The organism is Pseudomonas sp. GD04158 (assembly GCF_029834875.1).
Taxonomy (GTDB): Bacteria; Pseudomonadota; Gammaproteobacteria; order Pseudomonadales; family Pseudomonadaceae; genus Aquipseudomonas; species Aquipseudomonas hydrolytica.
On record NZ_JAODYT010000012.1, the window covers coordinates 1 to 56,033 of the forward strand.

Genomic DNA, 56,033 nt, shown 5'->3' on the forward strand with positions numbered 1-56,033 from the left:
TGTGCCAGCCGCGCCTGGGCTGGAGCGATGCGCGCTGGCAGCAGGAAGAAACCAACTACCTGGCGCTATGGCAACGCTGTTACAGCCTGCCGTAGGGTGCGCCGTGCGCACCAACGAACGACCACGATAAGGACCACACCTTGAGCGAACCAAGCTACCTGCTGAGCATCGACAACGGCACCCAGAGCGTGCGTGCGCTGCTGTTCGATACCCAGGGCAATCTGCTGGCCAAGGGCAAGGTGGAGCTGGACCCCTATTTCTCCAGCCAGCCGGGCTGGGCCGAGCAGGACCCGGAGTACTACTGGGCCAGCCTCGGCGAGGCCTGCCGGCTGCTGTGGCAGCAGGTGGACATCGACCGCAGACTGATCCGCGGCGTCGCCGTCACCACCCAGCGTGGCAGCATCATCCATGTCGATGAGCAGGGTGCGCCGCTGCGCCCGGCGATTCTCTGGCTCGACCAGCGTCGTGCTGATGTGGCTGGGCGTATCAAGGGGATGTGGGGCTGGCTGTTCAAGCTGGCGCGGGCCGAGGAGGCGGTGGATCACTTCCGCGCCCAGGCCGAGGTCAACTGGGTGGCTCAGCATCAGCCGGACATCGCGGATCGCACGCACAAGGTACTGCTGCTGTCCGGGTTTCTCACCCAGCGCCTGTGTGGCCGTTTCGTCGATTCCACCAGCAGCTGCGTGGCCTACCTGCCGTTCGACTACAAGCGCCTGCGCTGGGCGGCGCCGGGCGACTGGAAATGGCAGGCGCTGAAGGTGCGCCCCGAGCAGCTGCCCGAGCTGTTCAAGCCGGGCGAGCGACTGGGCAGCATCACGGCCTCCGCCAGCCGTCATACCGGTATTCCCGAGGGCCTGCCGCTGATCGCCGCCGGCGCCGACAAGGCCTGCGAGGTATTGGGTTCCGGCGCCCTGGACGCCGGCACCGCGTGCCTGTCCTACGGCACCACCGCGACCATCAACACCATACGCAGCCGTTATCTGGAAACCATCCCGCTGATTCCGCCGTACCCGGCGGCGCTGCCGGATCACTTCAATACCGAGGTGATGATCTACCGCGGTTTCTGGATGGTCAGCTGGTTCAAGCGCGAATTCGGCCTGCGCGAGATGCAACGTGCCGAGGCGCTCGGCGTGCCGCCCGAGGCGCTGTTCGACGAGCTGGTTAATGCCGTGCCGCCCGGCTCCATGGGCCTGATGTTGCAGCCGTACTGGACGCCGGGCATCCGCGAGCCGGGCCTGGAGGCCAAGGGCTCGATCATCGGCTTTGGCGATGTGCATACCCGCGCGCATTTGTATCGGGCGATTCTGGAGGGATTGGCCTATGCCCTGCGTCAGGGCAAGGAGCGCATCGAGAAACGCGCCGGCACCCGTATCGAGCGCCTGCGTGTGTCCGGTGGCGGTTCGCAGAGCGATGCGGCGATGCAGCTGACCGCCGACATCTTCGGCCTGCCGGCCGAACGCCCGCACCTGTACGAGACCAGCGGCCTGGGCGCGGCGATCAACTGTGCGGTCGGCCTGGGGCTGCACGCCGATTACCCGAGCGCCATCGCCGCCATGACCCGCGTCGGTCAGGTATTCCAGCCGAACCCGGAGGCCCAGCGCGTTTACCAGCAGCTCTACGGGCAGGTCTATCAGCGCATGTATCGTCAGCTCAAGCCGCTGTACCAGCGCATTCGCAAGATCACCGGCTATCCGGCGTGAGCGTGCGGAAGGTGTCGTAGCAGCCGGCTTGCTGGCGATGCCGTTAATCGATGATCGCCAGCAAGCTGGCTCCTACAAAAAAGATCGCCCTCCTAAGCGGAGGGCGATTGGTTTGGCATCAGGCGACATCCACCAGCACGATTTCGCTGTCTTCCTGGGCCTCGATGCGGATCAGCGTTTCATCGGCGATGGCCACGCCGTCGCGTGCCTTGGCCGCTACGCCGTTGACCGTGAAGGCGCCGGTGGCGCCCACCAGATAGGCCTTGCGACCCGGCTGCAGCACGTACTCGGCGCTTTGCCCGGCCTTGACCGTGGCCGCTACCAGGCGCGCATCGGTGCGGATGCGCAGGGCGTCGACGTCTTCCTCGTAGCCGCTGGCCAGGGTGACGAAGGCTCCGGAGCGATCGCCTTTGGGGAACGGCTTGGCGCCCCAGGACGGCGGCAACCCGGCCTGGTTCGGCTGGATCCAGATCTGGAAGATCTTGGTGGTCTCGTCCTCCAGGTTGTACTCGCTGTGGGCGATGCCGGTGCCGGCGCTCATCACCTGCACGTCGCCCGCTTCGGTACGGCCCTTGTTGCCCAGGTTGTCCTGATGGCTGATCGCCCCTTCGCGAACGTAGGTGATGATCTCCATGTCGCGGTGCGGATGAGGCGGGAAGCCCGAGTGCGGCGCGATCTCATCGTCGTTCCAGACGCGCAGGCGGCCCCAGTTCATCCGCTCGGCATCGTAGTATTCGGCGAAGGAAAAGTGATGGCGGGCATTCAGCCAACCGTGGTGAGCGCCACCGAGTTGTTCGAACGGACGTACATCGATCATGGTCAATCCTCCAGTCATGCACGGGTTCAGTCCCGTGCGATGTCGATGGCGCTCATGATCTGTTTGATTCAATCGATTTAAAAGCGCAAATATTTAAGTGTAATGATCTGCAAATTGGATAAATTGCCTGGGCGAGTTCCGGCTGTCCCAGGCCCACGAGGAGCACTGCGATGCGCGAGCGCAAGGCCTGGCTGATCCTGCATGGCAAGCAGGCACTGAACGAAGAGGTGCGGGCGGCAGTGCACAACCTGCGCGAGCAGGGCTGGGAGCTGGCGGTACGCCTGACCTGGGAAGCCGGCGACGCCGAGCGTCTGGTGCGGGAGGGGCTGGCCGGCGGCTACCCGACTCTGATCGCGGGCGGCGGCGACGGCACCTTGCGCGATGTGGCCGAGGCCATGCTGGAGGCCGGCGCCGAGGCCAGCCTGGCCATGCTGCCGCTGGGCACGGCCAACGACTTCGCCCGCGCTGCCGGGGTGCCGCTGGCACCGATGGAAGCCCTGCAGCTGCTTGAGGTCGAGCCGCGACCGGTGGATCTGGGCCTGGCGGACGGGCGGGTGTTCCTCAACATGGCCACTGGCGGCTTTGGCTCCACCGTGACCGCGCATACCTCCGAGGAGATGAAGAAGGTCTTCGGCGGGGCTGCCTATCTGCTTACCGGCCTCAGCCGATTTGCCGAACTGCGCTCGGCATTCGGCCGTTTCCATGGGCCCGGTTTCGAGTGGGAGGGGGACTTTCTCGCCATGGGCATCGGCAACGGCCGTCAGGCCGGGGGCGGCCACGTGCTGTGCCCGGAAGCGCTGGCCGACGACGGCATGCTCGACCTGTGCATCGTGCCGGCGCCGCAGGACATTCCGGCGACCCTCGGCACCCTGCTGTCGGGTGGCATGCTCGGTCTGGAGACGGTGTCGATCCGTGCACGGCTGCCTCAGGTCGAGCTGGAGGCGCCGGAAGGCCTGGCCCTGAATCTCGATGGCGAGCCGACGCAAAGCAATCGGTTGCGCTTCGAGACCTGCCCGGCAGCGCTGCGCATGCACCTGCCGCCGGGGTGCGCGCTGCTCGGCGGTGCAGGCTAGGCCGGCGCTCAGTCGTCCGGGCTGATGATGCCTTCGCGCACGGCGTAGAGCACCAGGCTCGGCACGTCATGAATCTGCAGGCGCTTCATGATCTGCGCGCGGTGCGCCTCCACGGTCTTCACGCTCAGGCCCAGGCCATTGGCGATGGAACGGGTCGATTCGCCGCGGGTGATCAGGCGCAGTATCTCCAGCTGGCGTTGGGTCAGGCCATGCTCGGCGTGGGCATTGACCTTGGAGACCGCCTGTTCGATCACCGGTTGCACGATGGCCGAGCTCAGGTAGCGGTCGCCGCGGCGTACCGCCTCCAGCGCCAGGCGTAGCTCGAAGGCGGCGGCGTCCTTGAGCAGGTAGCCGTGGGCACCTTTTTGCAGGGCTTCGAGTACCACTTCCGGGCCGGTGTGCATGGACAGGATCAGCACCTTGCAGTCCGGCGAGTGACGGTTCAGTACCTGCAGGGCTTCCAGGCCGCTGACCCGCTTCATGGAGATGTCCAGCAGGATGATGTCCGGCTCCAGCTCGCGGGCCAGCTCCACGGTTTCCTTACCGTCCTCGGCCTCGCCGACGATGGTGTAGTCCTCGATGTCCTGGATCATCGCGCGTACGCCGGCGCGAATCACCGCGTGGTCGTCGGCCAGCAATACCCGGCAGGTCATGGCTGCACCGCCTTGACGGTTCGGAGATGGGGGCGGAAACAAGAACTGTGCATGAGGGACGCTCCCTATTAGTCCGGACGGAAGTCCGGAAATCCATGGCTAGCGGCCGACCGGCGGGTGACGCGGAATATGTTGCGAGTCCGATTGATCGAGCATGCGGCGCCGCACCGACTTGAGCATAGCCCATGCTGCCGAGATGTCAGGTCAAGGTTGACGGATCGGTCAATGCCAGGCGGCTCAGCCACGCCCGTACTGCTCGATCAAGCGCGGTATGCCCTGCAAGGATTCGGTGCCTTGCGCCGCACCCAGGCGCAGGGCCTCCTTGGGCATGCCGAAGACCACGCAGCTGGCCTCGTCCTGGGCCACGGTGCGTGCGCCGGCTTCGCGCATGCTGAGCAGGCCGCGGGCGCCATCGTCGCCCATGCCGGTCATGATCACCCCCAGCGCATTGTGCCCGGCATGCCGGGCCACCGAGCGGAACAGCACGTCCACCGACGGACGGTGACGGTTGACCGGCGGGCCGTCGAGCACTTCGACGAAGTATTGCGCGCCGCTGCGCTTGAGCTGCATGTGGCGGCCGCCCGGCGCCACCAGTGCCAGGCCGGGGCGCACGCGGTCCATATGCCGCGCCTCGCGCACTTCGATGGCGCAGACGCTGTCCAGGCGCTGGGCGAAGGCGGCGGTGAACTTCTCCGGCATGTGCTGGACGATGACGATGCCGGGGCAATCCACCGGCAGTTGGCGCAGCACCACCTCCAGGGCCTGGGTGCCGCCGGTGGAGGTGCCCAGCGCCACCACGCGGTCGGTGGTGGTCAGGTGCACCGCCGGCGCGCGCTCGCTTTTTGCCGGCGCGACGGGGGCCGTTTCCACGGCCTTGCGCGGCATGGCCCGCGGCTGGCTGCGGGCGGCGATCTCGATCTGGCGGATCAGATCGCCGGACATCTGCTGCAGGCTTTCGCGCAGGCCCAGCCTGGCCTTGGTGAACACGCCCACCGCGCCGGCGGCCAGTGCATCCAGGGTCACCGCGGCGCCGGCCTCGGTGAGGGTGGAGCAGATGATCGCCGGCGTCGGCCGTTCGGCCATGATCTTGCGCAGGAAGGTGATGCCGTCCATGCGCGGCATTTCCACGTCCAGCACCAGCACGTCGGGCCATTGCCTGTGCATCTTTTCCAGGGCGAACAGCGGGTCGGCGGCCTGGCCGATCACCTCGATGCCCGGATGGCTTTCCAGGCAGGCCGTCAGCACCTGACGCACCAGTGCCGAGTCGTCGACGATGAATACCTTGATCTGTGCGGCGCTGGGCATGGTGGCACTCCAGGCAGTGGCGTCATTGGCGCTCGAAGACCGACGGGCGCAGGGTGCGTAGCGGCAGGCCGAAACCGTGTAGGCTTTCGGCGTGGCCGATGAATAGCAGACCGCCCGGGCGCAGGCGCTCGAGCAGGCGGTTGACGATCTCGCGTTTCTGCTCGGCGGCGAAGTAGATCAGCACGTTGCGCAGGAAGATCACGTCGAACGGGCCGATGCCCTGAGGCAGCGGGCGCATCAGGTTGACCTCGGCGAAGGTCACGCGGTGACGCAGCGGCTGGCTGATGCGCAGCAACCCCTCGCTTTCCTCCACGCCGCGCAGGCAATGACGCTTGAGCCAGCCGGCGGGGAACTGCCCGGCCTGGTCGATGGAGTAGGTGGCACTGCGCGCGCGCTCCAGCACGCGGCGGCTGATATCGCTGGCGAATACCGACCAGTCCTGGGTGCGGGCGTGCTCGGCCACGGTCATCGCCATGCTGAAGGCCTCCTCGCCGGAGGAGCTGGCGGCGCTCCACAGGTGCAGTGGCCGGCGCTGGCGTGCGACCCATTCGCCGAGCACGGTGAAGTGCTGCGGCTCGCGGAAGAAGTAGGTTTCGTTGGTGGTCAGCAGATCGATCACGGTACGCCGCTCGTCCACCGACTCCGGCCGGTTGAGCAGTTGCAGATACTGGCTGTAGTCCTGCAACTGCAGCGAGCGCAGGCGGCCCATCAGGCGCCCTGCGACCAGGGTGCGTTTCTGTTCGGCCATGCGAATGCCCGATTCCTCCAGCATCAGGCGCTGGAGGAAGCGGAAGTCTTGATCGTTGAGCTTGGGTAGGTGACCGGTTGGCATCAACTGGCCTGCTGGGCGAGGCTCAACTGGCGGATATCGTCGAGCGACAGCACCCGCCGCACGTCGATGATGATGGTGAAACCACCGTTGTCCCGGGCCATGCCGGCGATGAAGTCGGTACGGATGCCGGCGCCGAACGGTGGCGCCTGCTCGACTTCTCCCGGTTCGATGTCGAGCACCGCGTCGACCGCATCGACCACCAGGCCGATGCGTTGCTGCTGCTCGTCCAGGTTCAGCTCGATGATCACGATGCAGGTGCGCTTGCCCGGCTGGGTCAGCTCGAAGCCGAAGCGGGCGGCCAGATCCAGCACCGGCACCACGTTGCCGCGCAGGTTGATCACGCCGTGGATGAAGCTCGGCATCATCGGCACCGTGGTCACCTGGCCGTACTCGATGATTTCCCGCACCAGCTCGATGGGCAGGGCGTAGCGCGCGTCGCGCACGCGAAACGACAGGTGCTGCACGCTGTCCGGCGGGGCCACCTGATGGCTGGCGGATAGACCGTTCATGCCAGGGCCCTCAGTTGAAGTTGACGAACTGGCCTTCATCGGCCGGGGCCGCAGGCGCCTTGCGTTCGCTGTTGCGGCGCAGTTCGCGCACGTTGCTCGGGCTGCGCTCGTCGCGCCGTGGCGCCTTGGCGGGGCTGCTGGTGCCCAGGCGGAAATAGCTGATCAGCTCCTGCAACTGGCTGGCCTGGGCGTTCATCTCCTCGGCGGTGGCGGCCAGCTCCTCGGAGGCCGAAGCGTTCTGCTGGGTGATCTGGTTCATCTGACCCATGGCGATGTTGATCTGCCCGGCGCCGGTGCTCTGCTCCTGCGAGGCAGCGGTGATCTCCTGCACCAGGTCCGAGGTCTTCTGGATGTTCGGCACGATCTGGTCGAGCAGGGCGCCGGCCTGTTCGGCCAGGTGCACGCTGTTGCTGGCCACGCCACCGATCTCCTGGGCGGCCACCTGGCTGCGTTCGGCAAGCTTGCGCACCTCGGCCGCGACCACCGCGAAGCCCTTGCCGTGGTCACCGGCGCGCGCCGCTTCGATGGCTGCGTTGAGGGCCAGCAGGTTGGTCTGATAGGCGATGTCGTCGATGATGCCGATCTTGTCGGCGATCTGCTTCATGGCCAGCACCATGTCGCGTACCGCCTGGCCACCTTGCACCGCATCGTTGGCGGCCTTGCCGGCGATGCCGTCGGTGATCTGCGCGCTCTCGGTGTTCTGCGCGATGGAGGCGGACATCTGCTCCACCGAGGCGGTGGTTTCCTCGACGCTGGCGGCCTGTTCGGTGGCGGCCTGGCTCAGCGACTGCGAGGTGGCGCTGACCTCCTCGGACGCCGAGGACAGCGAGTCGGCAGCGCTGCGCACGTCGGCCATGACGGTGCGCAGGCGCTCGGTCATATGCTGCATCGAAGCGAGCAGGCGGCCGGTCTCGTCGCGGCTGTCGGCCTCGACGCTGACCGTCAGGTCGCCCTCTGCGAGGCTGTTGGCCACGCCCACTGCACGGTTCAGTGGTCGTGAGATGGAGCGGGTGATGAAGATGCCGATGGCGAAGCCGAGCACTGCGGCGATCAGGATCAGGACGATCATCTGGGTACGCGAACTGGTGTAGATCTGGTTGATCTGCTGGTTGGCTTCCTGGGCCCGGTCACGCTTGTGGCTGACCACCTCGCTGAGCAGGTTGTCGATGATCTCGCCGCGGCGGGACAGCTCCGGCATCTGCGCGCTGATGCCGGTTTCCGTGGCCAGGGTACCGGAAGCCAGGTAGGACCTGAGCAGCTGTTCCAGCAGCACGGCGTAATCGTTCAGCGGTTGATCCAGGCGATTGACGAAGGCCTTGCCCTCGTCGGTGATGAAGGAGTTCTTCGATTGCTCCACCAGCGCCTTGGTATCGCCCAGCGCCTTGAAGGCCCTGTTGGCGGCCGTGTCGCGAGCCGCTTCGTCACTGGCCAGCAGCGCGGCGCGCAGCGAGCGGCCGGCGACGATCAGCTGGGTGTTTGCTTCCTGCAGCGCGTTCAGGCCGAGCATGTCGTTCTCGTACATGCGATCGGACAGATGGCTGACCTCGGCCAGGTTGCGGATGCCCAGCGCACCGATGGCGACCGTGAGGATCACCACCAGGGTAAAGCCGGCGATCAGCCTGACACCGATCTTGAGATTGCGGATGAATTGCATGGTGGGTTACTCCTCAGGAGCCACTGATGTGCGGATGCGACTGGCGACGATCGCCGCCGTTGGCTTCCACATGGTTTTGCAGATGACGGAAAAGACTGGGTATATCCAGGATCAGCGCGACCTGCCCGCTGCCCAGGATGGTCGAGCCGCCGATGCCTTGCAGATGCTGGAACAGCAGGCCGAGCGGCTTGATCACGGTTTGCAGTTCGCCGTGCAGATGGTCGACCACCAGCCCGGCCTGTTGCCGGCCGAGGTTGACCACCACGATGTTGCGGCGCTTGCTGCGGCTGGCCGGCAGATCGAAGTGCGCCGCCAGGGAGATGCACGGCAGCGGTTTGCCACGCAGGGTCAGATAGCCGTAGGTGCTGTCGCCAAGCTGCTCGGCGTCCATTTCCAGGCACTCGGTGACCATGTCCAGGGGCACCACGAAATATTCGTCGCCGAGGCTGATCAGGAAGCCGTCGATGATCGCCAGGGTCAGCGGCAGGCGGATGCGGAAGGTGCAGCCGGCGCCGAGCACCGAGTCGATCTCGATGCTGCCGCGCAGGCCATCGATGACGCTGCGTACCACGTCCATGCCGACTCCGCGGCCGGAGAGGTCGGAGACGCTGTCGGCGGTGGAGAAGCCGGCGGCGAACACCAGGGCGTGGATGTCCGGTTCGGCCAGGTTGGCCTGGGCGTCGATCAGGCCGCGATCGATGGCCTTCTGGCGGATGCGCTCGGTATTCAGCCCGCGGCCGTCGTCGGCCACTTCGATGACGATCATTCCCGATTCGTGGTAGGCGTTGAGCTGCAGCTGGCCTTCGGCCGGCTTGCCGGCGGCCAGACGCTGCTCGGCGGACTCGATGCCGTGGTCGATGGCGTTGCGCACTAGGTGGGTGAGCGGGTCAGCGAGCTTGTCGATCACCGACTTGTCCAGCTCGGTATCGGCGCCGCGGATCTGCAGGCGAATGTCCTTGCCCAGCTGTTGGCTGACATCGCGCACCACCCGGTGGAAGCGGTTGAAGGTGTCGCCGATCTCGATCATGCGCAGTTTCAGCGCCGCCTCGCGGATCTGCTCGACGTGCTGGTTGACGGTCTGGGTGCTTTCCACGCAGCCGGCATCGCCGTGGGCCTGGGCGCGCAGCTGGGCGCCGGCGGCGCTGATCACCAGCTCACCGACCAGGTTGATCAGCTCGTCGAGCTTGTGCGCGGCGACGCGGATCTGCGTGCTTTCCTGGCTGCGTTTTTCGCGGACCGACTGTTGTTTGGCCAGGGCGGCATTGACCACCTGCGGCGCAACCATGCCTTCTTCCACCAGCACGCTGCCCAGTGGCGCCTTTTCCGGCTCTGCCTGTGCCTGCAGGGCCAGGCCCTGGTTGAGCTCGTGCTCGGTGAGCAGGCCGCTGGCGATCAGCATGCTGCCGATGCGCTGGTCGGTTTCCGGCAGCTCCTGAATCAGTCGCAGATAGTCCTCCTGGGCGCTGTGCGGCGGCAGGATGCGCAGGGTGCAGAAGTCGTGGATGAATTCGAAGACTTCCTCTATCTCGGCCTTGCTGGCCTCGCTGCACAGGTCGATCTCCAGACCGATGTAGCAGCTTTCCGGGTCCATCTCGGCCAGCGAGGGCAGGGCCTCGTCGATCACTTCGAGGCGAAGGATGTCGCCCAGACGCGTCAGGTAGCGGACGAAGGACGCCGGATCGAAGCCGTTGCGCAGCAGGTCCGCTTCGAATCGCAGGGAAATGTGCCAGGCGCCATCCGCGTCGCAGCCGGCGCAGCGCTCGAAGGCGCCACGTTGCGCACAGGGGCGTGGAGAAGCGGCGGCTGGTGCGGCGGCAGGCTCGACGCTTGCGGGCGCGCCGTAGGCGGCGAGGGCGGCGAGCAGTTCGTTCTGGTGCGTCTCGTCTACCGGCAGCTCGCCGGAGTCGACATCGATCAGCGCCACCATGGTGGCGATTTCATCCAGGCAGCGCAGCATCAGCGAGACCAGGGCCGGCTCCAGCTTGCGCTGGCTGTCGCGCACCGACATCAGCAGGCTTTCCAGGTGATGGGTGAAGCTGACCAGTGGCGTCAGGGAGAACAGTCCGGCCGAGCCCTTGAGGGTGTGCATGGCGCGAAACAGGCCGTTGACGGCATCCTCGTCCTCGGGCGTCTGGTCCAGCTGCAGCAGGTACTCCTCGGCCTGTTTGATCAGGTCGCCGGCTTCGTCGATGAAACCGCGGAGCAGCTGGCTCCATTGTTCTCCATTGAGCATCTGCGTCTCCGGCTCAGGCCTGCGCCGTTGGGGTGGTGGGGAGCAGCGACTGCAGGCGCAGCACCTCCAGCAGCTCGCGCGGAGCGTCGGCGGCGCTGACGACTTCCAGGCGCGTCTGTTGTTGCGTCAGCTGACGCTGCAGGGCCAGCAGCAGCTGGGCGCCGGCACTGTCCAGTTCTTCCAGCTGGCCGAGGTCGAGCTGCCAGTGGCCGCCTGCGGCACTGCCGGTCAGCGCGGCCAGCAGCGCTTCGTGGGCCTGGCGCACCTCGTAGATGGTCAGGCTGCCGAGCAGCGCCAGGCGCTCGGGCTGCTGCCGTGGGTCATGGATCAGCTCGAACATTTCAGCTGGCCAGCTTGTCGACGGCCGCCAGCAGTTGCTGCGGCTGGAACGGCTTGACGATCCAGGCCTTGGCACCGGCGGCCTGGCCTTCGGCTTTCTTGCCCTGTTCGCTCTCGGTGGTGAGCATGACGATGGGGGTGAAGCGGTATTCGTTGCGCGCCTTCACTTCCTTGACCAGGCCGATGCCGTCGAGGTTGGGCATGTTCACGTCGCTGATGATCAGGTTGATCTTCTGTCCGTTGAGCTTGCTCAGGGCGTCGCGCCCGTCCACCGCCTCGATGACGGTGTGGCCGGCGCCGGAAAGGGTCATCTTCACCAGCTGGCGCATGGAGAGGGAGTCGTCGACTATCAGAATGGTCTTGGCCATGCCGGGTTGCTCCTTGGCTGATCAGAAAAAGGTCACGTCGTCGTGCTGTTTGGCGCTGCGTCTACCACCGTGGCGTTCTTCGTCGGTGGTGAAGCGGTCGCGCAGTTCCTTGAGCCAGCGTGTCGGGTTGGCGAGGATGCCGTCCTGCTCGCGTACGGCCTGCTGCAGGCGACCCAGGTCGATCTGCAGGTGGTCGAGCATCTGGTCGGTGCGGTCCTGGAACTGCAGGCTGACGATGATTTCCTGGATGTCTGCCTGGGTGGTGCGAGCGTCCTGCTGCAGCTGCAGGGAGCTGCTGGAGAGTTCGTCGAGGTTGGTGCTCAGGCGCTGCATCACTTCGCCGGCGACCTGGTCGAGGTAGTCGAGATTGCTCTTCTCGCTGCCGGAGAGTTCCTCGGCGGCGATTACCGTGGCGCGGATCGCCTGGTTGATTTCGCCGACCTTCTCGCCCATGCGCTGGCCGGTCTCGGCGGACAGGCTGGAGAGCTTGCGCACCTCGTCGGCGACCACCGAGAAGCCGCGGCCATGCTCGCCGGCGCGGGCCGCCTCAATGGCGGCGTTGAGGGCGAGCAGGTTGGTCTGGCTGGCGATGTCCTGCACCAGTTTCGACATCTTCTGCAGCTCGCTGGCGTAGCTGTCGAGGTGGGCGATGGTGCCGAGCAGCTCGTTCTTGCGCGCACTGGCGCCATGGAAGGAGGCGATGACTTCGTCCAGGCGCTGATGCGCCTCGCGCAGGCTGTCGGCTACGCCGCCACCGCCGATGGCCTGTTCCGAACTGCTCAGGGTCTGCTCCAGGCGGCCGCTGAGCCCGGCAAAGCGTTCGAACAGGCGCTGGATGTTTTCCTGTACCAGCTGGCGCACCTGACCGAGGTTCTGGCTCCAGGCCGGCAGCACTTCGAGCAGCAGCGGCTCGACACGCGGCTGCGGCGTCGTGTCGACGGGGGCTTCATCCAGGCTTGCAGCGAGAGGCAGGGATGCACGCGGGGGGCGCTGAAAAAGCGCAGCCAGCGCACTGATGGCGCAGCCTGCGCCGATCAGCCAGGGCATGCCGGCGGCAAGCCCGGCGAGGCTGATGGCGATACCTGTCCAGAGAGCGGAGTAGGCGAGCACGGGAGCTGATCTCTATCGGAGGGGGAATGCCTCAACGATAGAGACTGGTACGTCGGTGCGATATCGGGGACTCCCCTAGGGGCCCCTAGGGGCGCCCCGATGACGATTGCCCGAGGCAGGGCAGGCTGGTATCTGTAAAGGGCAGCGAGTATGGTGGCAGAAAGCCAAGCTGCGGCTTTTTCAGGGCCTGCCGATAACCTGGTACCAGGGCTTCGCGCCTGGTCCGCATCCGTTCATATTTCAGCAGGAGCAGGCGATGGCCGGCATTCTCGACTCCGTGGATCAACGTACACAGCTGGTCGGCGAGAACCGTCTGGAAATTCTCATGTTTCGCCTGGCTGGTCGGCAGTTGTTCGCGATCAACGTGTTCAAGGTGCAGGAAGTCCTGCAGATGCCCAAGCTGACGCTGATGCCGCAGCGTCATCGCTATGTCTGCGGCGTGGTCAACCTGCGCGGTCAGACCCTGCCGGTGATCGATCTGTCGCAGGCCATCGGCATGCGTCCGCTGGTGCCGGATGAGCGCAGCACCATCATCGTCACCGAGTACAACCGCTCGGTGCAGGCCTTTCTGGTGGGCAGCGTCGACCGCATCCTCAACCTCAACTGGGAGTCGATCCTGCCGCCCCCGGGTGGCGCCGGACGCCAGCATTACCTGACCGCCATCACCAAGGTCGAGGACCAGATCGTCGAAGTGATCGATGTGGAGAAGGTACTCGCCGAGATCGTGCCGATGAGCACCAAGGTTTCCGCGGAAAAACTCGCCGATCCGCTGCTGGAGAAGGCGCGCGGACGCGAAGTGCTGCTGGTGGACGATTCCAGCGTGGCGCTCAGCCAGCTGCGCGATACCCTGACGCAGCTGGGCATCCGCCTGCACATGGCCAGCGATGGCCTCAAGGCCCTAAATCTGCTGAAGAAGTGGGCCGATGGCGGCGAGGTGATGACCGACAAGCTGCTGATGATCTTCACCGATGCCGAAATGCCCGAGATGGACGGCTATCGTCTGACCAGCGAGATCCGCAACGACCCTCGCCTGAAGGATCTCTACGTGGTGCTGCACACCTCGCTGTCGGGCAGCTTCAACGAGGCGATGGTGAAGAAGGTCGGCTGCGACAACTTCCTCTCCAAATTCCAGCCGGACAAGCTGGTGGACGTGATTCGCCAGCGCCTGGAGCTGGACGAACCCCGCTGATACTTCGTTTCCGCATGAACGCCGATGCAGGCGGGTGCAACCCGCCTGATCGCGGTCGCACGGCCCTTGCTAGACAGCCCGCTTGCCGAACCCTGGTCTTGTGAGCCGCGCCGCCAGCTCGTATAACGGCATTTTGCCGACAGGGAGCTGACCCATGCCGAGTCTCTCGGGGTTGTACCGTTACCCGCTCAAGTCCGGTCGCGGTGAAGCGCTGCAGCGCAGTGCGGTCGATGGTCTGGGCCTGCATGGCGATCGCCGCTGGATGGTGGTCGATGCCGATAGCGGACGTTTCATCACCCAGCGCCTGCTACCGCAGATGAGTCAGCTGAGCGCCCGCTACGATGCGCGCGGCGGCCTGACCCTGAGCGCTCCTGGCCAGGCCGATCTGACCGTTGCCTTGCCCGATCCCGAGCAGGATCTGCGCGGCGTCGTCGTCTGGCGTGACAGCTTGCGCGTGCCGGATGCCGGTGACGAGGCCGCCGAATGGCTCAGCACGATGCTCGGCAAACCGTGCCGCCTGGTGCATGTGCCGGAGGGGCGTGCGCGCCAGGTCGATACCGCTTATGCCCAGCCGGGTGATCGGGTGGCGTTTGCCGATGGTTTTCCGCTGCTGCTGATTGGCCAGGCCTCGCTGGACGACCTCTCGCAACGTGTCGGGCAACCCCTGTCCATGCAGCGTTTTCGTCCCAACCTGGTGGTCACCGGCAGCGAGGCGTATGCCGAGGATGGCTGGAAGCGCATCCGTATCGGCGATGTCGAGTTCGAGGTGGTCAAGGGGTGCTCACGCTGCATCCTGACCACCATCGACCCGCAGACCGGCGAGCGCAACGCTCAGCGTGAGCCGCTGGCCACGCTCAAGACCTACCGGGAAAAGGATGGGGACGTGTTCTTCGGGCAGAACCTGTTGCCGCGCGGCGTCGGCGAGCTGCAGCTGGGGATGATGGTTGAGATATTGCAGTAGTGGATCGTCTACGAACCTGCGGGGGAGCCATCCTTGGCTTGGTTCGTATCGCTATCCAACTGGTTCGGAAATGGGCGCGCCGAACGGTGCAGGTATTTGCACGGCCAGCGCTATCCTATCTAAACCATTTCGATTCCATCTTCCTCGTTCGGCTGCTGCCGCTGGCGCTGACGTAGCTCATTGACTTGTCCCATCAGCTGTCGAGTTATCGCATCCGTATCGATGCCGCCCACCATGGATGAAGCGGTATTCAAGGTTTGTCGCCCGGTGGCAAGTGCCGAGTCGATCCCATTACGGGCGGATTCCATCGCTTGGTTTGCGCCATTACGTGTGGCTTCTATGGCGTGGTTTACCCCGTTACATGTGGCCTCGATGGCATGGTTTGCCCCATTACGCGTGGATTCCATCGCCTGGCGTGCGGCCGCTTTGGGCGCCGCATGGTTGTCTTTGTCATACCACTCCGAGGCTTTGTCGGCCACTTTCTGACCCACGGCGTTCATGGCGCCATACACCCCGAACGCCGCGGCCGAACCGACAAGGTTGATCGCATTAGAAACACCTGCCTTGACGAGTGGATTGCTGATCGAAGCCGTAGCCGCTTGTTGAATTGCGCTGACTCCACTGAAAGTAGCGGCAAAGCCCCCATTGGCCAGAACGCTACGTGCCGTGCCGAGGCTACGTACGCCCTCCAGGGTGCTGCTCAAGGTACCTATCGTGGCATTACCCACGCGGCTGGCGGCATGACCGGCCATGGTCCTGAAGCTTGTGTCTTTGGCCGCCTTGTAGGTTTCGTACCAGTCCCTTTCATCAGCGAGATTTTCCTTGGGCTCGGCATCTTTGCGCGCGAAGATTTGCGCTGCATCGCGTAGGCCGCTCTTCTCTTCTCGCATGCGTGCAAGGTGCGATGTCGCCATCGTCGCAAGCACGCCCCCTGCACTGGTGATTGCCGTTCTGGAATTGGCTGCGTTGGTGGTCGCTGTTGCTTGTGCCTCCGGGCGAAGGCCAGGCTGATTCGCTTTGGAGGACAGATGTGTGTCTAGGCCATTACGCAATACATTTCGCGCAGTGAACGTCTGCATTTCCGCAGCGCCATCACCGGCTTGCCGCAACAGCGTCGGCTCCTTGTCCTTTAACGCGTCCACCATGACGTCATGCAGCTTGTCCTCAGGTGCCTTGAGAAAGAGCAAGTCCTTGTTCATTTCGTTTTGAGCGGCGGTGGATATCTGGTCGGTCACGACCGCTTCTAGAGCCCCGACCAGACCTTGAGCTGCCGCTTCTGCAACGGGGGAGGTAGTGCCGGCAAGGGTGGTCAGCATCTTCGCGGGAACCTCCACCATGCTGGGGTAAAGATGCTGGGCCCCCGCAACCAGGGCGAACGGCAACCCCGCGACAAAAGAGGAGCCGGACGTCGACTTTTTGTCGAGGCTATGGGCGTTATCCCACGTTCTACGAACTGAATCGAGATCTTCGCCTTCGCTCGCCAGGAGCTCGGCTCGGGAGCTCACCAGAGCGTCGATCTTCCTGTTGTGTTCGGCGACTTTGGCATGATCTTCTGCGCTGGCGTCGGGCGGCAGCGTAGTGGGCTTGCGATACTTCTGGAACATGGTGTCCAGGTGTTCATGTATCTCGCGCTGGTTGTGTTCTCGGCGTTGTGCCGCAGTTATCTCGGTTGCCCGGCGGCCCTCGGTACGGGTGTCATTCTCGACTTGAGTGTGCGATACAACGGGGGTCGGGGTACCGCGCGAAACTCCATCCATAAAAAATCCTCTTTTCTCTGTGAATTACAAGGCATCAGGCTGCGTGTCGCGGGCAGTCAGTGACGTTGCCGTTTCGTCGCTGTCATGCCCGTTACGAGGCGAGGCCTTGGGGCTATGGGACTGGAATGGCCTAGCTTTGCGGACTGTTCGAGGCTTGGAGCGATAGCCGCTGCCTCTCACTTGCCATCGAGCCATGTCGTTGTGTGGTTTGGGCGGCGGACTGGGTTCCATCCGCGACTCGATGGCTGTTTCCCAGAAGTGTCAGAGCGGAAAGGCGCGGAGCAGCCCGAATGGGCAGAGGATGTGTTTCGCGTGGAGGCGGCGGTCAGCCAAGCCTGTGAGAAGGGATTGGGACAAGCCAGGCAGGACTATGCTCGGTCCGCTGCAGGCTTGCCCTGCAGCGGTTGTTCATGGCCTCGGTCAGGCGGCAGGGTGGCGCTGGAGCTCAGCGTTTGGCCGAGGTTATTGGGCGTCGAAGTAACGCTCGTTCCAGGCCACCAGCGGGTGGGGGGCGCCCAGTTTCTGCCCGTAGATCACCGAGTAGGACAGCACGTTCTGCACGTACTGACGGGTTTCGTCGAACGGAATGTTCTCCACCCAGACGTCATAGCTCAGGTGATCGGCGCCGCGCAGCCACTGGCGCACGCGCCCCGGGCCGGCGTTGTAGGCGGCCGAGGCGAGAATACGGTTGCCGTTGAACTGCCCATACACCTGGCTCAGGTAGGCCGCGCCCAGCTGGATGTTGGTGTCCGGGTTGAGCACGTGCTGCGGTGAGGCCAGAGGAATGCCGAACTTGCGTGCGGTTTCCTTGGCGGTGGCCGGCATCAGCTGCATCAGACCCATGGCGCCGGCGTGGGAGCGGGCATCGGCCATGAAGGCGCTTTCCTGGCGGGTGATGGCGAACACCCAGCTCGAGTGCAGGTCGCGACGCTTGGCTTCGCGAACCAGCTGGTCGCGGTGGGCCATCGGGAAGCGCACTTCCAGATCATCCCAGTATTGCGCCTGGCTGATGGTGCGGATGGCCGGGAAATACCATTCCATCTCGTAGGCCAGGCGGGCCTGGGCCACCAGCTCGTCACGGCTGAACAGGCGGCTGACGTGATACCACTCACGGCGCCCGTCGACGATCTGCCCGCGCGCATGGAACTCCATGGCTCGGCGAATGCCGGCGGTGTTGCGCACCTTCTGCACCACCTTGGGGTCCAGCGCCAGCGGCTGGTTGTTGAGCTGGTAGGGCGCCTTGACCTGATCGGCGGCCATGAAGCCGTAGAAGTCGCGCTCCTTGGCCAGGGACTGGTAAAGGGCGATCGGCTGCTGGCTGTTGGGCTGCGCCAGTTGCAGGCTGCGCGCATTCCAATAGCGCCAGCGGTTGCTGCTGGCGAGATCGGCCGGCATGCGCTGGGTCAGCTGGTAGGCCTCGTCCCAGCGGCCATGGCGCAACAGCAGGCGAGCGCGCCATTCGCTGACGGTATTGTCGCGCAGCTCGGGGTCATACTTGGCCATGACCTGCAGGCCGCGCATGTCGAAACGTTTGGCCAGGGTCAGGCCGATCTGCCGGGCGATGGCCACCTGTTCGTCCTGGGAGAACCTCATGCGCTGGGCATAGGTGTCGAGCAGGCCCAGGGCATCCTCCGGGCTCTGCCGCGCCAGGCGACGCAGGCCGAGGCCGACCACGTCACCCATGGCTTCGTCAGTGGCTGTGAAACGTGCGGTCTGCTTGAGCAGCTGGGGCTTTTGCGCCACTTCCACCAGCAATTTGCCGCGCTCGCCGAGGGTCGGCATGTTCTTGATCAGGTGATTAGCCAGGCCATAGTTGCCGGCCTCCACGGCCAGCTTGGCGCGTTGCCAGCGCCGTTGTTCGGTGAGCTGGCCGCTGGCGGCCCAGCGCGCGAACAGCGGGTCGCAGGCGTTGGGCTGCGACTTGCCCACCAGCCAGAGCTTTTCCGCCGTGGCATTGCCCTCGGCGGTCAGGCCGTGGCTCAGCTGGTACTGCCCATAGAGGCAGTCCAGCTCGGTGAAGTTGAGGGCGGGGTCGTAATGGTCGAGGAACGGCTTCCAGTCACCGCGCTCGGCCAGCCAGCGCAGCCAGCGCAGTTTCATCCAGCTGGCCTGGGGCAGGTCGCCATGTTCGGCGAGGAACTTCTCGATCTCGGCATTGCTCGCCGACTTGAGTCGGTTGGTCAGCTCGTCGTAAGCCAGGTAGGGCGTCAGCGGATAGTCGCGCAATGCCGTCTGATAACGGCGATAGGGGCCACTGTCGCCCTTGGCCAGCGCGCTCTTGGCTTCGTCGTAATACTGGCGCTGTTGCGTGAGGCTGGCCGCTTCGGCGCTGGCTTGGCCAGCGGTGGTGAGAATCAGGCAGGAAACTACAGAAAGAAGACGACTGCGCATGGCATTTCCAGGGGCAAGCAGAGATAAGGGGCAACACGTTCCGTGTCGTTGCATGGCTCTAGCTTAGCCTTTCGCAGGCGTGCGGTGAATGGCGCCATGCCGGACGGACATATGCGGCAAAAAAACGCCTGGCCGCGAGCAGGCCCCGGCTTCGAGCGCAGGGCAGGGGCAAAATCTTGCCGGCAGAGCGCGGCGGGCGGTGCGCCACCGACTAGCGCACAGGCGCTGAAACGGCAACAGGCTCGGTACAACTCGGGTAGAATGCGCCCCCTGTTTCTGGAGATGCCCATGACTCTGCTCAAGTTTGCCGACGTATCCCTCGCCTATGGCGCCATGCCCCTGCTCGATGGAGTGTCCTGGCAGATCGCGCGGGGTGAGCGGGTGTGCATCATCGGCCGCAACGGCACCGGCAAGTCGAGCATGCTGCGTCTGGTCAAGGGCGACCAGATGCCGGACGACGGCGAGATCTGGCGTGCCCCAGGGCTGAAGATCGGCGAGCTGCCGCAGGAGCTGCCGCGCGCCGACGAGCGCACGGTGTTCGACGTGGTCGCCGAAGGCCTGGCCGGCGTTGGCGAGCTGCTGGCGCGCTATCACCATCTGGCACAGAACATCCACGGCGATGACGATCTCGAGCAGTTGATGCACGTGCAGCAGGAGTTGGAGGCCAAAGATGGCTGGCGCCTGCAGCAACTGGTCGACAGCACCCTGAGCCGCCTGCAGCTGCCGGCTGACAAGACCCTGGCCGAACTCTCCGGTGGCTGGCGCCGCCGCGTGTTGCTGGCCCAGGCACTGGTCTCCGAGCCGGATCTGCTGCTGCTCGACGAGCCGACCAACCACCTCGACATCGGCGCCATCGCCTGGCTGGAAGAGGCGCTGAAGGATTTCGGCGGCGCCGTGCTGTTCATCACCCACGACCGTTCCTTCCTGCAGAACCTGGCCACGCGCATCCTCGAACTGGACCGTGGCGGCCTGATCGACTGGAACGGCGACTACGCCAGCTTCCTGGTGCACAAGGAGCAGCAACTCGCCGCCGAAGAAACCGCCAATGCGCTGTTCGACAAGCGTCTGGCCCAGGAAGAAGTGTGGATTCGTCAGGGCATCAAGGCCCGTCGCACCCGTAACGAAGGTCGCGTGCGTGCGCTCAAGGCGATGCGTGCCGAGCGTGCCGAGCGCCGTGAGCGCCAGGGCAAGGCGACCATCGCCCTGGAAACGGCGGACAAGTCCGGCAAGCAGGTGATGGTGGCGGAGAACGTCAGCTTCGCCCATGCCAGCGGACCATTCCTGGTCAAGGATTTTTCCATGGTGCTGCAGCGCGGCGACCGCATCGGTCTGCTCGGTGCCAACGGTACCGGCAAGACCACGTTGCTCAAGCTGCTGCTGGGGGATTTGCAGCCCACCAGCGGCAGCATCGAAATCGGCACCAAGCTGGAAGTGGCGTATTTCGACCAATTGCGTCACCAGCTCGAGCCGGAGAAGACGGTGATCGATAACGTCGCCGAAGGCCGCGATTTCATCAGCATCGATGGCCAGAACCGCCACGTGCTGAGCTACCTGGGCGATTTCCTGTTCAGCCCGCAGCGCGCGCGTACGCCGGTCAAGGCGCTTTCCGGCGGCGAGCGGGCACGACTGTTGCTGGCCAAGCTGTTCAGCAAGCCGGCCAACCTGCTGGTGCTGGACGAACCGACCAACGATCTGGACGTGGAAACCCTGGAACTGCTCGAAGAAGTACTGCTTAACTTCCCTGGTACGGTGTTGATGGTCAGCCACGACCGTGCTTTCCTCGACAACGTGGTCACCAGCACCTTGGTGTTCGAGGGCGAAGGCAAGGTGCGCGAATACGTTGGCGGTTATCAGGACTGGCTGCGTCAGGGCGGCTCGCCACGCCTGCTCGGCGTGGGTGAAAGCAAATCCGGCAAGGCCGAGCTGGCCACGGCCATCGTCGAAGCGCCGGCCCCAGCCGCAGTGACTCCCGTTCAGGAGAGCGCCGAGCCTGCGAAGAAGAAACTAAGCTACAAGCTGCAGCGCGAGCTGGAAGCGATTCCCGGGCAGATCGACGCCCTGGAGCAGGAAATGGCCGCGGTACAGGCGCAGGTATCCGATCCTGCCTTCTATCAGCAGCCGGTGCAGATCACCACGGAAGTATTGGCGCGTCTCGACAGCTTGCAGAAGGAAATGGACGAGTTGCTCGAGCGCTGGGCAGAGCTGGAAGGCTGACGAAGGAACGAACGGGCAATGGCCATCGAGTACCGCATTACTCTCGACGACAATCATCAGTTCAGCTATCGGATCGAGCTGAATCGCGAATATGACCCCGCGCAGGCGCAGCAGGCACCCGCCTGGACCCGCCTCGGGCATCAGCAGTGCAGCAATTGCCCGCTCAGTCGCGAGCAGTTCAGCCATTGCCCGGCTGCAGTCGATCTGCATCGGGTGATCGAAGACTTTCGCGGTCTGCCGGCATTCAAGAAGGCCAGTGTCTGGGTACGCACGCCGGAGCGTGAATACACCAAGCATGTCGGCCTGGAGGAGGGCCTGCGGGCATTGCTCGGGGTGATCATGGCTACCAGCGCCTGCCCGGTGCTGGCGCGTCTGAAACCCATGGCGCAGCACCATCTGCCCTTTGCCAACAACCAGGAGTTCATTCTGCGGGCGGTATCGCTGTATCTGACGCGGCAATACTTCAACATGCGCGAAGGGCGTCTGGCCGACTGGGAACTAAAAGGCCTGGTGCGTCTGTTCCAGCAGCTCAAGTTGGTCAACCAGGCCTTCTGGCAGCGCATTCACGACACCTGTGAAGGCGACTCCAATCTCAAGGCTTTTCTCACCTTCTTCTCGATGTCGTCGAGCATGACGGTGTCGCTGGAGACCCAGCTGCAGAAAATTCGCCCGCTGGTGATGAGCGCGGGCGAGTCGTTCGAATAAGCCATCCTCGGCCTAGGTAGGGTGCGCCGCGCGCACCGTTTCTACGAAGGCCCCGACGGTACTGTGTCCGGTGCGCATGGCGCACCCCACGTTCAAGCGCCTTTTTCGCCTTTCTTCAGACGCACGGCGAGCACATCGCAGGGCGCGCCATGCAGCACGTCATTGGCGGTGGAGCCCAGCAGCAGCGCGAGACCGTGCCGGCCATGGCTGCCGACCACGATCAGATCGCAGCCCTGTTCTTCGGCGAGGCGGTGGATTTCCTGACGTGGCTGCCCATAGGCCAGATGGCGCTGGTCCGCGCTGAGTTCCTGGTACTTGCCGGTAAAGCTGTCCAGGCGTTCCCGCGCCTGTTCGAACTGCTGTTGCTGCAACATCGACAGGTCCATCGGTACGTCGCCACCAAAGGCCATGGCCATGGGTTCGACGATATGCACCAGGGACATCTTGGCACCGCTGGCCTTGGCCAGCTTCTGTGCGCGAACCACTACGGGGTCGCATTCATCGGTGAGGTCGACAGCGACCAGAATGTGCTGGTAGGGCATGGTGGAGTCCTCCTCAAGGGGGCAAATGGCTCTGCAGCAAGTATGGCCTCGTTGTGCACGATCAGGGGCAACTTGTCATCATCCGCGCAAAGAAAAGCCCGGTGCGAGCACCGGGCGGTAACAGGGCCAGGCAGGCCGGAAACATGTGGCATCACTGTTGGTTGGCGGCGTACTGGGCAGACACGCCTTCCAGGCCTTCGATGATGCTGTCGGAATACTTGCTTACCAAAAAGGGTACGGTGTTCTCGTTGTAATTGCGCAGCGACTTCTCGATGTAGCGCCACTTGGTCTCGATGGAGCCCAGGGCAGCTGTGATCTGCGGCGTGTTCTGCTGGGCTGCACTGAGGCTGTCGAGCTTGCTGGCGAACTCACCGACCAGTTCGTCCATGGCGCGCTCTTCACCGCCACCGAAGAAGCTGGTGCCGACCGAGGCACTGCGCGAAGCATAGTCCACTGAGATGCTCTGCATCAGCAGGCTCTGCTCACGGCTCTTCTGCGTCAAGGGCGGGACGCTCTGACCGCTTTCCTGCTGAATCTTCTGATACAGCTCCTGACTAATAGCCATGAGGCGCTGATTGTTGTCCGCAAGGTCGGCCACCGGCTGCAAGTCGGTGAAGCCCTGGCTGCGCATAGCGTCCATCAGGCCCTGGAGCCCGTCGCGATAGCTCTGCCAGGTGCTTCGCAGTTGCCCCTGCAGCGCACGGCTGGCATCGCCGGGCATCTGCTCGAGTGCATCGAGGTGACCTTGGGCTCGCTGCATGGATTCCCCGATCATCCGCGCATAGCGCTGATCGCCCTCCATGCCGTTGTACATATAGAAGTCACCCAGGCTTTTCTGAGCCGCCAGGCGCAGTTGATGCAGGCGCAGCAGGTCATCGGCCGGCGCGGCGCGGAGCAAGGGAGAGGAAAGCAAAGTGAAGAGGAAAGCGAGCAGGGCGCTCAGGGGCAATGCAAGCGAACGGCGGCTCGGCATCTGTGACTCCGTATGGCCCGTCGAGGGCTCGATTTGTTGTTGTGCTGCATTCGGATGGCGCTATGCCAGCCAAAAGTGAGACGACTGTACCCGGAGCACGGGCGTTTGGCTAGGCGCTCCAGGGCCCCTGCGGCAGGGCTGAAGCACTCTGCAATGGCGCGATATTGACGCGGTTTATTGAAGTCGGCTGCAGGCCACGGATGACCAGGCTTGTAGAAATCGTCGGGAAATCGACGAAAAGAGGCCAATTGACAAGTGCAGGCTTTTCCCTGAAGGTGTGCATACCCAAATCAAACGGGCGTATGAATTGAGCGTTTGCCTGGTCAGGCGCGCCATGACAGCCCGAATATCGCGTCGGCGGGTGTGTCGTACCGATTGGGGCTATGCTCGACGGCTGTGCCGCGAGCTGGCCTGCCGGTTGGCTCCGATGTGTACTGTTCAGCTTCCATACCGTGGAGATCAGTTGATGATTTACGAAGGTAAAGCCATCACGGTTAAGGCTCTTGAGAGCGGCATCGTCGAATTGAATTTCGACCTCAAGGGTGAGTCCGTCAACAAATTCAACCGTCTTACCCTCAACGAGCTGCGCGCCTCCGTCGACGCGATCAAGGCCGACGGTTCGATCAAGGGCGTGATTGTCACCAGTGGCAAGGACGTGTTCATCGTCGGTGCCGATATCACCGAATTCGTCGACAACTTCAAACTGCCCGACGAAGAGCTGGTGGCTGGCAACCTGGAAGCCAACAAGATCTTCAGTGATTTCGAAGACCTCGCCGTGCCCACCGTCGTCGCCATCAACGGCATCGCCCTGGGTGGCGGTTTCGAGATGTGCCTGGCCGGTGACTACCGCGTAATGAGCGAGACCGCCAAGATCGGTCTGCCGGAAGTCAAACTGGGCATCTACCCGGGCTTCGGCGGCACCGTGCGCTTGCCTCGCGTGATCGGCACCGACAACGCTGTCGAGTGGATCGCCTCCGGTAAGGAAAACAAGGCTGCCGACGCCCTCAAGGTAGGCGCCGTCGATGCCGTCGTCGCCCCCGCCAAGCTCAAGGAAGCCGCGCTGGATCTGGTCAAGCGCGCCATCTCCGGCGAGCTGGACTACAAGGCCAAGCGTCAGCCCAAGCTGGAAAAGCTCAAGCTCAATGCCATTGAGCAGATGATGTGCTTCGAGACCGCCAAGGGCTTCGTTGCTGGCCAGGCCGGCCCGAACTACCCGGCTCCGGTCGAGGCGATCAAGACCATTCAGAAAGCCGCCAACTTCGGCCGCGACAAGGCGCTGGAAGTCGAGGCCGCCGGCTTCGTCAAACTGGCCAAGACCTCGGTCGCCGAGAGCCTGATCGGCCTGTTCCTCAACGATCAGGAACTGAAGAAGAAGGCCAAGCACCACGACGAAATCGCCCGTGACGTGAAACTGGCTGCCGTGCTCGGTGCCGGCATCATGGGCGGCGGCATCGCCTACCAGTCGGCCTCCAAGGGCACCCCGATCCTGATGAAGGATATCCGCGAAGAGGGTATCCAGATGGGCCTGACCGAGGCCTCCAAGCTGCTCGGCAAGCGCGTCGAGAAAGGTCGCATGACCCCGGCGAAGATGGCTGAAGCCCTCAACGCCATCCGTCCGACCATGTCCTACGGTGATTTCGGCAACGTCGACATCGTCGTCGAAGCCGTGGTCGAGAACCCCAAGGTCAAGCAGATCGTGCTGGCCGAAGTGGAAGACGTGGTGCGCGAAGACGCCATCCTGGCCTCCAACACCTCGACCATCTCCATCTCCTTGCTGGCCCAGGCGCTCAAGCGTCCGGAAAACTTTGTCGGCATGCACTTCTTCAACCCGGTGCATATGATGCCGCTGGTGGAAGTCATTCGTGGCGAGAAGTCCAGCGAAGTGGCCGTGGCCACCACCGTTGCCTACGCCAAGAAGATGGGCAAGAACCCGATCGTGGTCAACGACTGCCCCGGCTTCCTGGTCAACCGCGTGCTGTTCCCGTACTTCGGTGGCTTCTCCAAGCTGCTGGGCTTCGGTGTCGACTTCGTGCGCATCGACAAGGTCATGGAGAAGTTCGGCTGGCCCATGGGCCCGGCCTACCTCTCCGACGTGGTCGGCATCGACACCGGCCACCACGGCCGTGACGTGATGGCTGAAGGCTTCCCGGACCGCATGGCGGTGGAAGGCAAGACCGCTGTCGACGTGATGTACGAAGCCAATCGCCTTGGCCAGAAGAACGGCAAGGGCTTCTACGCTTACGAGACCGACAAGCGCGGCAAGCCGAAGAAGGTCTCCGACCCTGAAGCTTACGAGCTGCTCAAGTCCATCGTGGTCGAAGAGCGTGAAGTCACCGACGAGGACATCATCAACTTCATGATGATCCCGCTGTGCCTGGAAACCGTTCGTTGCCTGGAAGACGGCATCGTCGATACCGCAGCCGAGGCCGATATGGGCCTGATCTACGGCATCGGCTTCCCTCCCTTCCGTGGCGGTGCGCTGCGCTACATCGATTCCATCGGTGTCGCCGAGTTCGTCGCCCTGGCCGACAAGTACGCCGACCTGGGCGCGCTGTACCACCCGACCGCCAAGCTTCGCGAAATGGCCGCCAAGGGCCAGAAGTTCTTCGGTTAAGCGCGCAACGACTAGAGCGAGAGTGAATTTATGAGCCTGAATCCTAGAGATGCAGTGATCGTCGACTTCGGTCGTACCCCGATGGGTCGTTCCAAGGGCGGCATGCACCGCAACACCCGTGCCGAGACCATGTCCGCGCACCTGATCAGCAAAGTGCTGGAGCGCAACGCCAAGATCGACCCGGCAGAAGTCGAGGACGTGATCTGGGGCTGCGTCAACCAGACCCTGGAGCAGGGCTGGAACATCGCGCGCATGGCGTCGCTGATGACCCAGATCCCGCACACCAGCGCCGGCCAGACCGTCAGCCGCCTGTGCGGTTCGTCCATGAGCGCCCTGCACACCGCCGTGCAGGCGATCCAGACCGGCAACGGCGACGTGTTCGTCGTCGGCGGTGTGGAGCACATGGGGCACGTCGGCATGATGCACGGCGTCGACCCGAACCCGCACCTGTCCCTGTACGCCGCCAAGGCGTCCGGCATGATGGGCCTGACCGCCGAAATGCTGGGCAAGATGCATGGCATCAGCCGCGAGGCGCAGGACGCCTTCGGTGAGCGTTCTCACCGTCTGGCGCACAAGGCCACCGTCGAAGGCAAGTTCAAGGATGAAATCATCCCGATGCAGGGCTACGACGAGAATGGTTTCCTGAAGGTCTTCGACTACGACGAGACCATTCGCCCGGAGACCACTCTGGAGAGCCTGGCTACCCTGAAGCCGGCGTTCAACCCGAAAGGCGGCACCGTGACCGCGGGTACTTCCTCGCAGATCACCGACGGCGCTTCCTGCATGATCGTCATGAGCGCCCAGCGCGCTCAGGATCTGGGCATCCAGCCGATGGCCGTGGTTCGCGCCATGGCCGTTGCCGGTGTGGATCCGGCGATCATGGGCTACGGCCCGGTGCCGTCCACTCAGAAGGCGCTCAAGCGCGCCGGTCTGACCATGGCCGACATCGACTTCGTCGAGCTCAACGAAGCCTTCGCCGCTCAGGCCCTGCCTGTGCTGAAGGATCTGAAGCTGCTCGACAAGATGGAAGAGAAGGTCAACCTGCACGGCGGCGCCATCGCCCTGGGTCACCCCTTCGGTTGTTCCGGTGCCCGTATCTCCGGTACCCTGCTCAACGTCATGAAGCAGAACGGTGGCACCCTCGGTGTCTCCACCATGTGCGTGGGCCTTGGCCAAGGCATCACCACCGTCTTCGAGCGCGTTTAAGCGCAAGCGGACAGAAACCGGGGCCCAGTGCCCCGGTTTTGCTTTTTAAGGCTTTTTTATCGGGAACCTCTCAATGCAGTTGCAGCCAGGACTCTATCGCCACTACAAAGGCCCGCAGTACCGCGTATTCGGCGTGGCACGCCATTCCGAGACTGAGGAAGAAGTGGTGGTCTATCAGGCCCTGTACGGCGAGTTCGGCCTGTGGGTGCGGCCGCTGAGCATGTTCCGCGAAGAGATCGAAGTGGACGGCAAGCGCGTTCCACGCTTTGCTTTGATTCAGGCCGAAGTCAGCCCTATCGGCAGTTCGGAAGCCTGACTGCGCAGTCCCTGCGCTTGACCTTCGCTTGGTCACCACTATATATAGCGGGGCCTCAAGGCTCCCTGCCTTCTATATTTCGCAATTCAGGAATTTTCTGATCCATGGGCAAATCGCTGGTCATCGTGGAATCCCCGGCCAAGGCCAAGACCATCAACAAGTATCTGGGCAGCCAGTACGTGGTGAAGTCGAGCATCGGCCACATCCGTGACCTGCCTACCAGCGGCTCGGCAAGCGCCACCAAGGAGCCGGCCAAGCGCGGCAAGGCCGCCGCCGAGGCGCCTGCGCTGTCGCCCAAGGAAAAGGCCAAACGTCAGCTGTTCGCGCGCATGGGCGTCGACCCCGAGCACGGCTGGAAGGCCAAGTACGAGATCCTGCCCGGCAAGGAAAAGGTGATCGAAGAACTGCGCCGCCTGGCCAAGGATGCCGACACCATCTATCTCGCAACCGACTTGGACCGCGAGGGGGAGGCCATTGCCTGGCACCTGCGCGAATCCATCGGTGGCGATGACGCCCGCTACAAGCGTGTGGTGTTCAACGAGATCACCAAGAAGGCGATCCAGGAAGCCTTCTCCAAGCCCAGCGAGCTGGATATCAACCGCGTCAACGCCCAGCAGGCGCGGCGCTTCCTCGACCGCGTGGTGGGCTACATGGTCTCGCCGCTGCTGTGGGCCAAGATCGCCCGCGGCCTGTCCGCCGGCCGCGTGCAGTCGGTGGCGGTGAAGCTGGTGGTGGAGCGCGAGAAGGAAATCCGCGCCTTCGTCCCGGAAGAATACTGGGAAGTGCACGCCGATCTCGGCACGGCGAAGAACGCCAAGGTGCGTTTCGAGGTGGTCCGCGAGGGCGGTGCGGCGTTCAAACCGGTCAATGAAGCACAGGCCATGGCCGCACTGGAGAAGCTCAAGGCCTCCAGCTACAGCGTGGTCAAGCGTGAAGACCGCCCGACCAGCAGCAAGCCGTCGGCTCCCTTCATTACCTCCACCCTGCAGCAGGCGGCGAGCAACCGCCTGGGCTTCGGGGTGAAGAAGACCATGATGATGGCCCAGCGTCTCTACGAGGCCGGTTACATCACCTATATGCGTACCGACTCGACCAACCTGTCGGCCGACGCGATTGAAATGGTCAGAGGCTTTATCGGCAGCGAGTACGGCGACAAGTATCTGCCGGGCAAGCCCAATCTGTATTCGAGCAAGGAAGGCGCTCAGGAGGCGCACGAAGCGATTCGTCCGTCCGACGTCAACCTGCGTCCGACCCAGCTGTCGGGCATGGAGCGTGACGCCGAGCGTCTGTACGACCTGATCTGGCGCCAGTTCGTGGCCTGCCAGATGCCGCCGGCCGAGTACCTGTCCACCAGCGTCACCGTGGCCGCCGGCGCCTTCGAGCTGCGTGCCAAGGGCCGCATCCTCAAGTTCGACGGTTACACCCGCGTGCTGCCGCAGCAGAGCAAACCGGGCGAGGACGATGTCCTGCCGGAAATGAAGGAAGGCGAGGGCCTCAAGCTGATCCAGCTCGACCCCAGCCAGCACTTCACCAAGCCGCCGGCGCGCTACTCCGAAGCCAGTCTGGTCAAGGAGCTGGAAAAGCGCGGCATCGGCCGCCCGTCCACTTATGCGGCGATCATTTCCACCATTCAGGATCGTGGCTATGTGACGGTGCATAACCGCCGCTTCTACGCCGAGAAGATGGGCGATATCGTCACCGAGCGTCTCGACGAGAGCTTCGCCAACCTGATGGATTACGGCTTCACCGCCACCATGGAAGAGCATCTCGACGACGTGGCCCAGGGCGAGCGCGAGTGGAAGCATCTGCTCGACGAGTTCTACGGCGACTTCAAGAAGAAGCTCGAAGCGGCCGAAGCGGGCGAGGGCGGCATGCGTGCCAACCAGCCGACCCTGACCGATATTCCCTGCCGCGAATGCGGGCGGCCGATGATGATTCGTACCGCTTCCACCGGTGTGTTCCTCGGCTGTTCCGGCTATGCGCTGCCGCCGAAGGAGCGCTGCAAGGCCACCATCAACCTGGTGCCGGGCGACGAGATCGCCGCGGACGACGAGGGTGAGTCCGAGTCCCTGGTGCTGTTGGGCAAGCATCGCTGCCCGATCTGCGCAACCGCCATGGATGCCTACCTGCTGGATGAGAGCCGCAAGCTGCACATCTGCGGCAACAACCCCGATTGCAGTGGCTACGAGATCGAGCAGGGCCAGTACCGCATCAAGGGTTACGAAGGCCCGAGCCTGGAATGCGACAAGTGCGGCAGCGAGATGCAGCTCAAGACCGGTCGCTTCGGCAAGTTCTTCGGTTGCACCAATCCCAGCTGCAAGAACACCCGCAAGCTGCTGAAGAATGGCGAGGCTGCACCACCGAAGATGGACCCGGTGAAGATGCCCGAACTCAAGTGCGAGAAGGTGGACGACACCTATGTGCTGCGTGACGGCGCTTCCGGCCTGTTCCTGGCCGCCAGCGGTTTTCCGAAGAACCGCGAAACTCGTGCGCCGCTGGTGCTGGAGCTGATTCCGCACAAGCACGAGATCGACCCCAAGTACCACTTCCTGCTCGAAGCGCCGCAGAAGGATCCGGACGGTCGTCCGGCGGTAATCCGCTACAGCCGCAAGACCAAGGAGCAGTACGTGCAGTCGGAGGTGGACGGCAAGCCGACTGGCTGGCGCGCCTTCTACGATGGCGGCAAGTGGAAGGTCGAGGACAAGCGCTAGGGGCTGTCCACGTTCTGCTGCGCGTCGGCCGGGTGTCGTCAGCCAGGCTCGGCTCTGTCGCTGGATCATTAAAAGGCCAGGAAAGGCTGACGAGATGCGCGTCTGGCTATAGCCCGACGCGCGTATCATGACCCGATCTGCTGTGGAGGTCGCCGCAATGGCCAAAGAAATCTATACCCGCACCAATCAGAAGATCTTCTTCGCCGGCATTGCCCTGGATAACTGGCGCAAGGCCGAGGCGTCCTCCGCATTCAACGTTCAGGCGCTGGTGCAGGCCGAGCGCGAGGCCGCACTGTTTCACCTGTACGGCGGCCTGCTCGGGTTGTGTCACGAGATCGCCGGCTACTACCGCATGAGCGACGCTGCGCCCTCGCGTGTCGAGGCTTTCGTTCAGCAGGCAGTGCTCGAGGGCGCGCCCAGCCCCGAGCTGGCTGAACTGGTGGAACTGGCGCAGCAGCGCGAAACCTGGCTGGCCGAGTTGCTGGCTGCCTATGCCGAGCTGTTTCAGCCGCCGCGCGAGGAGCGCAAGGCCAAGGTCGACCCATCCATGCCGCTGATCACGGCCGTCAGCGTTGGTGAAGAGCCGGCCGAACTGAGCCTCGATGATGTCGATGCCTGGCGGCAGCAGCTCAAGACCCTGGTGCTGCGTTTCCGCGAAGGTCTCAGCGAGTGCTGATTGCGTTTAACTGGACCAGTGGGCTGGGGATGACTCCGGCTGACTGTTACAATGTCGTGTTTTTGCACAGAGACTGAGCCATGCCTACATCCTTTCTGGAAATCGTCGAACTGCCCGATGGGCGTATTGCCCTGCGCCGCGCAGAGGATGAAGAGGCGCTGGTGACTCTGGACTTCTCTGCCGATGCCAAGGCTTTCCTGCAGGGGCAGCACATCGAGGTGGCCAAGGCCATGCTCAACGTCGGGGTGCAGATGGCCGGTCGAATGGCCGAGGGTGATTTCAGTAGCGAGGAAGAAGGGCCGCGCGTCCTGCACTGAAGTCGCTGCGCTACAACGCAAACGGGGCTCCATTGGAGCCCCGTTTTCATGTGTGAAGATGCATTTCAGCCTAGGCTGATATTCAGGCTTTGTGCGCCGCCGGCACTGGCGGCCTGTGCCAGCCGCTGACGAGTGCTGCGCTCGACCGGATGCAGCCAGCTGATCACGGTATGGCTGCGACCCAGCTTGAGCGCTTCCTCTGCCAGCTGCAGAGCACTTTGCCCTTGTCGCGGGTGCAGTAGCAGGATGCGTTCGCGGTTCAGGCCTGCATCGCGTAGCCAGGCCTGGGTCAGGCTTGCAGGCGGTGCCACCAGGGTCAGCCAGCGCGCATCCTGATTCTGGCTCAGCTCACGCAGAATCGGAGCCAGCAAGTGCAGGCAATGGCCGGCTGCGCCGCGCAGAGCCAGTTCGCTGAATGCCTGATCATCCTCGCTGCGAGAGAAGTCATCGGTAGCCAGTGGCTCGCTCGACGCACGGGCGAGGAAGGCGTCGAAAAGGGGAAGTTGTGGGCGCTCGAACGACTGCTGCACTTGCATGGCGTTTCCTCAGCGGCGAATTACACCGACACTCAAACCTTCGATGACCAGATCCTGCTGCTCCAGATCCACTTCGATCGGGGCGAACTCGGGGTTTTCGGCGATCAGCCAGACTTTGTTGCCCTCGCGCTTGAAGCGCTTGACCGTGACCTCGTCGTCGAGGCGGGCGACCACGATCTGGCCGTTGCGCGCTTCGCGCGTGGTGTGCACGGCCAGCAGGTCGCCGTCGAAGATGCCGATGTCCTTCATGCTCATGCCGCGCACGCGCAGCAGATAGTCGGCTTTGGGGTGAAAGAACGCAGGATTGATCTGGCAGGATTCCTCGACATGCTGCTGGGCGAGAATGGGAGCCCCTGCGGCCACGCGGCCGATGACGGGAAGGCCTTCGTCCTCGTTGGCTGCACCTGGCTCGAAGCCTGGTATGCGAATGCCGCGCGAGGCGCCGGGCGTCATTTCGATGGCCCCTTTGCGCGCCAGAGCCTTGAGGTGCTCCTCCGCCGCGTTGGGTGACTTGAAGCCCAGCTCCTGGGCGATTTCCGCCCGAGTGGGCGGATAGCCGTTGTCTTCCAGGCAGCGTTTGATGAAGGCGAGAATCTCGGCTTGGCGTGGCGTCAGTTTCAGCATGGCTGGGCTCTGTCTTTTTATACAGTGGCTGGGATTATATACAGTAAGCGAGCCTTGGCAACGCCCAATTTGCCGGTGCCTGCCGCCTGGCTTGTAACCTGCTTGCGGCAAAGTACGTCTTCGCTTGTTGTAAGCTGTGACCAGCCGGCCAAAAGACGGCTCGTGCGGCTTGACAATTCGATGGGCTGAAACGTATGTTTCAAACAAGTGTTTGTCAGGTGATAACTCATGGCTCAGTCGGAAACCGTTGAACGCATTCTCGATGCTGCGGAACAGCTGTTCGCGGAAAAAGGCTTCGCCGAAACCTCGTTGCGGCTGATCACCAGCAAGGCCGGCGTCAATCTGGCTGCGGTCAACTATCACTTCGGCTCGAAGAAGGCGCTGATCCAGGCGGTCTTCTCGCGCTTCCTCGGGCCCTTCTGCGCCAGTCTGGAAAAGGAACTCGACCGTCGTCAGGCCAAGGCCGACACGCAGGCCACCCTCGAGGAACTCCTCGAACTGCTGGTCGAGCAGGCGCTGGCGGTCAAGCCGCGTAGCGGCAACGACCTGTCCATCTTCATGCGTCTGCTCGGCCTGGCTTTCAGTCAGAGCCAGGGGCACCTGCGCAAGTATCTGGAAGAGGTGTACGGCAAGGTGTTCCGCCGCTACATGCTCCTCGTGCACGATGCCGCCCCGCGCATTCCGCCGCTGGAACTGTTCTGGCGTGTGCATTTCATGCTCGGCGCCGCGGCGTTCAGCATGTCCGGCATCAAGGCGCTGCGCGCCATGGCCGAGACCGATTTCGGCGTCAACACTTCGATCGAGCAGGTGATGCGCATGATGGTGCCTTTCCTGGCCGCCGGCATGCGCGCCGAAACCGGTGTCAACGATCCCTCGCTGGCGGCCGCGCAGCTCAAACCGCGCAGCAAGTCGCCAAGCGCTCCGGCCAAGGTCTGATCCCTGCGGGTGGGCGTGGCTCGGCCGTTCGGCTAAGCTAGCGGCCCATGTCCGAACTCGATTTGCTGCATATCTCCATTGCCGATCAGGCCCTGTACGGTTTTCGTGCGGGGCGGCTGGTGCTGCGTCTGCCGGTCTCCACCGCACTCAATGGCCCTGGAGAACGCAACGGTTCAGGCTGCACCCCGCGCGGTCTGCATCAGGTGCGCGCCAGGATCGGCGCCGGCCTGCCGCTGGCTGCGGTGCTCAGGGCAAGGCGCTGGACCGGGGAGATCTGGTCACCCCAGCTGCATGAGCAGTTCCCTGGCCGCGACTGGATACTCACCCGCATCCTCTGGCTCAGTGGCCTGGAGCCCGGGCGCAATCGAGGCGCTCAGGTCGACAGTTTTCGCCGCTATATTTACCTGCATGGCACGCCTGATTGCGAACCCATGGGCGTGCCGCTTTCGCATGGCTGCGTGCGCTTGCGCAACGCAGACATGCTGACTCTGTTCGATCGGGTGGCACTGCACTGCCCGGTCAGGATCGACGAGGCGCCCTGTCCGCAGTGGGCAGAGGCGGAACTCCTCTAAGGAATTTTTTGTGACGACACCTATTCAAGGCTCTTTGATGCTGGACATCGCCGGTACCTGGTTGACCGCCGAAGACCGCCAGCTGCTGCGCCAGCCCGAAGTGGGCGGCCTGATCATCTTCGCTCGCAATATCGAATCGCCGCGCCAGGTGCGCGAGCTGTGTCAGAGCATCCGCGCGCTGCGTCCAGACCTGCTGCTGGCGGTGGATCAGGAAGGCGGGCGGGTGCAGCGTCTGCGTCAGGGTTTCCTGCGATTGCCGGCGATGCGCGCCATTGCCGATAACGACAATGCCGAGGAGCTGGCCGAACATTGCGGTTGGCTGATGGCCACCGAGGTAATGGCGGTGGGCCTGGACCTGAGTTTCGCGCCAGTGCTGGATCTCGACCACCAGCGCAGTGCGGTGGTCGGCAGTCGCGCCTTCGAGGGCGATCCGCAGCGCGCCGCCGCGCTGGCGGCGGCCTTCATTCGCGGTATGCATCAGGCGGGCATGGCTGCCACCGGCAAGCATTTTCCCGGTCACGGTTGGGCCGAGGCCGACTCGCACGTGGCCATCCCGCTGGACGGGCGCAGCCTGGATGAGATCCGTGCCTGCGACATGCAGCCGTTCCAGCGTCTGGTCGGTGAGCTGGATGCGGTGATGCCTGCCCATGTCATCTATCCGCAGGTGGATGAGCACCCGGCCGGCTTTTCGCGGCGCTGGCTGCAGGACATCCTGCGCGGCGAACTGGGCTTCGACGGCGTGATCTTCAGCGATGACCTGTCCATGGCCGGTGCCCATGTGGTCGGCGATGCCGGCAAGCGTATCCAGGCCGCACTGACTGCAGGCTGCGATATGGGGCTGGTGTGCAACGACCGCGCTTCGGCCGAGCTGGCGCTCAGTGCCTTGCAGCGTCTGCGCGTGACACCGCCGGTGCGCCTCGAGCGGATGCGTGGCCGCGGTCACGCCACTACCGAATACCGCCAGGCGCCACGCTGGCTTACCGCTGTGGCGGCCCTGAGAGCTGCCCAGTTGCTCGACTGAGGACCTGCCTATGACTGTCTACGCCATTATCGGCGGCACCGGCCTGACCCAGCTGGAAGGGTTGACGATTCACGAAGCGCTGCCGCTGGATACGCCTTACGGGGCGCCCTCCGCCGATATCCTGCGGGGCAGTTACGCCGGGCGCGAGGTGCTGTTTCTCGCCCGCCACGGCCAGCCGCACCGGATTCCGCCGCACCAGGTGAACTACCGCGCCAACCTCTGGGCGCTGAAGCAGGCCGGCGCCAAGGCGATAGTCGCGGTCAACGCGGTCGGTGGTATCCACGCCGCCATGGGTACCGGGCATTTCTGCGTGCCGCACCAGATCATCGACTACACCGCCGGACGTGCGCATACCTTCTATGAGGGTGAGCTGGAGCATGTCACCCATGTCGATTTCAGCCAGCCGTACGACGGGCAGTTGCGCCAGCGACTGGTGGCAGCGCTGCGCGCCGAGAATGCCGCGTTCAGTGATCATGGGGTTTACGGCTGCACCCAGGGGCCGCGGCTGGAAACGGCTGCGGAAATCGCCCGCATGGACCGCGATGGCTGCGATCTGGTGGGTATGACCGGCATGCCGGAGGCTGTGCTAGCGCGCGAGTTGGCGCTGCCTTACGCCTGTCTGGCGCTGGTGGTGAACCCGGCGGCGGGCAAGTCCAGCACGCTGATCACCATGGCCGAGATCGAGCGGGTGCTGGAGCAGGGCATGGGCACGGTCAAGTCGGTGCTGGCACGGGTGCTGGCGGGTTGAGCATTCGACAGTAACGAAAAGGGCCGCTTAGCGGCCCTTTTGCTTTAGCGACTCAGAGGGGGGTGATGCGCACCAGAGCGCCCAGACCGCCGTGGTCCAGATAGGTCAGGCTGTTGTCCTTCAGACGCTGGGTGACCTTCATGTGCTCGCTGCTCTCCAGCAGGCCGTCGGCGCTGAAGCGGTTGATCCACAGTTCCAGATCCAGGTCGGCGAAGCGCTCCTGGATGAAGCTCAGGGTGCCTTCTACCGCGTGGTGGCCGAAGTGCTCTTCACCGCTGCTGACGGCCACGCGACTCGGCGAGTTGCCAATGGTCTGGCTCCACGCCTTGTGCAGCAGCAACTGATAGCCGTTGCCGGGATTGAGCTTGGCGGCCTCCCCATCGAGCGCGGTAGGGCGTTCGTTGCCGGTGATGGGCAATGCCGTGCCTGCCCAGTCGTCCGGTGCCACCTTGGGCGCGACGACCGGCTCGCCTGCCTGGCGGAACACCAGCAGTTCGACCTGATACAGGCGTTCGGCGAAGGCGCTCGGTGTCAGCAGGCAGAGCAGCAGGGCGATCAGGTGCAGTGGGCGCATGTGTGAGTCCTTCAGGTGGTGGGCGCGAGGCGCTCGAACAGGGCTTCCAGGGTGTTGAAGCGTTCTTCCGCGCGCTCCATCGGCACCTGGATCTTGAAGACGGTGGCGCCTTCGAACTTGTAGCGTTTCGGTTGGGCCTGGATCAGCCTGATCAGGGTCAGCGGGTCGACGCAGGTTTCCGCGGCGAACTCGATACGGCCGCCCTGCGGGCCGGCGTCGACCTTGGTGATGCCCAGCTTGTCGGCCTGCAGCTTGAGCAGGGTCAGGCGCATCAGGTGCTTGGTCGGCTCCGGTAGCAGGCCGAAGCGGTCGATCATCTCCACCTGCAGCTCTTTCAGGCCGTCCTCGTCGGTGGCCGAGGCGATGCGCTTGTAGAGGATCAGACGCGCATGCACATCAGGCAGGTAGTCCTCGGGGATCAGCGCCGGCACGCGCAGGTTGATCTCCGGGCCGCCGCCCAGCGGCTGGTCGAGGTTGGGCTGCTCGCCTTTCTGGATGGCCTTCACGGCCCTTTCCAGCATTTCCATGTAGAGGGTGAAGCCGACGGCCTGGATCTGCCCGCTCTGACCATCGCCGAGCAGCTCGCCGGCGCCGCGGATTTCCAGGTCGTGGGTGGCGAGGATAAAGCCGGCGCCGAGGTCCTGCGCGCCGGCGATGGCCTCCAGGCGCTTCTGCGCATCGTCGGTCATGCTCTTGCGTGGTGGCGTGAGCAGGTAGGCGTAGGCCTGGTGGTGGCTGCGACCGACACGGCCGCGCAGCTGGTGCAGCTGGGCCAGGCCGAACTTGTCGGCCCGCTCGATGATGATGGTGTTGGCGCTGGGCACGTCGATGCCGGTTTCGATGATGGTCGAGGCCACCAGCACGTTGAAGCGCTTGTGGTAGAAGTCGCTCATCACCTGTTCCAGCTCGCGCTCGCGCATCTGACCGTGGCCGACGCCGATGCGCGCCTCGGGCACCAGTTCGGCCAGCTCACTGGCACATTTGTCGATGGTCTTCACATCGTTGTGCAGGTAGTACACCTGGCCGCCGCGCAGCAATTCGCGCAGCAGCGCTTCCTTGATGGTCGGCTTGTTCTCCTCCATGACGAAGGTGCGTACCGACAGGCGCCGCGCCGGTGGCGTGGCGATGATCGACAGGTCGCGCATGCCGGCCACGGCCATGTTCAGGGTGCGCGGAATCGGGGTGGCGGTGAGGGTGAGGATGTCGACCTCGCTGCGCAGCGCCTTGAGCTGCTCCTTCTGGCGCACGCCGAAACGGTGCTCCTCGTCGATGATCACCAGGCCGAGATTGTGGAACTTGACGTCGTCCTGCAGCAGCTTGTGGGTGCCGATGACGATGTCCACCTTGCCTTCGGCCAATTGCTGCACAGCGCCTTCGACTTCCTTGGCGCTCTTGAAGCGGCTCATCACCTCGACCTTCACCGGCCAGTCGGCGAAGCGGTCGCGGAAGCTGTTGTAGTGCTGCTGGGCGAGCAGGGTGGTGGGCACCAGCACGGCTACCTGCTTGCCGCTGTGCACGGCGATGAAGGCGGCGCGCATGGCCACCTCGGTCTTGCCGAAGCCGACGTCGCCGCAGACCAGGCGATCCATCGGCTTGCCGGCCAGCATGTCGGCGCGCACGGCGTCGATGGCGGCCTGCTGATCCGGGGTTTCCTCGAAGGGGAAGCCGGCGCTGAAGGTGGCGTAGTCCAGGGCCGGGTCCTGAAAGGCGAAACCCTCGCGGGCGGCGCGGCGGGCGTAGATGTCGAGCAGTTCGGCGGCTACGTCGCGCACCTGTTCGGCGGCCTTGCGCTTGGCTTTCTGCCAGGTTTCCGAACCCAGGCGGTGCAGCGGCGCCAGGGCATCGTCGCTGCCGCTGTAGCGGGCGATCAGGTGCAGGCTGGCCACCGGTACGTAGAGCTTGGCCTCGTCGGCGTACTGCAGGGCAAGGAATTCGGCGGCCTGGCCGTCGAACTCCATGGTCACCAGGCCCAGGTAGCGACCGACGCCGTGATCGATGTGCACCACCGGCGCGCCTTCGCGCAGTTCGGTGAGGTTCTTGATCACGTTGTCGCCAGTGTCGCGACCCTTCTCGCGGCGACGACGCTGCATGACGCGCTGGCCGAACAGCGGGCTTTCGGCGATCAGCGCCAGATCATCGAGCAGCAGGCCCTCGTCCAGCGGCGCGATGCAGATGTTCAGGCGTTCGCCGCTTTCGACGAACGCCGGCCAGCCATCGACTTCCTTGGGCTTGAGCTTGAGACGGGCAAGCAGCTCCAGCAGCACCTCGCGGCGCCCGGCCGACTCGGCGCAGAACAGCACGCGGCCTTGATATTCCTCGATGAAGCGGCGCAGCGCCGCCAGCGGCTCGCCGGCCTTGGCCTGGATCGCCAGGTCGGGCAGGGCGCGTGCCTCGAAGCGGGTCTGGCCGACGCCGGGTTCGATGTCGTCCTGATTGACCACCACGCGCGGCCAGTTCTTCAGGCGGGCGAAGCAGTCTTCCACCGGCAGGAAGATATCGGCCGGCGGCAGCAGTGGGCGCTCGGGGTCGACGCGGCGGTCCTCGTAGCGGTTGCGTGCGTCGGTCCAGAAGTGCTCGGCGGCCTTCTCGATGCCGGGCAGGGAGAACACCTGGGTGTCGCCCGGCAGGTAGTCGAACAGGGTGCCGGTTTCCTCGAAGAACAGCGGCAGGTAGTACTCGATACCGGCCGGGGTGATGCCGCTGGACAGGTCCTGATAGATCGGACAGCGGCGGAAATCCACGTCGAAACGCTCGCGAAAGCGCCCGCGGAAATCGCTGACGGCCTTCTTCTCCAGCGGGAATTCGCGCGCCGGCAGCAGGCGGATCGACTCCACCTTGTCCACCGAGCGCTGGTTTTCCGGGTCGAAGGTGCGCAGGGTTTCGATTTCGTCGTCGAACAGGTCGATGCGGTAGGGCACCTCGCTGCCCATGGGGAACAGGTCGATCAGCGCGCCGCGCACGGCGAACTCGCCGTGCTCGTACACGGTGTCGACGCAGCGGTAGCCGGCGGCCTCCAGGCGCGTACGCATCTGCTCGACGTCGAGCTTCTGGCCCACGTCCAGCACCAGACTGCTGCCGAGCAGAAAGCGCTTGGGCGCCAGGCGGTGTAGGGCGGTGGCGATCGGCACTACGAGGATGCCGCGGCTCAGCTGCGGCAGTCGGTAGAGCGTGGCGATACGCTGGGAAATGATGTCCTGGTGCGGCGAAAAGACGTCATAGGGCAGCGTTTCCCAGTCCGGAAAGTGCAGCACGGGCAGGTCCGGCGCGAAGAATGCCAGCTCTTCCTGCAGGCGCTCGGCGCTCTGGCTGCCTTCGGTGAGCACCAGAGTGAAGCGTCCGGCATTGCTGGCCGCTTCGGCGATGGCTAGGGACATGGCGGCACCAGGCAGATTGCCCCATTGCTGTTTGCCGGCGCTGGCCGGTAGAGACGGAAGACGCAGTACGGACACGGGCGGCTCACGGTCGTGACAAAAGGCCGGGAATTGTAGCGGGGCTTGGTGGTCAATGTCAGTCGCGACAGGCGCGCATTGCTCATGCCCGCGCGCGCCGTCATAATGTAGCCCCTTTTTTCAGCCCCTACATGTGGAAGGTACTGCCCGTGACTCAGAAGCCCGACCAGTGTCTCGGTGAATGGATCGATCGTGAAGCCCTCGCGGAAGCGATGATTCCGCTGATTGGTCAGCTCTATCGCAACAACAATGTGGTGACCTCGATCTACGGCCGTGGCCTGATCAACCGTTCGGTCATCGACATCCTCAAGGCTCACCGTTTCGCTCGCCATCGCCTGGCCGATGAGGCCGAACTGTCGGTCCACGACACCTTCCCCATGCTCAAGGCGATGAGCGAGCTCAAGCTGGGCGCCGCTTCCGTCGACCTGGGCAAGCTGGTTGCCAAGTTCAAGGCCGAAGGCGCTGGCCGTGCCGTCGAGCAGTTCGTCAAGGACGAGCTGGCCGAGGTGGTTGGCAAGCAGAACGGCGCTGCTCGCGAAGGCACCGACGTGGTGCTCTACGGTTTCGGTCGTATCGGCCGTCTGCTGGCGCGCATCCTGATCGAGAAGACCGGTGGCGGCGACGGCCTGCGTCTGCGTGCCATCGTCGTGCGCAAGGGTGCCAGCAACGATCTGGTCAAGCGTGCCAGCCTGCTGCGTCGTGACTCGGTGCACGGCAAGTTCAACGGCACCATCACCATCGATGAAGAGAACAACACCCTGACGGCCAACGGCAACCTGATCCAGGTGATCTACGCCAAGGATCCGAAGGAAGTCGACTACACCCAGTACGGCATCAAGAACGCGCTGCTGGTGGACAACACCGGCGTATGGCGTGATGCCGAGGGTCTGGGTCAGCACCTGGCCTGCCCGGGCGTCGATCGCGTGGTGCTCACTGCGCCTGGCAAGGGCGCGCTGAAGAACATCGTGCACGGCATCAACCACAGCGAAATCACCGCTGAGGACAAGATCATCTCCGCGGCTTCCTGCACCACCAATGCCATCGTGCCGGTGCTCAAGGCGGTCAACGACAAGTACGGCATCGTCAACGGTCATGTCGAGACCGTTCACTCCTACACCAACGACCAGAACCTGATCGACAACTTCCACAAGGGCAGTCGTCGTGGTCGCAGTGCCGCGCTGAACATGGTCATCACCGAAACCGGCGCGGCTACCGCTGCGGCCAAGGCGCTGCCGGTGCTCAAGGGCAAGCTGACCGGCAACGCCATTCGTGTGCCGACGCCGAACGTGTCCATGGCCATTCTCAACCTGAACCTGGAGAAGGCCACCACTCGCGAAGAGATCAACGAGTACCTGCGCCAGATGGCCATGCACTCGGATCTGCAGAAGCAGATCGATTTCGTCAGCTCGCAGGAAGTGGTGTCCACCGACTTCGTCGGTTCGCGTCACGCCGGTGTGGTCGATGCCGAAGCCACCATCGCCAACGACAATCGCGTCGTTCTCTATGTCTGGTACGACAACGAGTTCGGCTACAGCTGCCAGGTGGTGCGTGTGATGGAAGACATGGCCGGGGTGAACCCGCCTGCCTTCCCGCGCTAAGTAGCGCAAACGAAAAACGGGAGCTTCGGCTCCCGTTTTTCGTTGTGCCGGGAAGTTTTCGGGGTGCGGGGCGAGGGGAGGGGATTGTTGATGCCGATCAAGACGCAATCTGTTGCGCCCTGTTACCGAAAAGCCAAAAAAAGCAAGCGCTTGGGTGGTCAGCCCTGGGGGGCATCTTTATAATCAAGCGGATTTTTTACCCAGGTTTGGCGCCTTGATCCACGCCCATACTGCATCGGCGTGGTTGGGTCTATTAGACCTTCGGTTGCCCTTCCTGTCCTATAAAAAGCTTTCTAAATCAGTGGTTAGGCAAACCTATGATCAAACTAAAGCATGGGCTCGATTTGCCCATAACGGGTGCGCCGGCACAGCGTATCGAGGCCGCCAGGCCCGTGCGCAGTGTCGCCGTCATCGGCTTCGACTATCACGGGATGAAGCCGACGATGGAAGTGCAGGTCGGTGACCGGGTCAAGCTCGGTCAATTGCTGTTCACCGACAAGAAGACACCCGGCGTGCGCTACACCGCCCCCGCTGCTGGCGTGATCAGCGCCATTCATCGTGGTGAGAAGCGCGTCCTGCAATCCGTGGTCATCGACATCGAAGGCGACGAGCAGGAAACCTTCAGCCAGTACGCTGCCGACCAGCTCGACTCGCTGAGCGATGCTCAGGTTCGCGAGAACCTGCAGCAGTCCGGCCTTTGGACCGCGCTGCGCACCCGTCCGTTCAGCAAGGTGCCGGCGCTCGACGCCGTACCGAGTTCGATCTTCGTCACTGCCATCGATACTCACCCGCTCGCCGCCGATCCGGCGGTGATCATCGGTGAACATGCCGCTGACTTCGAAAATGGTTTGAAGGTGTTGGGCAACCTGGCCAAGGTCTTCCTGTGCAAGGCCGAAGGTGTCAGCCTGCCGGGCGAGAATGTCGCCAAGGTGCACAGCGAAGCCTTTGCCGGCCCGCACCCGGCAGGTCTGCCGGGCACCCATATTCACTTCCTCGATCCGGTCAGCGTCAGCAAGAGCGTATGGCAGATCGGCTATCAGGACGTGATCGCCGTGGGCAAGCTGTTCACCACGGGCCAGCTGTTCGTCGAACGCGTGGTTGCGCTGGGTGGTCCGGTCGTGGAGCAGCCGCGTCTGCTGCGTACCCGTCTGGGCGCCAGCCTGGAAGAACTCACCGCCGGTGAGCTCAAGCCTGGCTTCAACCGCGTGGTTTCCGGTTCGGTGTTCGGCGGTCGTACCGCTCAGGGCGCCTTCGCCTTCCTCGGTCGCTACCACAACCAGGTGTCCTGCCTGAGCGAGGGTAACGAGCGCGAGATGATGCATTACCTGCGTGCCGGCGTTAACAAGCACTCGGTACTGAACATCTTCGTCTCCAAGCTGGCCGGCTCCAAGCTGTTCAACTTCACCACCACCACCAACGGCAGCCCGCGCGCCATGGTGCCGGTGGGCAACTACGAAGCAGTGATGCCACTGGACATCCTGCCGACTCAACTCTTGCGCTACCTGATCGTCGGTGACACCGAGATGGCCCAGAAGCTGGGTTGCCTGGAACTCGACGAAGAAGACCTGGCGCTGTGCACCTACGTGTGTGCCGGCAAATATGAATACGGCCCGATCCTGCGGGACAACCTCACCCGCATCGAGAAGGAGGGTTAATCCGTGGGCATTCGTGCATTCCTCGACAAGATCGAGCACAACTTCGAAAAGGGCGGCAAGTACGAGAAGTGGTACGCCCTCTACGAAGCCATCGACACCTTCTTCTATCGTCCTGGCAGCGTGACCAAGACCACCGCTCACGTGCGTGATGGCATCGACCTCAAGCGCATGATGATCACCGTGTGGCTGTGCACCTTCCCGGCCATGTTCTTCGGCATGTGGAACACCGGCTACCAGGCCAACCTGATCTTCGCCCAGAGCCCCGAGCTGCTGGCGAGCCAGGAAGGCTGGCGTTTCGCGCTGATCGGCTCGCTGGCCGGTTTCGACCCGAACAGCCTGTGGGACAACTTCATCCAGGGGGCTGCCTACTTCCTGCCTGTCTACGCGGTGACCTTCATCGTCGGCGGCTTCTGGGAAGTGCTGTTCGCCTCGATCCGCAAGCATGAGGTCAACGAAGGCTTCTTCGTCACCTCCGTGCTGTTCGCCCTGATCCTGCCGCCGAGCATTCCGCTGTGGCAGGTGGCGCTGGGTATCAGCTTCGGCGTGGTGATCGGCAAGGAAGTGTTCGGTGGTACCGGCAAGAACTTCCTCAACCCGGCACTGACCGGCCGTGCCTTCCTGTTCTTCGCCTACCCGGCGCAGATGTCGGGTGATGCGGTCTGGACGGCGGTGGACGGCTTCGCTGGCGCCACTTCGCTGAGCCTGGCGGCTTCCGGCGGCATCGAGAACGTGATCAACAACGGCATCACCTGGATGGACGCCTTCATCGGCACCATTCACGGCTCGCTCGGCGAAACCAGCACCCTGGCCATCGCCATCGGCGGCCTGGTGCTCTTGATCACCAAGATCGCTTCCTGGCGCATCGTCGCCGGCGTGATGCTGGGCATGATCGGCCTGTCGCTGCTGCTCAATCTGATCGGCTCCAACACCAATCCGATGTTCGCCATGCCCTGGTACTGGCATCTGGTGGTGGGCGGCTTCGCCTTCGGCATGTTCTTCATGGCCACCGACCCGGTATCGGCGTCCATGACCAACACCGGCAAGTGGATTTTCGGCGCCCTGATCGGCGTGATGGTGGTGCTGATCCGTGTGGTCAACCCGGCCTTCCCCGAGGGCATGATGCTGGCGATCCTGTTCGCCAACCTGTTTGCACCGCTGATCGACCACTTCGTCGTTCAGGCCAATATCAAGCGGAGGCTGGCACGCAATGTCTAGTCAAAAAGAATCCACCGTCCGTACGCTGACGGTGGCCCTGCTGGTGTGTCTGGTGTGCTCGGTGTTCGTCGCCGGCGCTGCCATCGCACTGAAGCCGACCCAGGTGGAGAACCGCCTGCTGGACAAGCAGCGCAGCATTCTGGCCATCGCTGGCCTGGGTGAGGCGGGCATGTCGGGCAACCGGGTCAAGGAACTGTTCAACAGCACCATCACCGCCAAGCTGGTGGATCTGGAGAGCGGCAAGTTCTCCGATGCGCATGATCCGATCACCTTCGATCCGCTCAAGGCGTCGAAGGATCCGAAGACCTCCAGCGCGCTCAAGGGCAGCGAGGACATCGCCGGGATCAAGCGCCAGGAGCGCTACACCACCGTTTATATGGTGGAGAAGGATGGCGAGGTCGAAACGCTGATCCTGCCGGTGCGCGGTTACGGCCTGTGGTCGACCCTGCACGGCTTCATCGCGGTCAAGGGCGACCTCAACACCGTGGTCGGCATGGGCTTCTATCAGCACGGCGAGACCCCGGGTCTCGGCGGCGAAGTGGATAACCCGAAGTGGAAAGGCCAATGGCCGGGCAAGACCCTGTTCGACGATAACGGCAAGCTGGCCGTACAGATCGTCAAGGGCGGTGTCGATCCGCAGAGCCCGCAAGCCACTCACCAGGTCGATGGCCTGGCTGGTGCCACTCTGACCAGCGTCGGTGTGGACAACCTGCTGAAGTTCTGGCTCGGCCAGAACGGCTTCGGTCCGTTTATCGCTAACCTGCGTGCAGGGGAGGCCTGATCATGTCGCAACCGACTATCAAAGAAGTCCTGCTCAACCCGGTCTTCAACAACAACCCCATCGGCCTGCAGATCCTCGGGATCTGCTCGGCCCTGGCGGTAACCTCGAACCTGCAGACCGCGCTGGTGATGTCCGCCGCGCTGACCCTGGTGTGCGGTTTCTCCAACCTGTTCATCTCCATGATCCGCAGCCAGATCCCCGGCTCGATCCGCATGATCGTGCAGATGGTGATCATCGCGTCCCTGGTGATCGTGGTGGACCAGGTGCTCAAGGCCTATGCCTTCAGTCTGTCCAAGCAGCTGTCGGTGTTCGTCGGTCTGATCATCACCAACTGCATCGTGATGGGCCGTGCCGAGGCGTTCGCCATGCAGAACCCGCCGGTGCTGTCGTTCTTCGACGGTATCGGTAACGGTCTGGGCTATAGCGCCATGCTGGTGGCTCTGGGCGTGATCCGCGAGCTGTTCGGCGCGGGCAAGCTGATGGGCTACGAGATTTTCTCGGTGGTCAACGACGGTGGCTGGTACCAGCCCAACGGCATGCTGCTGCTGCCGCCTTCGGCCTTCTTCCTGATCGGTCTGTTCATCTGGGGCATCCGTAGCTGGAAGAAAGACCAGATCGAGAAGAACGCCTACAAGATGGCGCCTCAGGTATCCAGCAAGGAGGCCTATTAATGGAACATTACATCAGCCTGTTCGTCCGTGCGGTGTTCGTCGAGAACATGGCGCTGGCGTTCTTCCTCGGCATGTGTACCTTCATCGCCATCTCCAAGAAGGTGGAAACCGCCATCGGCCTCGGTATCGCCGTGGTCGTGGTGCTGGGTATCACCATGCCGGTGAACAACCTGATCTACGCCAACATCCTCAAGGATGGCGCGCTGGCCTGGGCCGGCCTGCCTGAAGTGGACCTGTCGTTCCTCGGCCTGCTGACCTTCATCGGCGTGATCGCGGCACTGGTGCAGATCCTCGAGATGACCCTGGATAAGTACGTGCCTGCGCTGTACAACGCCCTCGGCGTGTTCCTGCCGCTGATCACCGTGAACTGCGCCATCATGGGTGGCTCGCTGTTCATGGTCGAGCGTGATTACAACCTGGCCGAAAGCACCGTTTACGGTATCGGCGCGGGTGTGTCCTGGGCACTGGCCATCGCCGCGCTGGCGGGTATTCGCGAGAAGCTCAAGTACAGCGACGTACCGGCTGGCCTGCAGGGTCTGGGCATCACCTTCATCACCATCGGTCTGATGTCGCTGGGCTTCATGTCCTTCTCCGGCGTGCAGCTGTAAGGAAAGGATGAACAGATGAATTACGAAATCTTCCTCGCCATCGGCATGTTCACCGCCATCGTTCTGGCGCTGGTGCTGATCATCCTCGCGGCGCGCGCCAAGCTGGTGTCCAGCGGTGACGTGAGCATCGAGATCAACGGCGAAAAAACCATCGTGGTACCGGCTGGCGGCAAGCTGCTGCAGACCCTGGCCGACAACAACATCTTCCTGTCCTCCGCCTGCGGCGGCGGCGGTACCTGCGCCCAGTGCAAGTGCATCGTCGAAAGCGGCGGCGGCGAGATGCTGTCCACCGAAGAGTCGCACTTCACCAAGCGCGAGGCCCGCGAAGGCTGGCGCCTGTCCTGCCAGACCCCGGTCAAGCAGGACATGAAGATCGAAGTCCCGGAAGAGGTCTTCGGCGTCAAGAAGTGGGAGTGCACCGTCCAGTCCAACCCCAACGTCGCCACCTTCATCAAGGAGCTGACGCTGAAGCTGCCGGAAGGCGAGAACGTCGACTTCCGCGCCGGTGGTTACGTACAGCTGGAGTGCCCGCCGCACACCGTGTACTACAAGGACTTCGACATCCAGGAGGAGTATCGCGGCGACTGGGACAAGTTCAACCAGTGGAAGTACGTGTCCAAGGTCGACGAGACCGTGATTCGTGCCTATTCCATGGCCAACTACCCGGAAGAGCGCGGTCTGGTGAAGTTCAACATCCGTATCGCCTCGCCGCCCCCCGGCAAGGACGATCTGCCGCCGGGCAAGATGTCGTCCTACGTGTTCAGCCTGAAGCCGGGCGACAAGATCACCGTGTACGGACCCTTCGGTGAGTTCTTCGCCAAGGACACCGACGCCGAGATGGTCTTCATCGGTGGTGGTGCCGGCATGGCGCCGATGCGTTCGCACATCTTCGATCAGCTCAAGCGTCTGAAGTCCAAGCGCAAGATCAGCTTCTGGTACGGCGCGCGCTCCATGCGCGAGTCGTTCTACAACGAAGAGTACGATCAGCTGGCCGCGGAAAACCCGAACTTCGAATGGCACCTGGCGCTGTCCGATCCGCAGCCGGAAGACAACTGGACCGGTCTCAAGGGCTTCATCCACAACGTGCTGTACGAGAACTACCTGAAGGACCACCCGGCTCCGGAAGATTGCGAGTTCTACATGTGCGGCCCACCCATGATGAACGCCGCCGTGATCAAGATGCTCACCGACCTGGGCGTCGAGCCGGAGAACATCCTCCTCGACGACTTCGGCGGCTAACGCATGAGGTCTGCTGTACTCCAGCCCGTTATCGCTGTCGCCCTGGCGGCAGCCCTAACGGGCTGCTTGCATTCTGAGCGGATCGAAGAGTTCGGCGGCCCGACCATGGGCAGCACCTATTCGATCAAATACGTCCGCAGTGAAGGCGTCGCGCCGCAAGCCGAACTCAAGGCCGCGACCGAGGCGATCCTCGCCGAGATCGATCTGCAGATGTCCACCTATCGCGACGACTCGCTGATCGAGCAGTTCAACCGTGCGCCAGCGGGTACCTGCCAGGCCATGCCCAGGGGCGTGCTGGATCTCGTGCGTGCCGGCAATCGCCTGCACGAAGAGAGCCAGGGTCACTTCGACCTGACACTGGAGCCGTTGCTCGACCTCTGGGGCTTCGGGCCCAAGGGGCAGGGCGAGGCGGTGCCGGATGCCGAGCGCCTGGCTGAAGTGCGTCAGCGGGTCGGTCAGCAGCATCTGCGTATCGAGGGCGAGCAGCTGTGCAAGGATGTCGACGTTCAGGTCGACTTCAACAGCATCGCCGCCGGCTATGCCGTCGACCTGATCGTGGCGCGTCTGGGTGAGCTGGGTGTCACCAGTTATCTGGTGGAGGCCACGGGCGAGCTCAAGGCGGCTGGCTTCAAGCCCGACGGCAGCCACTGGCGCATCGGCCTGGAAGCGCCGCGCGACGATCAGCGAGTCGCCCAGCGCATCCTGCAACTCGATGGCTACGGCATCTCCACCTCGGGGGATTACCGCAACTATTTCGAGGAAAACGGCCAGCGCTATTCGCATACGCTCGACCCGCTGAGCGGCACGCCGGTCAACCACAAGCTGGCGGCGGTGACCGTGGCCGATCCATCGACCTTACGTGCCGATGGCTTGTCTACCCTATTGATGGTGCTCGGGCCGGAAGCCGGCATGGCCTTCGCCGAGCGCAATGGTATCGCGGCGTTTTTCGTGACGCGTGAGGGCGAGGGTTTCGTCACACAGGGCACGACCGCATTCGAGCAGCTATTCGCTGCAGGAGATGAGCAATGACGTTCCTGGTAGTTTTTCTGGCCATGGTACTGGTCGTCGGCATGATGGCCGTCGGCGTGATCATGGGCCGCAAGCCGATCGCAGGTTCCTGTGGCGGCATCGCCAACCTGGGTATCGAGAAGGAATGCTCGATCTGCGGCGGTAGCCGCGAGAAGTGCGAAGAGGTCAATCGCGACAAGGCCGATGCGCCGCGCACCGACCTGGCCTACGACGCAAGCAAGCGCTGAAGCACGTATGACTGATTGCCGGCCCCGCCCGCGCGGTGCCGGCCCCGCCGAGGGTGCGGCACAAGTGCCCCGGCCTGATGCGAAGGAGTAAACATGGCGGTCTACAACTACGATGTGGTGGTGTTGGGCTCCGGCCCGGCGGGCGAGGGCGCGGCGATGAACGCGGCCAAGGCCGGGCGCAAGGTGGCGGTGGTGGACAACCGGCCGCTGGTCGGCGGCAACTGCACCCACCTGGGTACCATTCCGTCCAAGGCGCTGCGCCACTCGGTGCGGCAGATCATGCAGTTCAACACCAATCCGATGTTCCGCCAGATTGGCGAGCCGCGCTGGTTCTCCTTCCCCGATGTGCTGAAAAGCGCCGAGAAGGTGATCGCCAAGCAGGTCACCTCGCGCACCGGCTACTACGCGCGCAACCGTATCGACACCTACTTCGGTACCGCCAGCTTCGCTGACGAGCAGACCGTGGAAGTGGTCTGCCTCAACGGCGTGGTGGAGAAGCTGGTGGCCAAGCAGGTCGTCGTCGCCACCGGCTCGCGTCCCTATCGTCCGGCCGATGTCGATTTCCGCCACCCGCGTATCTACGACAGCGACACCATTCTCAGCCTGGGCCACACGCCGCGCCGCCTGATCATCTACGGCGCCGGGGTGATCGGCTGCGAATACGCCTCGATCTTCAGTGGTCTGGGCGTGCTGGTAGACCTGATCGACAACCGCGACCAGCTGCTCAGCTTCCTCGACTCGGAAATCTCCGACGCGCTCTCCTATCACCTGCGCAACAACAACGTGCTGATTCGCCACAACGAAGAGTACGAGCGCATCGAGGGGGTGGAGAACGGGGTGATCCTGCACCTGAAGTCGGGCAAGAAGATCAAGGCCGACGCGCTGCTGTGGTGCAACGGCCGTACCGGCAATACCGATCAGCTGGGCCTGGAGAACATCGGCATTTCGGTCAACAGCCGTGGCCAGATCCAGGTGGACGAGCACTACCGTACCGAGGTGAGCAACATCTACGCCGCCGGTGACGTGATCGGCTGGCCGAGCCTGGCCAGCGCCGCATCCGACCAGGGCCGTTCGGCCGCCGGCAGCATCGTCGACAACGGCAGCTGGCGTTTCGTCGACGATGTGCCGACCGGTATCTACACCATTCCGGAGATCAGCTCGATCGGCAAGACCGAGCGTGAACTGACTCAGGCCAAGGTGCCTTACGAAGTGGGCAAGGCCTTCTTCAAGGGCATGGCCCGTGCGCAGATCTCGGTCGAACCGGTGGGCATGCTGAAGATTCTCTTCCACCGTGAAACCCTGGAAGTGCTGGGGGTGCACTGCTTCGGCTATCAAGCCTCGGAGATCGTGCATATCGGCCAGGCGATCATGAATCAGAAGGGCGAAGCCAACAGCATCAAGTACTTCATCAACACCACCTTCAACTACCCGACCATGGCCGAGGCCTATCGGGTTGCCGCGTTCGACGGTCTCAACCGGCTTTTTTGAGCGGCTCCGGCCGGCGGCCTGAGCCGGTCGGGGAGACAGGCTGGGTAGTGGCTTCCGAGTGGCGCTGGCCGAATCGGGAGAGCTTCTAGCGTCTCAGGCGGCAGCAAAGGACAAAACCGGCCATTGGCCGGTTTTGTCGTTGTTGGGTGCTGTGTTCGTAGCCCGGATGCAATCCGGGGATATCCTCGCTCCAGCTCCCGGATACGCGGCGGGCTGCTCTGGCTTGCTCCCCTCTCCCGCTTGCGGGAGAGGGGCTGGGGGAGAGGGTGTTAAGGCTCAGCCGCGTAGCGTCTGCACCGCTATGCCGGGGAAGTCGGTGATGATGCTGTCGACACCGAAGTCGGCCAGGCGACGCATTAGCGCCGGCTCGTTGACCGTCCACACCGACACGTGCAGCCCCTGTTTCTGCGCCTTGAGCAGGCGCTCCGGGGTGCACAGCGTCCAGTTCAGGGCGAGCAGGTGGCAGTCGTAATGGGCGGCCACCTTCAGCGGGTCGAGCCAGGCGTATTCGGCCACCAGGCCCAGCTGCAGTTGCGGGGTCAGCTCGCGCGCGGCCTTGAGTACTTCGCGCGAACTGGAGGTGATGGTGACCTGCTCACGCAGGCTGAAGCGTTCGGCCAGTTCGGCGATGGCCAGCACGGTACGCGCGGCGCGCACCTTGGAGGCGCTCTTGACCTCCAGCTGCCAGTGCTCGAAGCGGCATTGCTCGAACAGCTCCTCCAGGCGCGGGATGGGGCAGGGGCGCACCCAGCCGGGGCCGCCCTTGCGCGCATCGTACTTCACCAGTTCGGCGGCCTCGTGCTCGACCACCTTGCCGCGCAGGCCGGTGGTGCGCTTGAGCGTCGGGTCGTGGATCACCATCAGTTCGCCGTCGCGCGACAGATGCAGATCCAGCTCGCAGCGATTGACGCCGTGTTCCAGGCAGCGCTGGAAGCTGGCCAGGGTGTTTTCCGGGGCTTCGCCCTTGGCGCCGCGATGGCCGTAGATGAGGGTCACTGTTGCTCCTTGACGGGGTCGAGGTGGCGTGGCCGGTGATGGCGCACGCTGTTGATCACGTGATCGTATTCGAAATAGACGCTGAACTCGCGGTAGTCCCAGCGCGTGATCGGTGGCTGACCGACTGGCTTGTGCTCCTCGTCGGCCAGGCCGAAGCGCTCGAGTACCGAACGCTTGGACTCGCCCTTGTGCGGCAGGTTGCGGCTATCGAGATCGGCCCCCTGGCTGCCCAGGGGAATGGTCAGGGTGTCGGCGAGCACTGAGGCAGGGGCGAGCAGGGCGAGTAGCAGGGCGAGACGATACATGGCGATTCCTTGGCAACTGTCATGCGCGGGCCTGGCGACGCTCCAGAGCCTGCTTCTGCAGGATATGCCGAGCCAGCAACTGGCGCTGTGCGTCGGTCAACGCTTCGAACTCGGTGCCGATCTCGAACTGGCCGTCGGCGCGCTGGCTGCAATGCACCACCTGGGCACGCAGCAGCAGGCCGAGGGCCTGCGGCATCAGCACCATCTTGATCGCCAGGTGGCTGCCGGGCGCCACGGCCTGGCCGTGGTTGAAGCTGATGCCGCCCTCGGACAGCGACACCTGGCGCGGCGCGCCGATGTCGCGCAGCAGGCTCTGCGCCACGGCCTGGCCGAGCAGATCGATGCGCTTGTTGATCACCTTCAGGTAGTTGGCCAGCGTACGGTCGCGTTCACTGATATGGCGCAGCAGATGCTGCGACTCGAAGTCCATCAGGTGCAGGTCGCTGAGCAAGTTGAACAGCGGCGAAGGGTCGTGAAGCGCGTCGCTGGCATGGGCTTCGGCGCCCGCTAGCAGGCTGAATTCCAGTGCTATCGTATCGTCGATACGATAGTATTCGCGGCGATCATCTACATCGTGTGTCGACATGGCGAACCCATGGCAGCAGTGTTGGTCAGAGTGTAAGGCTGCCGGCCGGGCCCCGCCACAAGGACGTTCCTCTTTCTCCGAATCCTCCCCGACATGTTCAGACCTCTGTTCGTATTCATCGGCACGCGCTACACGCGGGCCAAGCGCCGAAACCACTTCGTTTCCTTCATTTCCCTGACTTCCATGCTCGGCCTCACCCTGGGGGTGATGGTGATGATTCTGGTGCTGTCGGTCATGAACGGTTTCGACCACGAGATGCGTACCCGCGTGCTGGGGATGATTCCTCACGCCACCGTCGAGTCGCCCACCCCGGTCAGCGACTGGCCCGCCCTGGCGCGTCAGGTCGAGCGCCATCCTCGCGTCGAGGCGCTGGCGCCTTTCACCCAGATGCAGGGGCTGCTGACCCATGAAGGCAAGGTGCAGAAGGTACTGATCAACGCCATCGATCCCGAGCAGGAGCGCAAGGTATCGATCATCGACGGCTTCTTTCAGGAAGGCAGCCTCGACAGCCTGCAGCCTGGCGATTTCGCCATGGTCATCGGCGACAAGGCGGCGGCCAAGCTGGGCCTGAAGCTGGGCGACAAGGTCACCTTCGTCGCCCCGGAAGTCACGGTGACGCCGGCCGGCATGTTCCCGCGCCTGAAGCGCTTTACCGTCACCGGCATCTTCCATGTCGGTGCCGGCGAGATCGACGGCGCCCTGGCCCTGGCCAACATCAGCGATCTGGCCCGGCTGCAGCGCTGGCGGCCGGATCAGGTGCAGGGCCTGCGCCTGAAGTTCGACGACCTGTTCCAGGCGCCGCGCAGCGCCTGGGAAATCGCCCAGACCCTTGATGGCGACTTCTATGCCCGTGACTGGACGCGCAGCCACGGCAACCTCTATCAGGCCATTCGCATGGAGAAGACCATGATCGGTCTGCTGCTGCTGCTGATCGTCGCCGTCGCCGCCTTCAACATCATCTCCACCCTGGTGATGGTGGTCACTGACAAGAAGGGCGACATCGCCATCCTGCGCACGCTCGGCGCCACGCCGCGACAGATCATGGCCATCTTCATGGTGCAGGGCACCGTGATCGGCGTGGTCGGCACCTTCATCGGCGCCGTGCTGGGAATTCTCGCCGCGCTGAACATCAGCGGCCTGATCGCCGGTATCGAGCGCCTTTTGGGCATCAAGTTTCTCAATGCCGATGTGTACTTCATCGATTACCTGCCTTCGCAACTGCAGAGCGCCGACGTGGTGATGGTCTGTACCGCGGCGCTGCTGCTGAGTTTCTTCGCCACCCTGTATCCGGCCTGGCGCGCCGCGCGCACCCAGCCAGCCGAGGCCCTGCGCTATGAGTGAGTCCATGAACCAGAACGCCATGAAACAGCACAATGCCGTGCTCAGTTGCCGCAACCTGAGCAAGCGTTACGACGAGGGCCCCGAGTCGGTGGTGGTGCTCGATGGTCTGGAACTGGAGCTGTTCGCCGGCGAGCGAGTGGCCATCGTCGGCAGCTCCGGTTCCGGCAAGAGCACCCTTTTGAACATGCTAGGCGGCCTGGATACGCCCAGCGAGGGCAGCGTCTGGCTGGCCGGCGAGCAGCTGTCGGCGCTGAGCGAGAGCGCCCGTGGCCTGCTGCGCAACCGTGCGCTGGGCTTCGTCTACCAGTTCCACCACCTGCTGGCCGAATTCACCGCGCTGGAGAACGCCTGCATGCCGCTGCTGATCGGCAAGACGCCGATTGCCGAGGCGCGCGAGCGGGCCACTGCGCTGTTGCAGCGGGTGGGCCTGGGCCATCGCCTCAATCACAAGCCGGCCGAGCTCTCCGGTGGCGAGCGTCAGCGCGTGGCCATCGCCCGCGCCCTGGTCAACCGTCCCGGTCTGGTGCTGCTCGACGAGCCCACCGGTAACCTCGATCAACACACCGCCGAGGGCATCCAGGAACTGATGCGCGAACTCAGTGAGGGCTCCAACACCGCCTTCCTGGTGGTGACCCATGACCTGCAGCTGGCACGGCAGATGGATCGCATGCTCAGTCTGCAGGACGGCAAGCTGGTGGCCATCTGATGTTCCGTCCGCTGAGTGTCTTCATTGGCGCCCGCTATACCCGGGCCAAGCGCCGCAACCATTTCATCTCCTTCATCTCGCTGACTTCGATGATCGGCCTGGCGCTCGGCGTGCTGGCAATGATCGTGGTGCTGTCGGTGATGAACGGCTTCCAGAAGGAAATGAGCTCGCGGATTCTCGGCATGGTGCCGCACGCCATGCTCTACGGTGCCGAGCCGGTCGCCGACTGGCGCGCCCTGGCGGACAAGGCTCTGGCCAATCCGCAGGTGCACGCCGCGGCGCCCTACGCCGAGCTGGAGGGCATGCTCTCGCACCGCGGGCTGATGCAGCCGATCCAGATCCACGGCATCGATCCGGCGGAGGAGGGCAAGGTGTCAATCCTGCCCGAGCACATCCACCAGGGCAGCCTGAACAACCTGCTGCCCGGCGAGTATGGCGTGGTGATCGGCGACATCACCGCACGCCGCTTCGGCCTGCAGGTGGGCGACAAGCTGACGCTGATCATCCCCGAGCTGAGCAATGCGCCTGGCGGCGTCACCCCGCGCATGCAGCGCCTGAACGTGGCGGCGGTATTCAAGGTGGGCGCCGAACTGGACAGCTCGCTGGCGCTGATCAACGTCGTCGACGCCGCCGCCATGCAGCGTCTGCCGGAAGGCACGGTGCCGGGCATTCGCCTGGCGCTCAAAGACTTGTACCAGGCGCCGCAGGTGTCCAAGGCGCTGCTGGCTCAGCTGGGTGCCGATTATCGCGCCGATGACTGGACCCACACCCAGGGCAGCCTGTTCAGCGCGATGAAGATGGAAAAGACCATGATCGGTCTGCTGCTGCTGCTGATCGTCGCCGTGGCGGCGTTCAACATCATCGCCACGCTGATCATGGTAGTGGCCGACAAGGGCGGCGATATCGCCATCCTGCGCACCCTCGGCGCCACGCCGCGGCAGATCATGGCCATCTTCATGGTGCAGGGCACGGTGATCGGCGTGGTCGGTACGCTTATCGGCACCTTGCTGGGCGTGCTCGCCGCGCTCAACGTCAGCGCGCTGGTGGCCTGGCTGGAGTCCTTCGCCGGCCAGCAGGTGCTGAGCTCCGACGTCTACTTCATCAGCAGCCTGCCGTCGGACCTGCAATGGCTCGACGTGGCGCTGATCTGCTCGGCGGCGTTGATCCTGAGTTTCCTCGCCACGCTGTACCCCTCCTGGCGGGCGGCACAGGTGCAGCCCGCCGAGGCGCTGCGTTACGAGTAGAAAGAAAAAGCCGTCGAATCCGACGGCTTTTTTGTTTCAGTGACCAACCTGGCGGCGCCGCTCCTGGCGTCTGCGCCAGCTGCGCTGTACCCACCAGCGCCAGTACAGCATGGTCAGCACGTAGCCGAGAATGGCCAGCACCACGCCGGCGACGAACGAGCCGAGCAGCAGCGGCTTCCACAGCACGGCGAGTTCGGCCGTGATCCATTCCAGGCTCAGATGCCCCGGCATGCGCATCGGTGGCGTATTGCTCAGCCAGGCGCCGAGCTTGTAGGTGCAGTAGAAGATCGGCGGCATGGTGATGGGGTTGGTCAGCCATACCAGGCCGATGGAAATCGGCAGATTGGCGCGCAGCGGAATGGCGACCGCGGCGGCGGCCAGCATCTGCATGGGCATGGGAATCATCGCCCAGAACAGGCCGATGGCCATGCCGCGGGCTACCGAGTGGCGATTGAGGTGCCAGAGATTGGGATCGTGGATCAGTTTGCCGAGAAAGCGCAGGGACTTGTTACCCTTGATGCTGTCGGGATTGGGCATGTAGCGCTTAAATAAACGACGCGGCATGAAGAGTCTCTGGGCAGGCAAAAAGCGCCCGTATTATGCACGGATTCATGACAGCCGGCCTTTTCATATTGTGACTGGAGGTGAGCGCCGGATGCGTTCACCGTGACCACCAAGCGAGGGAGTGACGATGCGCACAGGGATGTTGGCGCTGGCCT

General features: G+C 63.8%; 52 protein-coding genes (1 of these 52 running past the window's edge). 30 read left to right on the forward strand and 22 right to left on the reverse strand.

Features of this window, described 5'->3' with window-relative positions; translation table 11 throughout:
- Nucleotides 1-140 precede the first annotated feature (140 nt).
- Complete coding sequence (locus N7333_RS07150) at nt 141-1,700, forward strand: FGGY-family carbohydrate kinase (RefSeq protein ID WP_129481462.1); 1,560 nt, start codon at nt 141-143, stop codon at nt 1,698-1,700.
- A gap of 118 nt (nt 1,701-1,818) precedes the next feature.
- Here the strand turns inward: N7333_RS07150 and N7333_RS07155 are convergent, their stop codons facing one another.
- The gene (locus N7333_RS07155) at nt 1,819-2,517 is read right to left on the reverse strand and encodes a pirin family protein (RefSeq protein ID WP_024307522.1); all 699 of its coding nucleotides are present in this window, start codon (nt 2,515-2,517) and stop codon (nt 1,819-1,821) included.
- A 170-nt stretch (nt 2,518-2,687) separates the two neighbouring features.
- Between N7333_RS07155 and yegS the strand changes: the two genes are divergently transcribed.
- Nucleotides 2,688-3,590, forward strand: a complete 903-nt coding sequence (yegS, locus tag N7333_RS07160) for a lipid kinase YegS (RefSeq protein WP_129481461.1) — start codon at nt 2,688-2,690, stop codon at nt 3,588-3,590.
- 8 nt (nt 3,591-3,598) lie between these two features.
- Here the strand turns inward: yegS and N7333_RS07165 are convergent, their stop codons facing one another.
- From N7333_RS07165 to N7333_RS07205, 9 genes are all read right to left on the reverse strand, one after another.
- Entirely contained in the window at nt 3,599-4,243 is a 645-nt protein-coding gene (locus N7333_RS07165; protein ID WP_003245302.1) for a response regulator transcription factor, read from the reverse strand.
- Between the two features lie 237 nt (nt 4,244-4,480).
- Entirely contained in the window at nt 4,481-5,548 is a 1,068-nt protein-coding gene (locus N7333_RS07170; RefSeq protein ID WP_003245300.1) for a chemotaxis response regulator protein-glutamate methylesterase, read from the reverse strand.
- A gap of 22 nt (nt 5,549-5,570) precedes the next feature.
- Entirely contained in the window at nt 5,571-6,380 is an 810-nt protein-coding gene (locus N7333_RS07175; protein ID WP_003245298.1) for a CheR family methyltransferase, read from the reverse strand.
- Nucleotides 6,380-6,889 (reverse strand): chemotaxis protein CheW, encoded by a 510-nt coding sequence (locus tag N7333_RS07180; RefSeq protein ID WP_003245296.1) that lies wholly within the window; start codon nt 6,887-6,889, stop codon nt 6,380-6,382. Before N7333_RS07180 ends, N7333_RS07175 begins: the two co-directional genes overlap by 1 nt.
- Nucleotides 6,890-6,899: 10 nt before the next feature.
- Entirely contained in the window at nt 6,900-8,543 is a 1,644-nt protein-coding gene (locus tag N7333_RS07185; protein WP_003245295.1) for a methyl-accepting chemotaxis protein, read from the reverse strand.
- A gap of 13 nt (nt 8,544-8,556) precedes the next feature.
- Nucleotides 8,557-10,776 carry a chemotaxis protein CheA gene (locus N7333_RS07190; protein WP_129481460.1) on the reverse strand — a complete coding sequence of 740 codons (2,220 nt, stop codon included), beginning with the start codon at nt 10,774-10,776 and terminating at the stop codon, nt 8,557-8,559.
- A gap of 13 nt (nt 10,777-10,789) precedes the next feature.
- Nucleotides 10,790-11,116 carry an STAS domain-containing protein gene (locus N7333_RS07195; RefSeq protein WP_003245289.1) on the reverse strand — a complete coding sequence of 109 codons (327 nt, stop codon included), beginning with the start codon at nt 11,114-11,116 and terminating at the stop codon, nt 10,790-10,792.
- A gap of 1 nt (nt 11,117) precedes the next feature.
- Complete coding sequence (locus tag N7333_RS07200; RefSeq protein WP_003245288.1) at nt 11,118-11,483, reverse strand: response regulator; 366 nt, start codon at nt 11,481-11,483, stop codon at nt 11,118-11,120.
- A gap of 21 nt (nt 11,484-11,504) precedes the next feature.
- On the reverse strand, nt 11,505-12,593 hold the full coding sequence (locus tag N7333_RS07205) for a methyl-accepting chemotaxis protein (RefSeq protein WP_003245284.1): 1,089 nt from the start codon (nt 12,591-12,593) through the stop codon (nt 11,505-11,507).
- A gap of 256 nt (nt 12,594-12,849) precedes the next feature.
- Here N7333_RS07205 and N7333_RS07210 point away from each other — a divergent pair, with 256 nt between their 5' ends.
- Nucleotides 12,850-13,782: a chemotaxis protein CheV gene (locus N7333_RS07210; protein WP_003245282.1), complete on the forward strand. Its 933-nt coding sequence runs from the start codon at nt 12,850-12,852 to the stop codon at nt 13,780-13,782.
- A gap of 154 nt (nt 13,783-13,936) precedes the next feature.
- Complete coding sequence (locus N7333_RS07215; protein ID WP_129481459.1) at nt 13,937-14,743, forward strand: MOSC domain-containing protein; 807 nt, start codon at nt 13,937-13,939, stop codon at nt 14,741-14,743.
- A gap of 119 nt (nt 14,744-14,862) precedes the next feature.
- Here N7333_RS07215 and N7333_RS07220 read toward each other — a convergent pair whose 3' ends face one another.
- Nucleotides 14,863-16,500 carry a hypothetical protein gene (locus N7333_RS07220; RefSeq protein WP_279858617.1) on the reverse strand — a complete coding sequence of 546 codons (1,638 nt, stop codon included), beginning with the start codon at nt 16,498-16,500 and terminating at the stop codon, nt 14,863-14,865.
- Between the two features lie 462 nt (nt 16,501-16,962).
- Nucleotides 16,963-18,891, reverse strand: coding sequence for a transglycosylase SLT domain-containing protein (locus N7333_RS07225; protein WP_129481457.1), 1,929 nt, complete (start codon nt 18,889-18,891; stop codon nt 16,963-16,965).
- Nucleotides 18,892-19,179: 288 nt separating this feature from the next.
- Between N7333_RS07225 and N7333_RS07230 the strand changes: the two genes are divergently transcribed.
- Together N7333_RS07230 and N7333_RS07235 are read left to right on the forward strand one after the other, a co-directional pair.
- A complete protein-coding gene (locus tag N7333_RS07230) occupies nt 19,180-21,105 on the forward strand; it encodes an ATP-binding cassette domain-containing protein (RefSeq protein ID WP_129481456.1) in 1,926 nt (641 codons plus the stop codon).
- 18 nt (nt 21,106-21,123) lie between these two features.
- Nucleotides 21,124-21,810, forward strand: a complete 687-nt coding sequence (locus N7333_RS07235; protein WP_024307536.1) for a hypothetical protein — start codon at nt 21,124-21,126, stop codon at nt 21,808-21,810.
- A gap of 92 nt (nt 21,811-21,902) precedes the next feature.
- On the opposite strand, the gene N7333_RS07240 is transcribed toward N7333_RS07235, so the two are convergent.
- Both N7333_RS07240 and N7333_RS07245 read right to left on the reverse strand, forming a co-directional pair.
- Nucleotides 21,903-22,352, reverse strand: coding sequence for a universal stress protein (locus tag N7333_RS07240; RefSeq protein ID WP_012018122.1), 450 nt, complete (start codon nt 22,350-22,352; stop codon nt 21,903-21,905).
- A gap of 151 nt (nt 22,353-22,503) precedes the next feature.
- A complete protein-coding gene (locus N7333_RS07245) occupies nt 22,504-23,325 on the reverse strand; it encodes a hypothetical protein (RefSeq protein ID WP_012018123.1) in 822 nt (273 codons plus the stop codon).
- A 466-nt stretch (nt 23,326-23,791) separates the two neighbouring features.
- Here N7333_RS07245 and fadB point away from each other — a divergent pair, with 466 nt between their 5' ends.
- From fadB to N7333_RS07275, 6 genes are all read left to right on the forward strand, one after another.
- On the forward strand, nt 23,792-25,939 hold the full coding sequence (gene fadB, locus N7333_RS07250; RefSeq protein ID WP_003245268.1) for a fatty acid oxidation complex subunit alpha FadB: 2,148 nt from the start codon (nt 23,792-23,794) through the stop codon (nt 25,937-25,939).
- A 30-nt stretch (nt 25,940-25,969) separates the two neighbouring features.
- Entirely contained in the window at nt 25,970-27,145 is a 1,176-nt protein-coding gene (gene fadA, locus N7333_RS07255) for an acetyl-CoA C-acyltransferase FadA (RefSeq protein WP_003245266.1), read from the forward strand.
- Between the two features lie 73 nt (nt 27,146-27,218).
- Nucleotides 27,219-27,461 carry a DUF1653 domain-containing protein gene (locus tag N7333_RS07260; protein ID WP_012018124.1) on the forward strand — a complete coding sequence of 81 codons (243 nt, stop codon included), beginning with the start codon at nt 27,219-27,221 and terminating at the stop codon, nt 27,459-27,461.
- 104 nt (nt 27,462-27,565) lie between these two features.
- On the forward strand, nt 27,566-30,172 hold the full coding sequence (gene topA / locus N7333_RS07265) for a type I DNA topoisomerase (RefSeq protein WP_129481455.1): 2,607 nt from the start codon (nt 27,566-27,568) through the stop codon (nt 30,170-30,172).
- A gap of 157 nt (nt 30,173-30,329) precedes the next feature.
- Nucleotides 30,330-30,848, forward strand: coding sequence for a DUF6586 family protein (locus N7333_RS07270; RefSeq protein WP_129481454.1), 519 nt, complete (start codon nt 30,330-30,332; stop codon nt 30,846-30,848).
- A gap of 80 nt (nt 30,849-30,928) precedes the next feature.
- A complete protein-coding gene (locus N7333_RS07275) occupies nt 30,929-31,165 on the forward strand; it encodes a hypothetical protein (RefSeq protein WP_012018126.1) in 237 nt (78 codons plus the stop codon).
- 65 nt (nt 31,166-31,230) lie between these two features.
- Here the strand turns inward: N7333_RS07275 and sulA are convergent, their stop codons facing one another.
- Together sulA and lexA are read right to left on the reverse strand one after the other, a co-directional pair.
- Nucleotides 31,231-31,701, reverse strand: coding sequence for an SOS-induced cell division inhibitor SulA (gene sulA, locus N7333_RS07280; RefSeq protein ID WP_129481453.1), 471 nt, complete (start codon nt 31,699-31,701; stop codon nt 31,231-31,233).
- Nucleotides 31,702-31,710: 9 nt separating this feature from the next.
- On the reverse strand, nt 31,711-32,325 hold the full coding sequence (gene lexA, locus N7333_RS07285) for a transcriptional repressor LexA (RefSeq protein ID WP_003245255.1): 615 nt from the start codon (nt 32,323-32,325) through the stop codon (nt 31,711-31,713).
- A gap of 228 nt (nt 32,326-32,553) precedes the next feature.
- Here lexA and N7333_RS07290 point away from each other — a divergent pair, with 228 nt between their 5' ends.
- Genes N7333_RS07290 through N7333_RS07305 form a run of 4 tightly spaced genes read left to right on the forward strand, consistent with a single transcriptional unit; the run spans nt 32,554 to nt 35,602 of the window.
- Nucleotides 32,554-33,261: a TetR/AcrR family transcriptional regulator gene (locus N7333_RS07290; protein WP_129481452.1), complete on the forward strand. Its 708-nt coding sequence runs from the start codon at nt 32,554-32,556 to the stop codon at nt 33,259-33,261.
- Between the two features lie 47 nt (nt 33,262-33,308).
- Nucleotides 33,309-33,833 (forward strand): L,D-transpeptidase, encoded by a 525-nt coding sequence (locus tag N7333_RS07295; protein WP_012018128.1) that lies wholly within the window; start codon nt 33,309-33,311, stop codon nt 33,831-33,833.
- Between the two features lie 22 nt (nt 33,834-33,855).
- Complete coding sequence (nagZ, locus tag N7333_RS07300) at nt 33,856-34,854, forward strand: beta-N-acetylhexosaminidase (protein ID WP_129481816.1); 999 nt, start codon at nt 33,856-33,858, stop codon at nt 34,852-34,854.
- 10 nt (nt 34,855-34,864) lie between these two features.
- Nucleotides 34,865-35,602 carry an S-methyl-5'-thioinosine phosphorylase gene (locus N7333_RS07305; RefSeq protein ID WP_129481451.1) on the forward strand — a complete coding sequence of 246 codons (738 nt, stop codon included), beginning with the start codon at nt 34,865-34,867 and terminating at the stop codon, nt 35,600-35,602.
- 52 nt (nt 35,603-35,654) lie between these two features.
- Here the strand turns inward: N7333_RS07305 and N7333_RS07310 are convergent, their stop codons facing one another.
- Both N7333_RS07310 and mfd read right to left on the reverse strand, forming a co-directional pair.
- Entirely contained in the window at nt 35,655-36,176 is a 522-nt protein-coding gene (locus tag N7333_RS07310; protein ID WP_129481450.1) for a peptidoglycan binding protein CsiV, read from the reverse strand.
- Between the two features lie 11 nt (nt 36,177-36,187).
- Nucleotides 36,188-39,625 (reverse strand): transcription-repair coupling factor, encoded by a 3,438-nt coding sequence (mfd, locus tag N7333_RS07315; protein ID WP_129481449.1) that lies wholly within the window; start codon nt 39,623-39,625, stop codon nt 36,188-36,190.
- A 131-nt stretch (nt 39,626-39,756) separates the two neighbouring features.
- Here mfd and N7333_RS07320 point away from each other — a divergent pair, with 131 nt between their 5' ends.
- From N7333_RS07320 to sthA, 10 genes are all read left to right on the forward strand, one after another.
- Nucleotides 39,757-41,223: a glyceraldehyde-3-phosphate dehydrogenase gene (locus N7333_RS07320; RefSeq protein WP_012018133.1), complete on the forward strand. Its 1,467-nt coding sequence runs from the start codon at nt 39,757-39,759 to the stop codon at nt 41,221-41,223.
- Between the two features lie 317 nt (nt 41,224-41,540).
- The gene (locus tag N7333_RS07325) at nt 41,541-42,878 is read left to right on the forward strand and encodes a Na(+)-translocating NADH-quinone reductase subunit A (protein ID WP_003245241.1); all 1,338 of its coding nucleotides are present in this window, start codon (nt 41,541-41,543) and stop codon (nt 42,876-42,878) included.
- Between the two features lie 3 nt (nt 42,879-42,881).
- Nucleotides 42,882-44,093: an NADH:ubiquinone reductase (Na(+)-transporting) subunit B gene (locus N7333_RS07330; RefSeq protein WP_003245239.1), complete on the forward strand. Its 1,212-nt coding sequence runs from the start codon at nt 42,882-42,884 to the stop codon at nt 44,091-44,093.
- The gene (locus N7333_RS07335; protein WP_003245237.1) at nt 44,086-44,874 is read left to right on the forward strand and encodes a Na(+)-translocating NADH-quinone reductase subunit C; all 789 of its coding nucleotides are present in this window, start codon (nt 44,086-44,088) and stop codon (nt 44,872-44,874) included. The genes N7333_RS07330 and N7333_RS07335 overlap by 8 nt, the downstream gene beginning before the upstream one ends.
- Nucleotides 44,871-45,545 (forward strand): NADH:ubiquinone reductase (Na(+)-transporting) subunit D, encoded by a 675-nt coding sequence (locus tag N7333_RS07340; protein ID WP_177491021.1) that lies wholly within the window; start codon nt 44,871-44,873, stop codon nt 45,543-45,545. Before N7333_RS07335 ends, N7333_RS07340 begins: the two co-directional genes overlap by 4 nt.
- The gene (nqrE, locus tag N7333_RS07345) at nt 45,545-46,153 is read left to right on the forward strand and encodes an NADH:ubiquinone reductase (Na(+)-transporting) subunit E (protein ID WP_003245232.1); all 609 of its coding nucleotides are present in this window, start codon (nt 45,545-45,547) and stop codon (nt 46,151-46,153) included. Before N7333_RS07340 ends, nqrE begins: the two co-directional genes overlap by 1 nt.
- A gap of 15 nt (nt 46,154-46,168) precedes the next feature.
- Complete coding sequence (gene nqrF, locus N7333_RS07350) at nt 46,169-47,392, forward strand: NADH:ubiquinone reductase (Na(+)-transporting) subunit F (protein ID WP_003245231.1); 1,224 nt, start codon at nt 46,169-46,171, stop codon at nt 47,390-47,392.
- Between the two features lie 105 nt (nt 47,393-47,497).
- Nucleotides 47,498-48,421, forward strand: a complete 924-nt coding sequence (locus tag N7333_RS07355) for an FAD:protein FMN transferase (protein WP_003245229.1) — start codon at nt 47,498-47,500, stop codon at nt 48,419-48,421.
- A complete protein-coding gene (gene nqrM / locus N7333_RS07360; protein ID WP_003245227.1) occupies nt 48,418-48,648 on the forward strand; it encodes a (Na+)-NQR maturation NqrM in 231 nt (76 codons plus the stop codon). Before N7333_RS07355 ends, nqrM begins: the two co-directional genes overlap by 4 nt.
- 93 nt (nt 48,649-48,741) lie before the next feature.
- A complete protein-coding gene (gene sthA, locus N7333_RS07365) occupies nt 48,742-50,136 on the forward strand; it encodes a Si-specific NAD(P)(+) transhydrogenase (protein WP_003245225.1) in 1,395 nt (464 codons plus the stop codon).
- Nucleotides 50,137-50,412: 276 nt separating this feature from the next.
- Here the strand turns inward: sthA and N7333_RS07370 are convergent, their stop codons facing one another.
- The 3 genes from N7333_RS07370 to N7333_RS07380 are packed head-to-tail and all read right to left on the reverse strand — an operon-like array spanning nt 50,413 to nt 52,023.
- Nucleotides 50,413-51,132, reverse strand: coding sequence for a glycerophosphodiester phosphodiesterase (locus tag N7333_RS07370; protein ID WP_129481448.1), 720 nt, complete (start codon nt 51,130-51,132; stop codon nt 50,413-50,415).
- Complete coding sequence (locus N7333_RS07375; protein ID WP_003245222.1) at nt 51,129-51,437, reverse strand: hypothetical protein; 309 nt, start codon at nt 51,435-51,437, stop codon at nt 51,129-51,131. Before N7333_RS07375 ends, N7333_RS07370 begins: the two co-directional genes overlap by 4 nt.
- A 19-nt stretch (nt 51,438-51,456) precedes the next feature.
- Nucleotides 51,457-52,023: a PilZ domain-containing protein gene (locus N7333_RS07380; RefSeq protein ID WP_129481447.1), complete on the reverse strand. Its 567-nt coding sequence runs from the start codon at nt 52,021-52,023 to the stop codon at nt 51,457-51,459.
- A 93-nt stretch (nt 52,024-52,116) separates the two neighbouring features.
- Between N7333_RS07380 and N7333_RS07385 the strand changes: the two genes are divergently transcribed.
- The 3 genes from N7333_RS07385 to N7333_RS07395 are packed head-to-tail and all read left to right on the forward strand — an operon-like array spanning nt 52,117 to nt 55,314.
- A complete protein-coding gene (locus N7333_RS07385; protein WP_003245219.1) occupies nt 52,117-53,364 on the forward strand; it encodes a lipoprotein-releasing ABC transporter permease subunit in 1,248 nt (415 codons plus the stop codon).
- Between the two features lie 4 nt (nt 53,365-53,368).
- Complete coding sequence (gene lolD / locus N7333_RS07390) at nt 53,369-54,070, forward strand: lipoprotein-releasing ABC transporter ATP-binding protein LolD (RefSeq protein ID WP_003245217.1); 702 nt, start codon at nt 53,369-53,371, stop codon at nt 54,068-54,070.
- Nucleotides 54,070-55,314, forward strand: coding sequence for a lipoprotein-releasing ABC transporter permease subunit (locus N7333_RS07395; RefSeq protein ID WP_129481446.1), 1,245 nt, complete (start codon nt 54,070-54,072; stop codon nt 55,312-55,314). The genes lolD and N7333_RS07395 overlap by 1 nt, the downstream gene beginning before the upstream one ends.
- Nucleotides 55,315-55,350: 36 nt before the next feature.
- Here the strand turns inward: N7333_RS07395 and N7333_RS07400 are convergent, their stop codons facing one another.
- Nucleotides 55,351-55,878 (reverse strand): DUF2062 domain-containing protein, encoded by a 528-nt coding sequence (locus tag N7333_RS07400; RefSeq protein WP_129481445.1) that lies wholly within the window; start codon nt 55,876-55,878, stop codon nt 55,351-55,353.
- Between the two features lie 139 nt (nt 55,879-56,017).
- On the opposite strand from N7333_RS07400, the gene N7333_RS07405 reads away from it, so the two are divergent.
- Nucleotides 56,018-56,033, forward strand: partial view of a DNA internalization-related competence protein ComEC/Rec2 gene (locus N7333_RS07405; RefSeq protein WP_129481815.1) — the 5' portion only. The gene runs 2,198 nt beyond the window's last position; the window shows 16 of its 2,214 coding nt (coding positions 1-16); the start codon lies at nt 56,018-56,020; its stop codon lies off the right edge, out of view.

What these genes read in the sequence shown, in the direction of transcription:
- N7333_RS07260 (WP_012018124.1), top strand. Translation starts at nt 27,219, where the DNA reads ATGCAGTTGCAGCCAGGACTCTATCGCCACTACAAAGGCCCGCAGTAC.
- N7333_RS07305 (WP_129481451.1), top strand. Translation starts at nt 34,865, where the DNA reads ATGACTGTCTACGCCATTATCGGCGGCACCGGCCTGACCCAGCTGGAA.
- N7333_RS07395 (WP_129481446.1), top strand. Translation starts at nt 54,070, where the DNA reads ATGTTCCGTCCGCTGAGTGTCTTCATTGGCGCCCGCTATACCCGGGCC.
- N7333_RS07220 (WP_279858617.1), bottom strand. Translation starts at nt 16,500, where the DNA reads ATGGATGGAGTTTCGCGCGGTACCCCGACCCCCGTTGTATCGCACACT.
- N7333_RS07355 (WP_003245229.1), top strand. Translation starts at nt 47,498, where the DNA reads ATGGGCAGCACCTATTCGATCAAATACGTCCGCAGTGAAGGCGTCGCG.
- N7333_RS07375 (WP_003245222.1), bottom strand. Translation starts at nt 51,437, where the DNA reads ATGTATCGTCTCGCCCTGCTACTCGCCCTGCTCGCCCCTGCCTCAGTG.
- sthA (WP_003245225.1), top strand. Translation starts at nt 48,742, where the DNA reads ATGGCGGTCTACAACTACGATGTGGTGGTGTTGGGCTCCGGCCCGGCG.
- N7333_RS07240 (WP_012018122.1), bottom strand. Translation starts at nt 22,352, where the DNA reads ATGCCCTACCAGCACATTCTGGTCGCTGTCGACCTCACCGATGAATGC.
- fadA (WP_003245266.1), top strand. Translation starts at nt 25,970, where the DNA reads ATGAGCCTGAATCCTAGAGATGCAGTGATCGTCGACTTCGGTCGTACC.
- N7333_RS07275 (WP_012018126.1), top strand. Translation starts at nt 30,929, where the DNA reads ATGCCTACATCCTTTCTGGAAATCGTCGAACTGCCCGATGGGCGTATT.
- nqrM (WP_003245227.1), top strand. Translation starts at nt 48,418, where the DNA reads ATGACGTTCCTGGTAGTTTTTCTGGCCATGGTACTGGTCGTCGGCATG.
- N7333_RS07155 (WP_024307522.1), bottom strand. Translation starts at nt 2,517, where the DNA reads ATGATCGATGTACGTCCGTTCGAACAACTCGGTGGCGCTCACCACGGT.
- lexA (WP_003245255.1), bottom strand. Translation starts at nt 32,325, where the DNA reads ATGCTGAAACTGACGCCACGCCAAGCCGAGATTCTCGCCTTCATCAAA.
- N7333_RS07400 (WP_129481445.1), bottom strand. Translation starts at nt 55,878, where the DNA reads ATGCCGCGTCGTTTATTTAAGCGCTACATGCCCAATCCCGACAGCATC.
- N7333_RS07230 (WP_129481456.1), top strand. Translation starts at nt 19,180, where the DNA reads ATGACTCTGCTCAAGTTTGCCGACGTATCCCTCGCCTATGGCGCCATG.
- yegS (WP_129481461.1), top strand. Translation starts at nt 2,688, where the DNA reads ATGCGCGAGCGCAAGGCCTGGCTGATCCTGCATGGCAAGCAGGCACTG.
- N7333_RS07320 (WP_012018133.1), top strand. Translation starts at nt 39,757, where the DNA reads ATGTGGAAGGTACTGCCCGTGACTCAGAAGCCCGACCAGTGTCTCGGT.
- N7333_RS07290 (WP_129481452.1), top strand. Translation starts at nt 32,554, where the DNA reads ATGGCTCAGTCGGAAACCGTTGAACGCATTCTCGATGCTGCGGAACAG.
- nqrF (WP_003245231.1), top strand. Translation starts at nt 46,169, where the DNA reads ATGAATTACGAAATCTTCCTCGCCATCGGCATGTTCACCGCCATCGTT.
- N7333_RS07215 (WP_129481459.1), top strand. Translation starts at nt 13,937, where the DNA reads ATGCCGAGTCTCTCGGGGTTGTACCGTTACCCGCTCAAGTCCGGTCGC.
- N7333_RS07210 (WP_003245282.1), top strand. Translation starts at nt 12,850, where the DNA reads ATGGCCGGCATTCTCGACTCCGTGGATCAACGTACACAGCTGGTCGGC.
- N7333_RS07190 (WP_129481460.1), bottom strand. Translation starts at nt 10,776, where the DNA reads ATGCTCAATGGAGAACAATGGAGCCAGCTGCTCCGCGGTTTCATCGAC.
- N7333_RS07235 (WP_024307536.1), top strand. Translation starts at nt 21,124, where the DNA reads ATGGCCATCGAGTACCGCATTACTCTCGACGACAATCATCAGTTCAGC.
- N7333_RS07325 (WP_003245241.1), top strand. Translation starts at nt 41,541, where the DNA reads ATGATCAAACTAAAGCATGGGCTCGATTTGCCCATAACGGGTGCGCCG.
- N7333_RS07245 (WP_012018123.1), bottom strand. Translation starts at nt 23,325, where the DNA reads ATGCCGAGCCGCCGTTCGCTTGCATTGCCCCTGAGCGCCCTGCTCGCT.
- N7333_RS07165 (WP_003245302.1), bottom strand. Translation starts at nt 4,243, where the DNA reads ATGACCTGCCGGGTATTGCTGGCCGACGACCACGCGGTGATTCGCGCC.
- N7333_RS07225 (WP_129481457.1), bottom strand. Translation starts at nt 18,891, where the DNA reads ATGCGCAGTCGTCTTCTTTCTGTAGTTTCCTGCCTGATTCTCACCACC.
- N7333_RS07195 (WP_003245289.1), bottom strand. Translation starts at nt 11,116, where the DNA reads ATGTTCGAGCTGATCCATGACCCACGGCAGCAGCCCGAGCGCCTGGCG.
- N7333_RS07170 (WP_003245300.1), bottom strand. Translation starts at nt 5,548, where the DNA reads ATGCCCAGCGCCGCACAGATCAAGGTATTCATCGTCGACGACTCGGCA.
- N7333_RS07385 (WP_003245219.1), top strand. Translation starts at nt 52,117, where the DNA reads ATGTTCAGACCTCTGTTCGTATTCATCGGCACGCGCTACACGCGGGCC.
- lolD (WP_003245217.1), top strand. Translation starts at nt 53,369, where the DNA reads ATGAACCAGAACGCCATGAAACAGCACAATGCCGTGCTCAGTTGCCGC.
- N7333_RS07180 (WP_003245296.1), bottom strand. Translation starts at nt 6,889, where the DNA reads ATGAACGGTCTATCCGCCAGCCATCAGGTGGCCCCGCCGGACAGCGTG.
- N7333_RS07335 (WP_003245237.1), top strand. Translation starts at nt 44,086, where the DNA reads ATGTCTAGTCAAAAAGAATCCACCGTCCGTACGCTGACGGTGGCCCTG.
- sulA (WP_129481453.1), bottom strand. Translation starts at nt 31,701, where the DNA reads ATGCAAGTGCAGCAGTCGTTCGAGCGCCCACAACTTCCCCTTTTCGAC.
- N7333_RS07310 (WP_129481450.1), bottom strand. Translation starts at nt 36,176, where the DNA reads ATGCGCCCACTGCACCTGATCGCCCTGCTGCTCTGCCTGCTGACACCG.
- N7333_RS07200 (WP_003245288.1), bottom strand. Translation starts at nt 11,483, where the DNA reads ATGGCCAAGACCATTCTGATAGTCGACGACTCCCTCTCCATGCGCCAG.
- N7333_RS07295 (WP_012018128.1), top strand. Translation starts at nt 33,309, where the DNA reads ATGTCCGAACTCGATTTGCTGCATATCTCCATTGCCGATCAGGCCCTG.
- N7333_RS07175 (WP_003245298.1), bottom strand. Translation starts at nt 6,380, where the DNA reads ATGCCAACCGGTCACCTACCCAAGCTCAACGATCAAGACTTCCGCTTC.
- N7333_RS07270 (WP_129481454.1), top strand. Translation starts at nt 30,330, where the DNA reads ATGGCCAAAGAAATCTATACCCGCACCAATCAGAAGATCTTCTTCGCC.
- N7333_RS07380 (WP_129481447.1), bottom strand. Translation starts at nt 52,023, where the DNA reads ATGTCGACACACGATGTAGATGATCGCCGCGAATACTATCGTATCGAC.
- fadB (WP_003245268.1), top strand. Translation starts at nt 23,792, where the DNA reads ATGATTTACGAAGGTAAAGCCATCACGGTTAAGGCTCTTGAGAGCGGC.
- topA (WP_129481455.1), top strand. Translation starts at nt 27,566, where the DNA reads ATGGGCAAATCGCTGGTCATCGTGGAATCCCCGGCCAAGGCCAAGACC.
- nqrE (WP_003245232.1), top strand. Translation starts at nt 45,545, where the DNA reads ATGGAACATTACATCAGCCTGTTCGTCCGTGCGGTGTTCGTCGAGAAC.
- N7333_RS07185 (WP_003245295.1), bottom strand. Translation starts at nt 8,543, where the DNA reads ATGCAATTCATCCGCAATCTCAAGATCGGTGTCAGGCTGATCGCCGGC.